The organism is Saccharopolyspora terrae (assembly GCF_004348435.1).
GTDB lineage: Bacteria > Actinomycetota > Actinomycetes > Mycobacteriales > Pseudonocardiaceae > Saccharopolyspora > Saccharopolyspora endophytica.
Window position 1 is genome coordinate 1 of sequence record NZ_SMKS01000050.1, and the last position, 44,431, is coordinate 44,431.

Annotated in this window: 47 protein-coding genes; 11 read left to right on the forward strand and 36 right to left on the reverse strand. The window is 69.3% G+C overall.

What is annotated here, in order from left to right:
- Nucleotides 1-195 precede the first annotated feature (195 nt).
- Both E1181_RS22985 and E1181_RS22990 read left to right on the forward strand, forming a co-directional pair.
- Entirely contained in the window at nt 196-1,053 is an 858-nt protein-coding gene (locus E1181_RS22985; RefSeq protein WP_165944722.1) for a WXG100 family type VII secretion target, read from the forward strand.
- Between the two features lie 3 nt (nt 1,054-1,056).
- Nucleotides 1,057-1,710, forward strand: a complete 654-nt coding sequence (locus E1181_RS22990; protein ID WP_132677751.1) for a DUF6346 domain-containing protein — start codon at nt 1,057-1,059, stop codon at nt 1,708-1,710.
- A 343-nt stretch (nt 1,711-2,053) separates the two neighbouring features.
- On the opposite strand, the gene map is transcribed toward E1181_RS22990, so the two are convergent.
- From map to dxr, 7 genes are all read right to left on the reverse strand, one after another.
- Entirely contained in the window at nt 2,054-2,911 is an 858-nt protein-coding gene (gene map / locus E1181_RS22995) for a type I methionyl aminopeptidase (RefSeq protein WP_132677753.1), read from the reverse strand.
- Between the two features lie 103 nt (nt 2,912-3,014).
- Nucleotides 3,015-3,404 (reverse strand): type II toxin-antitoxin system VapC family toxin, encoded by a 390-nt coding sequence (locus E1181_RS23000; RefSeq protein ID WP_132677754.1) that lies wholly within the window; start codon nt 3,402-3,404, stop codon nt 3,015-3,017.
- Between the two features lie 311 nt (nt 3,405-3,715).
- Nucleotides 3,716-5,500 carry a penicillin-binding transpeptidase domain-containing protein gene (locus tag E1181_RS23005; RefSeq protein ID WP_207922267.1) on the reverse strand — a complete coding sequence of 595 codons (1,785 nt, stop codon included), beginning with the start codon at nt 5,498-5,500 and terminating at the stop codon, nt 3,716-3,718.
- Nucleotides 5,501-5,576: 76 nt separating this feature from the next.
- A complete protein-coding gene (locus E1181_RS23010) occupies nt 5,577-6,413 on the reverse strand; it encodes a GNAT family N-acetyltransferase (protein ID WP_132677756.1) in 837 nt (278 codons plus the stop codon).
- Nucleotides 6,414-6,569: 156 nt separating this feature from the next.
- Nucleotides 6,570-7,724: a flavodoxin-dependent (E)-4-hydroxy-3-methylbut-2-enyl-diphosphate synthase gene (gene ispG / locus E1181_RS23015; RefSeq protein ID WP_132677758.1), complete on the reverse strand. Its 1,155-nt coding sequence runs from the start codon at nt 7,722-7,724 to the stop codon at nt 6,570-6,572.
- Between the two features lie 340 nt (nt 7,725-8,064).
- Complete coding sequence (locus E1181_RS23020; protein ID WP_132677760.1) at nt 8,065-9,348, reverse strand: M50 family metallopeptidase; 1,284 nt, start codon at nt 9,346-9,348, stop codon at nt 8,065-8,067.
- Nucleotides 9,348-10,592, reverse strand: coding sequence for a 1-deoxy-D-xylulose-5-phosphate reductoisomerase (gene dxr, locus E1181_RS23025; protein ID WP_132677762.1), 1,245 nt, complete (start codon nt 10,590-10,592; stop codon nt 9,348-9,350). Before dxr ends, E1181_RS23020 begins: the two co-directional genes overlap by 1 nt.
- Nucleotides 10,593-10,695: 103 nt before the next feature.
- Between dxr and E1181_RS23030 the strand changes: the two genes are divergently transcribed.
- The gene (locus tag E1181_RS23030; protein ID WP_132677764.1) at nt 10,696-10,965 is read left to right on the forward strand and encodes a GlsB/YeaQ/YmgE family stress response membrane protein; all 270 of its coding nucleotides are present in this window, start codon (nt 10,696-10,698) and stop codon (nt 10,963-10,965) included.
- A 206-nt stretch (nt 10,966-11,171) separates the two neighbouring features.
- Nucleotides 11,172-11,450, forward strand: coding sequence for a DUF2631 domain-containing protein (locus tag E1181_RS23035; protein ID WP_132677766.1), 279 nt, complete (start codon nt 11,172-11,174; stop codon nt 11,448-11,450).
- Nucleotides 11,451-11,552: 102 nt separating this feature from the next.
- Here E1181_RS23035 and E1181_RS23040 read toward each other — a convergent pair whose 3' ends face one another.
- On the reverse strand, nt 11,553-12,488 hold the full coding sequence (locus E1181_RS23040) for an alpha/beta hydrolase family esterase (RefSeq protein WP_235876973.1): 936 nt from the start codon (nt 12,486-12,488) through the stop codon (nt 11,553-11,555).
- Between the two features lie 106 nt (nt 12,489-12,594).
- Entirely contained in the window at nt 12,595-13,707 is a 1,113-nt protein-coding gene (rlmN, locus tag E1181_RS23045) for a 23S rRNA (adenine(2503)-C(2))-methyltransferase RlmN (protein ID WP_132620841.1), read from the reverse strand.
- Between the two features lie 155 nt (nt 13,708-13,862).
- Between rlmN and E1181_RS23050 the strand changes: the two genes are divergently transcribed.
- Genes E1181_RS23050 through E1181_RS23065 form a run of 4 tightly spaced genes read left to right on the forward strand, consistent with a single transcriptional unit; the run spans nt 13,863 to nt 17,024 of the window.
- The gene (locus E1181_RS23050) at nt 13,863-14,732 is read left to right on the forward strand and encodes a metal ABC transporter substrate-binding protein (RefSeq protein WP_268952497.1); all 870 of its coding nucleotides are present in this window, start codon (nt 13,863-13,865) and stop codon (nt 14,730-14,732) included.
- Nucleotides 14,729-15,448, forward strand: a complete 720-nt coding sequence (locus tag E1181_RS23055) for a metal ABC transporter ATP-binding protein (protein WP_132677768.1) — start codon at nt 14,729-14,731, stop codon at nt 15,446-15,448. The genes E1181_RS23050 and E1181_RS23055 overlap by 4 nt, the downstream gene beginning before the upstream one ends.
- Nucleotides 15,445-16,332 carry a metal ABC transporter permease gene (locus tag E1181_RS23060; protein WP_132677769.1) on the forward strand — a complete coding sequence of 296 codons (888 nt, stop codon included), beginning with the start codon at nt 15,445-15,447 and terminating at the stop codon, nt 16,330-16,332. The genes E1181_RS23055 and E1181_RS23060 overlap by 4 nt, the downstream gene beginning before the upstream one ends.
- Nucleotides 16,333-16,337: 5 nt before the next feature.
- Nucleotides 16,338-17,024: a metal-dependent transcriptional regulator gene (locus E1181_RS23065; RefSeq protein WP_132677771.1), complete on the forward strand. Its 687-nt coding sequence runs from the start codon at nt 16,338-16,340 to the stop codon at nt 17,022-17,024.
- Here the strand turns inward: E1181_RS23065 and E1181_RS23070 are convergent.
- Complete coding sequence (locus E1181_RS23070; RefSeq protein WP_132677773.1) at nt 17,008-17,487, reverse strand: hypothetical protein; 480 nt, start codon at nt 17,485-17,487, stop codon at nt 17,008-17,010. The genes E1181_RS23065 and E1181_RS23070 overlap by 17 nt on opposite strands.
- A gap of 189 nt (nt 17,488-17,676) precedes the next feature.
- Here E1181_RS23070 and E1181_RS23075 point away from each other — a divergent pair, with 189 nt between their 5' ends.
- Nucleotides 17,677-18,444 carry a VOC family protein gene (locus E1181_RS23075; protein WP_132677775.1) on the forward strand — a complete coding sequence of 256 codons (768 nt, stop codon included), beginning with the start codon at nt 17,677-17,679 and terminating at the stop codon, nt 18,442-18,444.
- Here the strand turns inward: E1181_RS23075 and E1181_RS23080 are convergent, their stop codons facing one another.
- Nucleotides 18,445-19,329 (reverse strand): sigma-70 family RNA polymerase sigma factor, encoded by an 885-nt coding sequence (locus E1181_RS23080; protein WP_132677777.1) that lies wholly within the window; start codon nt 19,327-19,329, stop codon nt 18,445-18,447.
- 76 nt (nt 19,330-19,405) lie between these two features.
- Here E1181_RS23080 and E1181_RS23085 point away from each other — a divergent pair, with 76 nt between their 5' ends.
- A complete protein-coding gene (locus E1181_RS23085; RefSeq protein WP_132677779.1) occupies nt 19,406-19,861 on the forward strand; it encodes a carboxymuconolactone decarboxylase family protein in 456 nt (151 codons plus the stop codon).
- 162 nt (nt 19,862-20,023) lie between these two features.
- On the opposite strand, the gene E1181_RS23090 is transcribed toward E1181_RS23085, so the two are convergent.
- The 6 genes from E1181_RS23090 to rpsB all read right to left on the reverse strand — a co-directional run bounded on the left by E1181_RS23090 (nt 20,024) and on the right by rpsB (nt 25,121).
- Entirely contained in the window at nt 20,024-20,755 is a 732-nt protein-coding gene (locus E1181_RS23090; RefSeq protein ID WP_132677821.1) for a class I SAM-dependent methyltransferase, read from the reverse strand.
- The gene (locus E1181_RS23095; RefSeq protein ID WP_132677781.1) at nt 20,755-21,603 is read right to left on the reverse strand and encodes a phosphatidate cytidylyltransferase; all 849 of its coding nucleotides are present in this window, start codon (nt 21,601-21,603) and stop codon (nt 20,755-20,757) included. Before E1181_RS23095 ends, E1181_RS23090 begins: the two co-directional genes overlap by 1 nt.
- Nucleotides 21,604-21,639: 36 nt before the next feature.
- Nucleotides 21,640-22,197: a ribosome recycling factor gene (gene frr / locus E1181_RS23100; protein ID WP_132677783.1), complete on the reverse strand. Its 558-nt coding sequence runs from the start codon at nt 22,195-22,197 to the stop codon at nt 21,640-21,642.
- Between the two features lie 101 nt (nt 22,198-22,298).
- The gene (gene pyrH, locus E1181_RS23105; RefSeq protein WP_132677784.1) at nt 22,299-23,048 is read right to left on the reverse strand and encodes a UMP kinase; all 750 of its coding nucleotides are present in this window, start codon (nt 23,046-23,048) and stop codon (nt 22,299-22,301) included.
- Nucleotides 23,049-23,290: 242 nt separating this feature from the next.
- Nucleotides 23,291-24,106, reverse strand: a complete 816-nt coding sequence (gene tsf, locus E1181_RS23110; RefSeq protein WP_132677786.1) for a translation elongation factor Ts — start codon at nt 24,104-24,106, stop codon at nt 23,291-23,293.
- Between the two features lie 190 nt (nt 24,107-24,296).
- A complete protein-coding gene (gene rpsB, locus E1181_RS23115; protein ID WP_132620855.1) occupies nt 24,297-25,121 on the reverse strand; it encodes a 30S ribosomal protein S2 in 825 nt (274 codons plus the stop codon).
- 373 nt (nt 25,122-25,494) lie between these two features.
- Here rpsB and E1181_RS23120 point away from each other — a divergent pair, with 373 nt between their 5' ends.
- On the forward strand, nt 25,495-26,016 hold the full coding sequence (locus E1181_RS23120) for a M23 family metallopeptidase (RefSeq protein WP_132677788.1): 522 nt from the start codon (nt 25,495-25,497) through the stop codon (nt 26,014-26,016).
- A gap of 8 nt (nt 26,017-26,024) precedes the next feature.
- On the opposite strand, the gene E1181_RS23125 is transcribed toward E1181_RS23120, so the two are convergent.
- The 19 genes from E1181_RS23125 to E1181_RS23215 all read right to left on the reverse strand — a co-directional run bounded on the left by E1181_RS23125 (nt 26,025) and on the right by E1181_RS23215 (nt 44,249).
- On the reverse strand, nt 26,025-26,975 hold the full coding sequence (locus E1181_RS23125) for a FliA/WhiG family RNA polymerase sigma factor (protein ID WP_132677790.1): 951 nt from the start codon (nt 26,973-26,975) through the stop codon (nt 26,025-26,027).
- A complete protein-coding gene (locus tag E1181_RS23130; RefSeq protein WP_132677792.1) occupies nt 26,950-27,924 on the reverse strand; it encodes a tyrosine recombinase XerC in 975 nt (324 codons plus the stop codon). Before E1181_RS23130 ends, E1181_RS23125 begins: the two co-directional genes overlap by 26 nt.
- A gap of 203 nt (nt 27,925-28,127) precedes the next feature.
- Nucleotides 28,128-29,288, reverse strand: a complete 1,161-nt coding sequence (gene dprA / locus E1181_RS23135; protein ID WP_132677794.1) for a DNA-processing protein DprA — start codon at nt 29,286-29,288, stop codon at nt 28,128-28,130.
- On the reverse strand, nt 29,288-30,799 hold the full coding sequence (locus E1181_RS23140) for a YifB family Mg chelatase-like AAA ATPase (RefSeq protein ID WP_132677796.1): 1,512 nt from the start codon (nt 30,797-30,799) through the stop codon (nt 29,288-29,290). Before E1181_RS23140 ends, dprA begins: the two co-directional genes overlap by 1 nt.
- A gap of 1 nt (nt 30,800) precedes the next feature.
- The gene (locus E1181_RS32265; protein ID WP_268952496.1) at nt 30,801-31,202 is read right to left on the reverse strand and encodes a YraN family protein; all 402 of its coding nucleotides are present in this window, start codon (nt 31,200-31,202) and stop codon (nt 30,801-30,803) included.
- Nucleotides 31,203-31,501: 299 nt separating this feature from the next.
- Nucleotides 31,502-31,825: a DUF2469 domain-containing protein gene (locus tag E1181_RS23150; protein WP_132627485.1), complete on the reverse strand. Its 324-nt coding sequence runs from the start codon at nt 31,823-31,825 to the stop codon at nt 31,502-31,504.
- 33 nt (nt 31,826-31,858) lie between these two features.
- Entirely contained in the window at nt 31,859-32,611 is a 753-nt protein-coding gene (locus E1181_RS23155; protein WP_132677798.1) for a ribonuclease HII, read from the reverse strand.
- Nucleotides 32,612-32,618: 7 nt separating this feature from the next.
- The gene (gene lepB / locus E1181_RS23160; protein WP_132677800.1) at nt 32,619-33,524 is read right to left on the reverse strand and encodes a signal peptidase I; all 906 of its coding nucleotides are present in this window, start codon (nt 33,522-33,524) and stop codon (nt 32,619-32,621) included.
- A gap of 227 nt (nt 33,525-33,751) precedes the next feature.
- Nucleotides 33,752-34,111, reverse strand: coding sequence for a 50S ribosomal protein L19 (gene rplS / locus E1181_RS23165; RefSeq protein WP_132627488.1), 360 nt, complete (start codon nt 34,109-34,111; stop codon nt 33,752-33,754).
- Nucleotides 34,112-34,307: 196 nt separating this feature from the next.
- On the reverse strand, nt 34,308-35,099 hold the full coding sequence (gene trmD / locus E1181_RS23170) for a tRNA (guanosine(37)-N1)-methyltransferase TrmD (RefSeq protein ID WP_132677802.1): 792 nt from the start codon (nt 35,097-35,099) through the stop codon (nt 34,308-34,310).
- 116 nt (nt 35,100-35,215) lie between these two features.
- On the reverse strand, nt 35,216-35,782 hold the full coding sequence (gene rimM / locus E1181_RS23175) for a ribosome maturation factor RimM (RefSeq protein WP_132677804.1): 567 nt from the start codon (nt 35,780-35,782) through the stop codon (nt 35,216-35,218).
- A gap of 5 nt (nt 35,783-35,787) precedes the next feature.
- Entirely contained in the window at nt 35,788-36,027 is a 240-nt protein-coding gene (locus tag E1181_RS23180) for an RNA-binding protein (protein ID WP_093413382.1), read from the reverse strand.
- Nucleotides 36,024-36,500 (reverse strand): 30S ribosomal protein S16, encoded by a 477-nt coding sequence (rpsP, locus tag E1181_RS23185; protein ID WP_132627491.1) that lies wholly within the window; start codon nt 36,498-36,500, stop codon nt 36,024-36,026. The genes E1181_RS23180 and rpsP overlap by 4 nt, the downstream gene beginning before the upstream one ends.
- A gap of 389 nt (nt 36,501-36,889) precedes the next feature.
- Entirely contained in the window at nt 36,890-37,699 is an 810-nt protein-coding gene (locus tag E1181_RS23190; RefSeq protein ID WP_235876975.1) for a CPBP family intramembrane glutamic endopeptidase, read from the reverse strand.
- Between the two features lie 67 nt (nt 37,700-37,766).
- Nucleotides 37,767-38,522 carry a CPBP family intramembrane glutamic endopeptidase gene (locus E1181_RS23195; RefSeq protein ID WP_132677806.1) on the reverse strand — a complete coding sequence of 252 codons (756 nt, stop codon included), beginning with the start codon at nt 38,520-38,522 and terminating at the stop codon, nt 37,767-37,769.
- Between the two features lie 142 nt (nt 38,523-38,664).
- Entirely contained in the window at nt 38,665-39,735 is a 1,071-nt protein-coding gene (locus tag E1181_RS23200) for a metal-dependent hydrolase family protein (protein WP_132677808.1), read from the reverse strand.
- A complete protein-coding gene (gene ffh / locus E1181_RS23205) occupies nt 39,732-41,294 on the reverse strand; it encodes a signal recognition particle protein (RefSeq protein ID WP_132677810.1) in 1,563 nt (520 codons plus the stop codon). The genes E1181_RS23200 and ffh overlap by 4 nt, the downstream gene beginning before the upstream one ends.
- Nucleotides 41,295-41,626: 332 nt before the next feature.
- Nucleotides 41,627-43,369, reverse strand: coding sequence for a DEAD/DEAH box helicase (locus E1181_RS23210; protein ID WP_132677812.1), 1,743 nt, complete (start codon nt 43,367-43,369; stop codon nt 41,627-41,629).
- Between the two features lie 298 nt (nt 43,370-43,667).
- Nucleotides 43,668-44,249 (reverse strand): AAA family ATPase, encoded by a 582-nt coding sequence (locus E1181_RS23215; protein WP_132677814.1) that lies wholly within the window; start codon nt 44,247-44,249, stop codon nt 43,668-43,670.
- Nucleotides 44,250-44,431 lie beyond the last annotated feature (182 nt).

Here is a 44,431-nt window from a genome sequence, read left to right on the forward strand (position 1 = left end):
GCGCGCCAACCGATACGCTTCCCACCGAGGTCTCCGGATAGATGTTGATCTTCTTCGTCGCTGATCCATCTACCGGAGACCTCACTATGTTCAACCACCGGGCCCCACGTTCCTAAACAGCTCCTAGGCGTTGATGCTGTCGGTCTCGCTACCAACCCGCTCGGCACGCTCGCGAGCTGGGGCGTCAGCTACCTGATGGAGCACGTCTCCTTCTTGAGGGAACCGTTCGACGCACTGATGGGCAACCCTGACGCAATCGGGGGTATGTCCAGTACTTGGGAAAACATCGGCAAAGAGCTCGCGGCAGTAAGCCAGGACTACGCTAATGCAGTGAAAGGCACGACCGCCTGGGAAGGCAAAGCAGGAGACGCCTATCGAGCCCTCGGCGACGACACCGCGAAGACAATCGAAGCGCTGGGTGAAGCGTGCAACGGCATGAAATCAGCCGTGGACGGAGCAGGTGCCGTCGTCGGTGCCGTGCGCGGAATAGTCCGCGACATGATCGCCGGAGCGGTTGGCGAGATCATTTCGATCGTGCTCAAGTGGGGTATCGCGGCTGTTGCCACTGCCGGTATCGCCGCTGGCGGCATGATCGCCGAGGCTGTCACGACCGCGATCCGTTGGGGCAACAAGATCGCAGGTTGGATGGAGAAGCTTGCAAGCATCCTCAAGAAACTGTGGGACTGCATGGACAAGCTCGGATCCGCTGGTAAGGCCGTCAAGGGCAAGATCGATGCCTTCTTCACAGGGCTTGCGAATCCTCCCGCAGCCAGCATTGCCAACACCAGCGCGCAGAAGGCTTTCGACAGTCAAGCGATCCAGAACACGGGCCGTGGCCTGGAGGGCAGCACGACCAGCGCCGCAAAGGATGCGTTGGCTGGTTTTAAGGCTGGCGGTACTGAGTACAAACCCTGGGCACAGGGTGATCTGTTCAAGTCACCCGCGGTCGACCTAGGACCGCAGAGCGGCGCGAACAAGTTCGGTTATGAAGTCGCCAAAGGTGCTGCAGCCACCGATGACGGCAAAGACTCTGACCGGGAGGAGGCGAAGTAGGCCATGGAACTGTGGAACTCAAACAACCTCGCTGTCCGACTGGCGAAGCTGGCCGGTGGACTGGTGGTCACGGCAGCCGTTCTTATGCTGTGGCCGACGATCGTCTTCTCGTTCCCGCAAAAGCACAGCAGTCCAAATGCGACAGCACTCGTCCATTCATGCGAGGACACCGGCCCGATCACTCGACGCGGATTCGGGCACAACTGGGACTGCTCCATCAAGGTTCGGGACGACGAGACCGGCAAGACCTGGACCGCTAACGTCGACATGAACTTCTTCACCCCAGACGACGTAGGCAAGGAAAAGCGACTCACTTGGGGTTACGGCGGCGGCCGATACAACAACAACACCGAATTGCGAACATACACACCAGCCGAAGGGTACTCAGCCGGAGTTTTCACGCTCATCGGTTGCCTCGCGGGCGTTGTCATCGTTCCTGCCGCACTGTGGATGCTTGCGAAGTCCATCATCTGGTCGTTCTCCCGAGAAGAGCAGCGGAAGTTCTGGGAGAAGATCAACGGAACGACCGAAGAACAGGCCGCGAAGAAGCAACAGCAAGCCGAAGAGCGAGCGCAACGACAGCAAGCACGGCAGAGGTCCGCTGACATCAAGGAAGCCCGCCGAAAAGCGAAGGAACAGCGGAAAGCCGACCGCTAGTGCAGAAGGTCTGGCCTGACTTCTGAAACTGCCCGGGTGATCCGTTGGACGACGGATTTCCCGGGCAGTTTGAGCTGCGGTGAATCCGACTGCTGCTTGTCGAGGATCTGCGCGTGACGCCTGACGAAGCCGTCGTCGACGGGTTGGAACAGCAGAGCCGCAGACCCGGCTTCGAGACGAAGGCCAGGAGGAACAGCATCCCGGCCAGGAGTCCCCAGCTCTCCCGATACGAGACCCGCCTGGCCGAATCGCTGGGAGCCCACAGTTCTGTCTGCACGGCATCCACCCTATGAAACGTCCTGAGACGGTAGGGGCGGTTCCGAGGTGAACCGCCCCGCCCAGCTCACAGCTGGGTGAGGATTTCGTTGCCGTCTTCTGTGATGAGGATGGTGTGCTCGAACTGGGCGGTCCAGCTCTTGTCCTTGGTGGTGACCGTCCAGCCGTCTTCCCACATGTCGTACTCGTGGGTGCCGAGGGTGATCATCGGCTCGATGGTGAAGGTCATGCCCGGTTCCAGGACGGTGTCCACCGACGGCTCGTCGTAGTGCAGGATCACCAGTCCGCTGTGGAACGAGCGGCCGATGCCGTGGCCGGTGAAGTCGCGGACGACGCCGTAGCCGAAGCGCTTGGCGTAGGACTCGATGACGCGGCCGATCACGTTGAGCTGGCGGCCCGGCTTGGCGGCCTTGATGCCGCGCATCGTCGCCTCGTGGGTGCGCTCGACCAGCAGGCGGGCCTCCTCGGAGACGTCGCCGGCCAGGAAGGTCGCGTTCGTGTCGCCGTGCACGCCACCGATGTAGCCGGTGACGTCGACGTTGACGATGTCGCCGTCCTCGATGACCGTCGAGTCCGGGATGCCGTGGCAGATCACCTCGTTGAGCGAGGTGCAGCAGGACTTCTGGAAGCCCCGGTAACCCAGCGTCGACGGATACGCACCGTGGTCGAGCAGGAACTCGTGCACCACGGCGTCGACGGAGTCGGTGGTGACGCCCGGCTGGATCGCCTTGCCCGCCTCGGCCAGCGCCTGAGCGGCGAGCTTGCCCGCGAAGCGCATCGCCTCGATGACCTCGGGCGGCTGCACGTCGGGGTCGGTGTTGCGCTGGGGAGCCGGTTTGTCCACGTACTCGGGACGCTCGATGTGCGCTGGGACTTGGCGGCGCGGCGTCGCAACGCCTGGCTTCAACGGGGCTCGAACCGGCATGCCCCCCACTTTAACCACGTAGGCCGCCACGACTCCGGGCGGTAACGGCACCACGCGGAACCATCCGCGATGTGGAACGCCACCGCCCGGACTTCGGGAGAGCTCAGGCCGGGGACGCGGTCGCCAGGCCCGCCTCCTTCGCGGCTTCGATGAGCGCCGGGTCGTAGGAGACGTAGGTCACCGGCTCGTTGCGGATGCCGCACGCCGAGGCGAGGTGGATCGCGTCGACCGGTCCGAGGTCGGCGCGCAGCTCGCTGGCCGTGTCGAGCACTTCCTGCTGCACCGGCAGCGTCTCCAGCTTGGACACCACGATGGAGGCCAGGTCCTCGGCGGCCGGGCCCTGCTCGCGGAAGTTGCGCAGCACGTCGACCTTGGACAGCGCGCTGGTCACCCGCGGCTGCTCCCAGCGATCGCGGATCCACTGGCTCAGCGCCTGGCTCTCCGGTTCGGGGGCGATCATCTTGATCAGCGCGGAAGAGTCGAAGTAGATCAAAACCACTCCTGTTCACACCTGGGGCGACGCCGACGGCCTTCGGGGGAGGCGGTGCCGGCGCGGTTCGTCGGGGTGCCCGCCGGGATCACGGCGGGCCGATGCGCGTCCGGACGAGGCCGGACACCTGGTTCGCCCATCGTTGCGGCAACACAACGTGGCGAGCGGGGTCGCACATCGGAGGTGGCCACACCGGTGACGACCCACCGAGCGCAGCAACGAACCGTCACCACTGCGCTCGATGGGCTACAACCTAGCACCCAACTGACCCTAAGTGATCACCCAAACACGTGAAGCAACATCTCCGGTTCTCATCACAGACCGCCGAGAAAGCGCTTGGCCGCGTCCACGGACGGGCCGGACGCCCCCGCATCGGTGATGAGCACCGCGAACGCCACGTCGTCGCGGTAGCCGACGAACCAGCCGTGCGAGTGGGTGCCGTCGCCGAACTGCGCGGTGCCGGTCTTGCCGCGGACCTCGCCCGAACCCGCCAGACCGCGGGCGGTGCCGCCGGTGACGACCTCGCGCATCATCGAGCGCAGCTGCTCCAACGACGCCGGGTTGATCTTCTCCGGCTGGGAGTCGGCGGTGGTCTGCTGACCGCGCATCAGCGTCGGCGTCGGCATCCCGCCGTTGGCGACCGTCGCCGCCGCCAGCGCCATCCCGAACGGGCTCGCCAGCACCTTGCCCTGGCCGATGCCGTTGGCCGCGTGCTGCGTGACCGTCTCGGCGTTGGAGACCTTGCCGGTGATCGTCGTCGAGCCGGGCATGTCGAAGTCGACGCCGATGCCGAACTTCTTGGCCTCCTTCGGCAGCGCGTCGTCGGGCAGGTCCACCGACAGCTGCGCGAACGTCGTGTTGCAGGAGTGGGCGAACGCGGTGTGCAGCGGCACCCGGCCCAGGTCGAATTCCTTGTCGTTGGGCAAGGTCATGCCGTCGAAGACCTTCTTCGGCGGGCACTCGACCGGGGTGTCGGCGCGGACCTTGCCCGACTCCAGCGCCGCCGCTCCCGTGACGATCTTGAACGTCGAGCCGGGCGGGTACTGCCCGGACAGCGCCATCGGCCCCTGCGCGTCGGCCGGGTCGTTCTGCGCGACCGCCAGCACCTCACCGTTGGAGGGCTTCATCGCCACGATCATCGCGGGCTGCGGGACCGGGTCCAGCGCCTGCTCTGCGGCGCGCTGCGTGCGGTCCGACAGCGTCACCGAGGTCGGCGGGACCGGCTTCTCGGCGACGGTGTGCAGCTTGCTGATCTCGTTGCCCTTGGTGTCGGCGACGGCGACCTGCCAGCCGGCGTTGGCCTTGACCTGCTCGTCGACCTTCTTCGACACACCGGCCAGCACCTGCCCGGCGTAACCGCGCTCGGAGGCCAGCAGTCGCACCTGCGCCGGGAACCGCACGCCGGGCAGGTCGTAGATGCTGGAGCGGACCTTGTCGTAGTCGGCCTGCCGCAGCGTGACGACCTGGTACGGCTGGCCGGGCGGGGTCTTGCCGACGCCCTCGACGATGGACTGCTGGGTGATCTCGGGGTCGACCTCGCGCAGCGCGCCGGCGAGCTTGCCCGCCACGCCTGGCACGTCACCGGCCTCCTGGCCGTTGAGGCTGACCGTGACCACCGGCTCCGGCCCCATCAGCTGCTTGCCCTCCGAGCCCGTCACGGGCCCGGGCGCGGGCAGCACCTCGCTGTAGGTGAGCGTCTGACCGGCCTTGAGCTTCGGGTGGACCGCCGAAGGGGCCCACAGGACCTTCCAGCCCTCGGACTCCTCGGCGAGCTGCACCGTGTTGGTGTACCGCCACACCTTGCCGTCGCCGAAGTCCCAGGAGAGGTCGTACTTGGCCGCCGCGCCCTGCTCGTTCTCGGTCACCTGGCCCAAGCTCGCGTGCGACGCGGTCGGGGCGAGCGTCTTGCGCACCTGCTCCAGCGTGCGGCGCGCGGCGTCGGGGTTGTTGGTCTGAGCCGCCGCACCCGCCACATCACCTGCGGCGACGGCGTTGACGAATGCGGTGGCGACGTCCTTCTCGGATGGTCCGGTGCTGCACCCGGCCACTGGAATCAGCAGCGTTGCGGCGAGCCCGGCCATGATCCGCGAGGAATGCATGCCCGCGAGTATGCCGAAGTCTTGCAGGACACCGAATCTGGGCTCCGGCATAGCGCGCAGAGCGGACGAAACCGCTCTACAGCAGAACAGTCGCGAACTCGCCGACGCTCCGGAAACCGACCTTCTGGTAGGCGGCTCGGGCGGCGACGTTGTAGCCGTTGACGTACAGGCTCGCGGTGCGCCCGAGGCCGCGCACGAGGCGGTCGGCCACCGCCGCCGTCCCGGCGGTTCCCAAGCCCGTGCTGCGACGATCCGGGTGCACCCAGACGCCCTGGATCTGGCCCACGGTCGACGACAGCGCGCCGATCTCGGCCTTGAACACGACTTCGCCGTCCTCGAAGCGCGCGAACGCCCGGCCGCCCGCGATGAGATCGGCCACCCTCGCCCGGTACCCGGCGGCGCCGCCGTCGGTCGAGGGGTCCACGCCCACCTCCTCGGTGAACATGGCCACCGCCGCGGGCAGGTAGCGCTCCAGCTCGTCCGGCCGCACCGAGCGCACCAGCGGGTCGGGGTCGACGTGCGGGCGCTCGGACAGCGCCATCAGCGGCTGCTCGGCGCGGACCTCGCGCGCGGGCCCCCACTGGGCCTCGACCTCCTCCCACAGCGCCAGCACCTGCTCGGACGGGCCGACCAGCGAGGAGCACACGCGGCGACGCCGAAGCGCGCGATCGGCGAAGGCGCGCATCGCGTCCGGGCCACCGCGCAGCGGGACCAGGTTCGCGCCCGAGAAGCACATGCCGCTCAGCCGGTTGCCGTAGCCCCAGAGCTCACCGCCCAGGCGCAACGGGTGGACACCGGCCTCCTCGACGCGCGCCGCGACCATGCAGGCGGCCACGGGCGCGGAGTCCAGCGCGGAGCGGACCAGATTCGCGTCCCGTTCCTCCATCAAGCGGGCACCGGCAACCTTGAGCACCAGCCAAGACTGCCAGAAATACCACGCGAACGGCTGATCGGCGGAGATCAAGCGAGTCGAACACAGCTGCGGTCACCCGTTCGGAGCAGCGACAACACCGGGAAAGCGAATCGGCCGCCCGGACGGATCCGGACGGCCGATGTGCGCGATGTCGCGTCAGCTGACGGTGACGGTCGGGCTCGCGCCCTCCTCCACGGTCTCGCCCATGTCCTCGGCGATGCGCATGGCCTCTTCGATCAGCGTCTCGACGATCTGGTGCTCGGGCACGGTCTTGATGACCTCGCCCTTGACGAAGATCTGGCCCTTGCCGTTGCCGGAGGCCACGCCCAGGTCCGCCTCGCGGGCTTCACCGGGGCCGTTGACGACGCAGCCCATGACCGCGACGCGCAGCGGGACCTCCATGCCCTCCAGACCGGCGGTGACCTCGTCCGCGAGCTTGTAGACGTCGACCTGGGCGCGTCCGCAGGACGGGCAGGAGACGATCTCCAGCTTGCGCGGCCGCAGGTTCAGCGACTGCAGGATCTGGGTGCCGACCTTGATCTCTTCCACCGGCGGAGCCGACAGCGAGACCCGGATCGTGTCGCCGATGCCCTGGCGCAGCAGAGCGCCGAAGGCGGTGGCCGACTTGATGGTGCCCTGGAAGGCCGGGCCGGCCTCGGTGACACCGAGGTGCAGCGGGTAGTCGCACTGCTCGGCCAGGATCTCGTAGGCGCGCACCATGACCACCGGGTCGTTGTGCTTGACCGAGATCTTGATGTCGTGGAAGTCGTGCTCGGCGAACAGGCCCGCTTCCCACAGCGCCGACTCGGCCAGCGCCTCAGGGGTGGCCTTGCCGTACTTCTCCATCAGGCGCGGGTCGAGGGAGCCGGCGTTGACGCCGATGCGGATCGGCGTGCCGTGGTCCTTCGCGGCCTGCGCGATCTCCTTGACCTTGTCGTCGAACTTCTTGATGTTGCCGGGGTTCACGCGCACCGCGGCACAACCCGCTTCGATCGCCGCGAAGACGTACTTCGGCTGGAAGTGGATGTCGGCGATGACCGGGATCTGCGACTTCGTCGCGATGGCCGGCAGGGCTTCGGCGTCATCGGCGCTCGGGCACGCGACCCGGACGATGTCGCAGCCTGCGGCGGTGAGTTCGGCGATCTGCTGCAGCGTGCTGTTGATGTCTGCGGTGACGGTCGTGGTCATGGTCTGCACGGAGATCGGGCTTTCACTGCCCACTCCGACCGGTCCGACCTGCAACTGGCGAGTCTTACGCCGCTCCGCGAGCACCGGGGCCGGGCCTCCGGGCATGCCCAGATCGACGGTCATCGATACCTCTCCACCTCTTCTGGTGTGCTTCGGACGGTGTCCCGCCCGCATTCCACGATACCGGCGCACCTTCATCCGGCTGGACGTCCGGGCGTCTGACGGATCACGTTGGGTGATCGACATCGGCCGTTCATGTCCCGTTCGGCCCACGACTTCGAGCCGCGCATCACCCTATCGGCGATATTGCGCTCACAAGCACGCGCCATCGCGGTCACCGAGGACGACACGTCGTCCCCGGCTGTGAACCCGGTCCACCACAGCGGTGAAATCGCCTGGCGCCTGCGGACCCGTTGCCACAGGTGCGGGACTCAGCTCGCAGCTGAGCGAACCGACCACGCCCCTAGTACAAGGTCACCGGGTTCACGATGTCGGCGACGAGGACCAGCAGCGAGTAGGCGATGAAGATGAGGCTGACCGCGTAGGCCAACGGCATCAGGCGCGCTGTGTCGAACGGTCCCGGGTCCGGGCGCCGGACCAGCTTGGCGAAGCCGCGCCGGACCCACTCCCAGGCCGCGCCCGCGATGTGCCCGCCGTCGAGCGGCAGCAGCGGCAGCATGTTGAACACGAACAGCGACAGGTTCACGCCCGCGAGCAGGTTGAACATCAGGATGACGCGCTCGTCGACGCCGAACTGCTCGGTGGCCAGCACCTCACCGCCGAGGCGGCTGGCACCGACGATGCCCACCGGCGAGTCCTTGTGCCGCTCACCGCCGAAGATGGCGCTGACCAGGTCCGGGACGCGCTGCGGCAGCTCGACGATCTTCTGCGCGGTCAGGCCGACGAACTCGCCGATGGTGCTCACCACACCACCGATGTCCTGCTTGACCAGTTCCGACGTCGGCGAGAGGCCCAGGAAGCCGACCGTCTCGTACTCGCTGGTCGAGTTCAGCTTGGGCCGCTCGGTCTGCATCAGGGCCGCGTTGAGCGTCTCCCGGTGCCCGTCGCGCTCGACCACGACCGGGACCGAGCCCTTCGACTGGCGGATCTCCTGCTGCAGGTCTTCCCAGGACTGGAACGGCTTGCCGTTGAACTCCACGATCCGGTCGCCCGGCTTGAACCCGGCCGCGGCCGCGGGCGAGGGCTTCGCCCCGGGCGGGCACTTCTGGGTGTCCGGCGCGTTGGCGGGCAGCACGCACTCGCTGACCGAGGAGACCGTCAGCGTCGGGGTGTTGATGCCGTGGCCCATCAGGATCGCGGCGAAGATGCCGACCGCCAGGATCAGGTTCATCACCGGCCCGGCCATCATCACGATGATCCGCTTCCACGGGGACCGCTGGTAGAACTGCCGGTGCGCGTCCTCGGGCGTGACGTCCTCGGCCGACATCTGCCGCGCGTCCTCGATCATCGCCCGCCACGGGGCCGAGGACGCGGTGCGGCCGTGCTCCTCGTCCTTCTTCGGCGGGAACATGCCGATCATCCGGATGTAGCCGCCGAACGGGATGAGCTTGAGGCCGTACTCGGTGTCGCCCTTCTTGCGCGACCAGATGGTGCGGCCGAAGCCGACCATGTACTCGGTGACCTTGACGCCGAACATCTTGGCTGTCGCGAGATGACCCAGCTCGTGCCACGCGATGGAGAACAGCAGCCCGAAGAAGAAGATCAGAATGCCAACGACGACCAGCACTACTCCGCCTTCCCTCCGGCCAGCTCGCGCGCCCGGGTCCGCGCCCAGTCCTCGGCTGCGAAGATCTCATCAAGTCCCGACGGCTCGCCGCGCCACTGGTCGGCAGCGGAGAGCGTGTCACCAACAGTCTGCACGATCTCGGTGAACCGGAGTCGGCCGTCGACGAACGCGGCCAGCGCTTCCTCGTTGGCGGCGTTGTAGATCGCGGGCAGGCATCCCCCGCCGGAACCGGCCGCCCGGGCCAGCTCGACGGCCGGGAACGTCTCGTGGTCCAGCGGCTCGAAGGTCCACGCCTGGGCCTCGTCGAACGTCAGCCGCGGCGCGACCCCGGGAACGCGGCGCGGCCACTCCAGGCCCATCGCGATCGGGATCTTCATGTTCGGCGGGCTGGCCTGCGCGATCGTCGCGCCGTCGGTGTAGGTGACCATCGAGTGCACGATCGACTGGGGGTGCACGACGACGTCGATGCGCGGGTAGTCGACGCCGAACAGCAGGTGCGCCTCGATGAGCTCCAGGCCCTTGTTGACCAGGGTCGCCGAGTTGATCGTGACGACGTTGCCCATCGCCCAGGTCGGGTGGGCCAGCGCCTGCTGCACGGTGACCTCGGCCAGTTCCTCGCGCTTGCGGCCGCGGAACGGGCCGCCCGAGGCGGTCAGCACCAGCCGGTCCACGTCGCTGTTGTCGTTGCCGAGCAGGCACTGGGCCAGCGCGGAGTGCTCGGAGTCGACCGGGACCAGCTGTCCGGGCGCGGCCTTGTCCAGCACCAGCGCGCCACCGGCGACCAGCGATTCCTTGTTGGCCAGGGCGAGCTGAGCGCCCGTCTCCAGGGCGGCCAGCGTCAGGCGCAGACCTCGGGAGCCGTCGACGCTGTTGAGGATCACGTCGGCCGGCGCGGCGTCGATGAGGTCCAGGGCGGACTCCGGCCCGGCCAGCAGGCGCGGCAGCTTGAAGTCACCCTCGGCGTAGCCGCGCTTCTGCGCCTCCGAGTAGAGGGCCAGCTGGACGTCCTCGGCGGCTGTGCCCTTCGCCACTGCGATGACCGGCACCTGGAACTCCAGCGCCTGCGCGGCCAGCGCCTGCGGGTCGCTGCCGCCCGCGGCGAGTCCCACGACCTGGAAGCGGTCGGGGTTGTCGCGCATCACGTCAAGTGCCTGGGTACCGATCGAACCGGTGGAGCCGAGCACCAGAACGGTGCGCGGAGTGGTGTCGCTCTGTGTGCTCGTGTCCGCGTGCATCGCCGCCATTGTCCCTGAAGCAGGTGAGCAGGTGGTCCTCGCGGTGCACAAATCACCATCAGGAGTCACGATCGGCTTACCGGCCGCAGCCCGATGAACTAAGGAGGCCGTCATGGGGATCATCGGATGGATCGTTCTGGGCTTGATCGTGGGAGCAATCGCGAAGCTGATCATGCCGGGCAAGGACCCTGGCGGGATCATCGTCACCATGCTGCTCGGCGTGGTCGGCGCTTTCCTCGGCGGGCTGCTCGGCCAGTGGATCTTCGGAATCGGCCTCAACACGTTCTGGTCGCTGCAAACCTGGATCGTGGCGATCGTGGGATCGCTCATCGTCCTCGGCATCTACCGCGTCATCGTCGGCCGCAAGGCGGTCAAGGGCTGATAGGCACGGGGGGCAATTCACCGGGGTGCCGCGCGAGCCGAGTTCGCGCGGCACCTTTTTCGCTGCTGATGCCGGGCAGGTGGGCGCTGCGACGCCGATCGGGTGTGCGAGGATGAGAGCGATCGTGGATCGCCGCCCGGCGATGCGCGAAACCCAAGCAACAGGCTTTCCGGCCGCGCGTGGCCGGTGTGGCGCAGGAGGGGAACGTGGCGAGCACCGAGCTGGAGAAGAAGCCCAGCCAGGCCATCGACCCGGCCGAGGAACCGTCGGTCGAGTGGGGCTGGCACGGCGGTTTCCCGAAGGGCACCCAGATCGCCGGCTGGTTCTCGGTCGTCGCGGTCCTGTGCATGCTCATCGGCAACCACCAGGGCATCCTCAGTGGCGGCGGGCACTTCAAGATGGAAGATGTCTGGCTCATCGGCACGGCCGTGGTCCTGGCCCTCGGCCTGTTCTACGACTTGGCCAAGAACAAGCGCCGTCGCTGACCCAGAACCTCGAAGAAGCCGCCCCCGGAACCCCGAGGGCGGCTTTTCACTGTTCAGAGCGGTCGTGGCGACAGTATTGGCCAGAACCGCCCGCTGGTGCGCTCAGCGCAACGCGTGCCGGGAGAAGAAGTCCATGATCAGCGGAGTGGCGTCGATCGGCGCGGGCTGATCGGAGTCCGGGTTCGGGTGCGTCGCCGGCCAGTCGTGCGCGACCGAGTCCATCCGGTAGTGCGCGACCTCGGCTCCCCCGTCGCACGCCCGGTGCTCCACCTGGTGGACCCCGTCGCCGACGTCGCGGGTGACGGGATCGGGGTCGCAGCCGTTGCGCTCGGCCCAGCCCGCCAGCCAGTCCATGATCGGCGGGAGCCCGCGCTCCGCGTCGCCGTCGTAGGGGATCGTCTCGTCCAGAGACCCGTGGAAGTCGAGGATCGGCGCCGGGCGCGTGGGCTCGCAGGCGCCGCCCTGCGGGTAGAAGGCACCGGAGACCGGGGCGAAGGCCGCGATCCGGTCGCTCATCCGGCAGGCGAGGACCCCGGTGAAACCGCCGCCGTTGGACTTGCCCGCCGCGTAGATCCGAGCCGGGTCGACGCAGAGATCGCGCTGCAGCTCGTCGAGCAGGTCGCCGGTGAACCGGACGTCGTCGACGTCCGCCGAGTACGGAGCCCCCTGCCAGGCCGTCTCGCCGTCGGTCCCGACGAGCCCCTGCGGGTACACCGCGATGGCGTCCGTGCCGGAGAACTCCGAGAGCTCCTCCTGGTACGCGGAGTCCCGCGAGTGCCCGTGGAACGACAGCACCAGCGGAGTCGGCCGCAGCGGCACGTAGTTCTCCGGCACGTGCAGCAGGTAGGTGCGGGTGATGCCACCCGACACGATCTCCTCGGTCACCGATTCCCCGGGCGCGACGGCGGTGTTCCCGCAGCCCGTCGACACCGCCCGGTGATCGGGCGCCTCCGCGTGGGCGGGAGCGGCGAGCAGCACCAGCGCCGCCGCCGCGACGATCGAATGAACCGCTGCGCCACGAATTCTCAGGTCAGGCACCGTTGCCTCCCAGCTCGATCACTCAGACCTGAGGATCATCGGCCACCGGAGGCGGAACAGGCCACTTCTGTTCATTGCGGTCACGAATTCACGGCCGCGCCGAGGGCTACTCCTCGGCTGCGAGCTGGCCGCAGGCCGCGGCGATCTCCTGGCCGCGGGTGTCCCGGACCGTGCAGGAGACCCCGGTTTCGCGGACCCTGCGAACGAACTCGCGCTCGACCGGCTTCGGGCTGGCGTCCCACTTGCTGCCCGGGGTGGGGTTCAGCGGGATCAGGTTGACGTGCGCGAACTGGCCCAGGTGCTTCTTGAGCAGCTTGCCGAGCAGGTCTGCGCGCCACGGCTGGTCGTTGATGTCGCGGATCAGCGCGTACTCGATCGACACCCGGCGGCCGGTGTGGTCGGCGTAGCCGCGAGCGGCCTCCAGGACCTCGGCGACGTTCCAGCGGTTGTTGACCGGCACCAGCGTGTCGCGCAGCTCGTCGTCCGGGGTGTGCAGCGACACCGCGAGCGTGACGTGCAGGTTCTCGGCGGTCATCTTCCGGATCGCCGGCACCAGGCCGACGGTGGAGACGGTGACCGAGCGCTGCGAGAGCCCCAGGCCGTCGGGCGCGGGATCGCAGATGCGGTGCACCGCGTCGATCACCCGGCGGTAGTTGGCCAGCGGCTCGCCCATGCCCATGAACACCACGTTCGACAGCCGCCCGGGTCCGCCCGGGACCTCGCCGTCGCGCATCATGGCCGCCGCCGAGCGGACCTGGTCGACGATCTCGGCGGTGGAGAGGTTGCGCTGCAGACCGCCCTGGCCGGTGGCGCAGAACGGGCAGGCCATGCCGCATCCGGCCTGGCTGGAGATGCACACCGTCGCGCGGTCCGGGTAGCGCATCAGGACGCTCTCCAACAGCGTTCCGTCGTGCGCCTTCCACAGCGTCTTGCGGGTGGTGCCCTCATCGGTGTCGAGGTTGCGCACCGGGTTGAGCAGCTGCGGCAGCAGGGCCGCGCCCAGCGCCTCGCGGCTGCCCGCCGGGATGTCGGTCATCGACTCGACGTCGGCGTTGAGCCTGCCGAAGTAGTGGTTGGCCAGCTGCTTGGCGCGGAACGGCTTCTCCCCCAGCTCGGCGACGACGGCCTTCCGCTCCTCGGCGGAGAGGTCGGCGAGGTGGCGCGGCGGCTTGCCGCGGCGCGGGGCGTCGAAGACGAGCGGCAGGGATTTCGTAGACATAGCGCCCTACAGTCTCCCACGTCCGCGGACGACCTTGGCGGGCAGCCGGTGGAGCCGCCCCGTTGGCCCTCGCGGCACCCCGAGGTATGGTTTTCGGCGTGGCGAAACCCGGACTTGCGAGTCGCCGAAACACGGCCGTCCTGGCCGTGGTCGCGATGCTGGTGTCAGCGTGCGGCACCGGTCTGAGCCGGCCCGATGACGGCCGCAAGCACGTCGTCACCACGTTCACCGTGCTCGCGGACATGGCGCGCAACATCGCCGGCGACGCCCTGGTCGTCGAGTCGATCACCAAACCGGGCGCGGAGATCCACGAGTACGAACCCACCCCCAGCGACATGCTCAAGGCCGCCAAGGCCGACGTGGTGCTGGACAACGGCCTCGGGCTGGAACGCTGGTTCGACCGGTTCGTGCAGCGCAGCGAGGCCGAGCACGTGACGCTCAGCGAAGGCGTCGAGCCCGTTCCGATCCGCAGCGGTGAGTACCAGGGCAAGGCCAACCCGCACGCGTGGATGTCACCGCGCACCGCCGCCATCTACGTCGCCAACATCACCGACACCTTCATCCGGATCGACCCCGCGCACGAAGCGACCTTCCGCGCGAACGCCGACGCCTACCTCGCCCGGCTCGCCGAGATCGACCGGTACCTGCACGACGAGCTCGCCGAGCTGCCCGAGTCGCGGCGGGCGCTGGTCAGCTGCGAAGGGGCCTTCTCGTACCTGGCGCGCGACGCCGGTCTGAGCGAGGCGTACCTGTGGCCGGTCAACAGCGAGTCCGAGGGCACGCCGCAGCAGATCAAGGACACCACCCGGTTCGTCCGCGCCAACGGCGTCCCGACGGTGTTCTGCGAGTCCACCGTCAACGACGGCCCGCAACGCCAGGTCGCCCGCGAAACCGGGGCGAAGCTGGGCGGCAAGCTCTACGTCGACTCGCTGTCCGGTCCCGAGGGGCCGGTCCCGACCTACCTCGACCTGCTGCGCCACGACGCGCACGTCATCGTCGCCGGACTGCGCGGAGGGACACCTTGACCGCCATCAGCGCCCACCACGTGACCGTCCGCTACGGCGACGTGCTCGCCCTCGACGACGTGTCGGTGGACATCCGCGAAGGACGCATCTGCGGCCTGCTGGGGATGAACGGATCGGGCAAGTCCACGTTCTTCAAATCCCTGATGGGCCTGGTCAAACCGGATGCGGGCGACATCCGGATCATGGACCGCGACCGCAAGCAGGCGCGGCGCGAAGGGCTCCTCGCCTACGTCCCGCAATCCGAGGCGGTCGACTGGACGTTCCCGGTGACGGTCGCCGACGTGGTGCTGATGGGCCGCTACGGGCACCTCGGGCTCACCCGGCGCCCGCGCCGCGCCGACAAGGCCGCGATGCGCGCGGCGCTGACCCGCGTGGGCCTCACCGACCTCGCCGCCCGGCCCATCGGCGAGCTCTCCGGCGGCCAGCGCAAGCGGGCTTTCGTCGCGCGCGGCATCGCGCAGGACGCGCGGCTGCTGTTCCTCGACGAACCCTTCGCCGGGGTCGACAAGAAGTCCGAGGCGACGATCAGCGCCCTGCTGCGGGAGCTGCGCGACGAAGGGCGCACCGTGGTCATCTCCACCCACGACCTGGCCAGCGTCCCCGAGCTGTGCGACGAAGCGGTCCTGCTGCAACAACGCGTCATCGCCCACGGCCCGATCGACGAAGTGCTCGCACCCGAGGTGCTGGCCCGCACGTTCGGGGTGGAGGCGCGATGATCGAGTGGCTGATCGAACCCCTGCAGTTCGGGTTCATGCAGCGAGCACTGCTGGTCAGCCTAGTCGCGGGGCTGGTGTGCGCGGTGCTGTCGTGCTGGGTGACGTTGATCGGCTGGTCGCTGCTGGGCGACGCCGTGTCGCACGCGGTGCTGCCGGGAGTGGTGCTCGCCTACGTGCTGGGGATGCCGTTCTCGGTGGGCGCGTTCCTGTTCGGCAGCCTCGCGGTCGGGCTGATCGCGGGCGTGCGCAACACCACCAAGCTCAAGGGCGACGCGGCGATCGGCGTGGTGTTCACCGGCCTGTTCGCGCTGGGTCTGGTGCTGGTGTCGCGGATCCCCAGCCAGGTCGACCTCAACCACATCCTGTTCGGCAACGTCCTGGGCGTCACCGACTTCGACATCGCCCAGGTCCTGATCATCGCCGCCGCGGTGCTGGCGGTGGCGCTGCTCAAGCGGCGCGACCTCACGCTCTACGCCTTCGACCCCACGCACGCGCACGCGATCGGCATCTCGCCGCGGCGGATCAGCACCCTGCTGCTGGCGATGCTGGCGCTGACCGTGGTGGTCGCCCTGCAGGCCGTCGGGGTCGTGCTCGTCACCGCCATGCTGATCACGCCCGGAGCGACCGCGTTCCTGCTGACCAAGAGGTTCCCGCAGATGCTGGCGACGGCCGCCGGGCTCTCGGTGCTGTGCTCGGTGACGGGCACCTACCTGAGCTTCCACGTCGACACCTCGACAGGCGGGATGATCGTGGTCTGCCAGTCGGTGGTGTTCGCCCTGGCCTACCTGCTGGCCCCCGGGCAGGGGCTCGTCTCCCGAGCCCTGCGGCGACGCCCGGTCGTCGGTGACCGAACGACCGCGGGAACTGCGCCGCCCGTATCGTGAAAGTCATGCCGAGCGAAACCGAGCGCCCGTCGCCTTCGGTGGAGGACTACCTCCGGGCGATCTACGGGCTCAGCGAACGGGGCGAGCCCGTCACCAACGCGACGCTGACCGCGCGACTCGGACTCAGCCCCTCCTCGGTCTCGGGCATGATCAACAAGCTGGACCAGCTGGGCCTGGTCACCCACGTGCGCTACCGCAGCGTCGAGCTCACCACCGAAGGCCGCAGGCTCGCGCACTCGGTGCTGCGCAGGCATCGGCTGATCGAGCTGTTCCTGGTCGAGGAGCTCGACTACAGCTGGGACGCGGTCCACATCGAAGCCGACGCGCTGGAGCACGCCGTCTCCGACGAGCTCGTCGAGCACATCTCCGCCAAGCTGGGCAACCCCACCATCGACCCGCACGGCGACCCGATCCCCACCGCCGACGGCCTGCTCCCCGTGCCCAAGACCCTGCAGCTCGACCAGATCGAGCCCGGCACGGTCGGCACCATCGCGCGCGTCTGGGACACCGACTCCGAGCTGCTGCGCTACCTCACCGAGCACGGCATGACGCTGGGAGCGCGCATCGAGATCGTGGAGCGCAAGCCCTTCGGCGGACCGCTGGTGGTGCGCGTCGGCGAGCCCCCGCACGCCGAAACCCACTTCGTGGGTGACGAGATCGTCGCGGCGCTGTCGATCAGTGTGCAGAACTAGGTTCGCCGGTCAGCCGCGAACCGATCGCGTGGGAGCACACCACCTGCTGCGGCGGGCGATCCGGTAGCGGCTCCGCCTGGGCGACCTCTTCGCCGTAGATCTGCTCGGTGACCAGCCTGCTGTGCAGCTCGTCGGTCCGGTGCGCGCCGAGCACCGCCATGAGCAGGTCGAAGCGGCTGCTGGTCAACGACACGGCCACGTAGCAGAAGCCGCCCATGCCGGCGAAGACCAGGCTCGCGGTGATCCACATGTTCAACGCCTGGGCCAGCGTGATCACCGAAGCGCCCAGCGCCAGGGCCGACGCGAACGCGACCACTCGCGCGATGGCCGCCTGCCGGAGCATCGAGCGGAACACGGGGTGCTGCTGGCACAGCTGCCGGATGATGCGAGCGCGCTCGTGACGGTCCAGCTGAGCAAGCCGGCTGAGGCCCGCGGTGACCGGCTGCGCCGCGCGGAATGCCATGGCTGCTCCCGAAAAACCCGAGTACGTGCATACGACATCACCCAGTCGATCACGGGCTCGGACGGCGATCAAGCCGTCATTCGGGGGCTTCGCATTGCGGGAGGACGACGAAGACGTGACGCTGCCTACAGAAAGGGCCCGCTCGAACGCGTCGAGGGGCCTCTGGCGCCGTTTTCGGGAGTGATCGCTGTGAGCATCGCACTGGGTGCACCCGGGTGGACCGACCTGACGTCGCACGACGTCGAAGCCGCGCGCGAGTTCTACACCGGGCTGTTCGGCTGGCGCTGGGTGCAGCGCTGCGAGTACAGCATCGCGTTCCGCGACGACACGCCGGTGGCCGGGCTGCTCAAGCCCGACTCCGACCACATCCCGTCGGCTTGGACGCTGTACCTGGAGTGCGAGTCGACCCGACGCGCGACGGAGCGGATCCGGGCGCTCGGCGGGAAGGTCCTCGTCCCTCCGACCGAAACCCCAGGGCACGAGATGTTCCTGATCGCCGAGGACCCGGGCGGAGCGGTCGTGGGCCTGTGGGAGGCACCGGAGAACGCCGTGTTCGGCTGGGCGCGAGCGGGCGCGCTGTGCTGGGCCGAGGTGCACACCCGCGACGCCTCGGCGGTCGACGCCTTCTACGCGGATCTGCTCGGCTACCGGCAGGAGCAGATCGGCGAGCCGGGCGGCGATTTCGACTTCACCGTCTGGCACGTCGGCGACCAGCCGATGCTGGGCCGCTCCGAGTCGAGCCGGTCGCTGCCCGCCGACGTCCCGTCGCACTGGCAGCTGTACTTCCAGGTCAACCCCGACCACGACGCCGACGCCGCGGTCGCCAAGGCCCAGTCGCTGGGCGGCGAGGTGCTGCGCGAACCGACCGACTCCCCGTACGGGCGAATCGCCGTGGTGCGGGACGTGGTCGGCGCCGACTTCGCCGTCATCGACACCGACCGCCTCACCCCCGAGTGATCAGTCCAGCACCAGCGGGTCGAGCTCCGCGATGTGGTCGCGGTCGCCGATGACCTCGATCTCGGTGATCCGTCCGTCGTGGATGGTCACGATGAAGACCGAGTGCGCCTTGCCGCGCGGCGCGTAGGCCGCGCCGATGGAGTCGGCGACCAGCGCCGGACGCGCGAGCTTGGCACCGTTCTGGAACGCCCTGGCCACGACGTCCGCACCCCGCGACTCCGCCGTGAGCGCGGGGGCACCGGCCTTGCGGGCGCGGGCGGCGGTGTCCACCGCGCGCTGATCGGCGCGCAGCACGACGTCGGGGTCGAGCACGTTCAGCAGCCCCTCGAAGTCGCCTTCGCGGGCCGCGCGCAGGAACGCGTCGACGACCTCGCGCTGCGCGACCAGGTCGGGTTCCGGCTGTCCGCTCCGCCGAACCCGGCGGCGGGCCCGGCTGGCGAGCTGCCGGGTGGCCGTCGAGCTGCGTCCCACGATCGGGGCGATGTCGTCGAAGGGCACCGCGAACATGTCGTGCAGGACGAACGCGAGGCGTTCAGCGGGTTCGAGCGTGTCGAGCACGACGAACAGGGCCAGCCCGACGGAATCGGCCATCACCGCTTCCGCTTCCGGCGTCGGCCCGTCCGACTGCTCGAGTAGGTCGTCCGCCGGCTGCTCGGGCCTGGAGCGGCGGGCGCGGAGCATGTCCAGGCACACCCGGCCGACGATCGTGGTCAGCCAGCCGCCCAAGTTGGTGACGTCGTCGGCGCCCGCGCGGTCCACGCGCAGCCACGCCTCCTGCACCGCGTCCTCGGCCTCGGCGTGCGAGCCGAGCATCCGCAGCGCGACCGCATTCAACCGCCTGCGGTGCTGCTCGAACCGCTTCGCCAGGAAATCGCTGTCGTCCATCGGTCACATTCCTCCGTCGCCGCCCGTCATGGGGGTAGACGAGCCGGGACCGGCTCATGTGACACCGGAGGCACTCATGCAAGCACGGATGAACAACCCCGCGATGCTCCTGCCGGACGCTTTCAAGTCGATCCAGGCGTTGCTGAAGACCGTTCACTCGGTCGACATCCCGGCGGAAACCCTGGAGCTGGTGCACCTGCGCTCCAGCCAGATCAACGGGTGCAGCTTCTGCGCGCACTACAGCTCCAAGCAGCTCAAGGAGCTGGGGACCAGCGACGACAAGCTCTGGGCGGTGGCCGCTTGGCGGGAGGCTCCCTTCTTCGACGACGGCGAGCGCGCCGCGCTGGAGCTGGCCGAGGCCACGACCCGGCTCGCCGACAAGGGCGACGCCGTCGACGACGAGCTCTGGAAGCGGATCACCGAGCACTACGACGAGGAGCAGATCGCGGCCCTGACGCTCATGATCGGCCTGTCCAACCTCTTCAACCGCGTCAACGCCGTCACCCGGCAACCCGCCGGCGAGACCTTCTGACCCGATTTCCACTGAAATCCGGGCACGGATTTCCACTGAAGATCCGCGAACCCCGCCCGGGAGGTGCCATGACGGGCAGTTCTGGTCGGGAACGTTCACGATCGACTCCGTCGGGGCCGGAGGGGTCGGGTCGGGGCTGCCGACCGTCGCGAGGCTCCGGGCTCAGGGGGCGAGCAGGCCCGTGGGCTTGGTGCGGGTCCGCAGCCGGTAGGTGACCGGGATGGTCCTGCCCGGGGACTCGGCCGCCGCCCGGGCCGCCGTCTTCGCGGAGAACTCGATGCGCAGGACCGCCTCCAGCGTCTGACGGTCGTGGAAGCGCCAGAGCGTGGGCACCGTCGTGCTGGTGAAGTGGTGGCGGGAGAAGAACGACTCGATCGTGCCCGGGTCGATCTGCGGGGCGTCGGCGCGCATCCAGTCGCCGTAGGGCGGGCTCGCCGTGTCCAGGTCGACGATCGCGATCGTGCCGCCCGGACGCAGCACCCGCTCCGCCTCCGCCAGGCCCGGCTCGCAGCCCGGCCCGAAGAAGTACGCCGTGCGCGCGTGCAGCAGGTCCACGCTGCCGTCGGCCAGCGGGAGGCGCTGAGCCGGAGCGACCCGGACGTCCACGCCCGGCGTGCCCGACGTGCGGGCGCGTGCGCGTTCGGCCAGCGGCTCGTGCGGTTCGACTCCGACCACCGAGCGGGCCGTCGCGGCGAAGACGGGCAGGTGGAAGCCGTCGCCGCAGCCCACGTCGACCACGTCCAGGCCGGCCCAGTCGCGCTCGGCCCGCAACGCCTTCCACAGCGCCCCCACCGCGTCCTGGGCGTGGTTCTCCGCCTCGTAGACCTCCGGCCAGTTCCAGATGTTGGGGCTCGGCGTGACCTCCGGAACCTGCTTCTCCCGCCAGGCCCGCATCAGCTGGGGATGAGCCAGAACAGCATCATCCACGCCAGCGGTGCCGACGGGAGCAGCGAGTCCATCCGGTCCATCAGGCCACCATGACCGGGCAGCAGGTTGCCCATGTCCTTGATGCCCAGGTCGCGCTTGATCACCGACTCCATCAGGTCGCCGACCGTCGCGCTGCACACCAGCGCGGCACCGACCAGCACACCCATCCACCACTGGCCGTCGAGCAGCAACCACACCGACAGCGCACCGGCCAGCACGCCGCCGACCAGCGACCCGCCGAAGCCCTCCCAGGACTTCTTCGGGCTGATCACCGGCGCCATCGGGTGCTTGCCGAACAGCACGCCGAACGCGTACCCGCCGGTGTCCGAGGCGACCACGCAGATCAGGAACACCAGCGCCCGGAACGCACCGTCCTCCGGGCGCACCAGCATCGCGGCGAACGCCGTGAACAGCGGCACGTAGGCGGCGGTGAACACCGAGGCGGTCACGTCGCGCAGGTATCCGTCGATGCCGTCGCGGAAACGCCAGACCAGGCAGCCAAGCACGGTGATCGCGAACGAGATCAGGATGCCGCGCAGCCCGAACGGCCAGGACAGCCACATCATGGCCTGCCCGCCGACCAGCACCGGGACTAACGAGACCCGGATGCCCGCCGCGCGTCGCACGGCCTGGGCCAGCTCGATGGTCGACACCAGAGCAGCCGCTGCTGCGATGCCGATGAACACGAACCGCACCATCAGCAACGAGAGAATGACGGCCGCCCCGAGCACGACCCCGACGCCGATGGCGGCGCGGAGGTCACGACCGGCCCGGGATGGACGCGAAGGCGGGTCCGGAACGTCGTCGGCCGACATTCCGGACTCGTCTGCACACTGGCCGGGCGTCACCACTCAGACCTCGAGGAGTTCCGCTTCCTTGTGCTTGAGCAAGTCGTCGACCTGACCGGTGTAGCGGTGGGTCAGGTTGTCGAGTTCCTTCTCCGCACGCGAACCCTCGTCCTCGCCGGCTTCGCCGTCCTTGACGATGCGCTCGATCTCTTCCTTCACCTTGCGGCGGATGCCGCGGATGGTGACCCGGCCTTCCTCGCCCTTGGCCTTGGCGAGCTTGACCATCTCCTTGCGGCGTTCCTCGGTCATCTGCGGGATCGCGACGCGGATCAGCTGGCCGTCGTTGGACGGGTTGACCCCGAGGTCGGAGTCGCGGATCGCCTTCTCCATCGCCTGGATCTGGCTGCCGTCGTAGGGCTTGATGACGACCAGCCGAGCCTCCGGGACGGAGACGCTCGCGAGCTGGTTCAGCGGCGTCGGCGATCCGTAGTAGTCGACGACGATGCCGGAGAACATCGCGGGGTTCGCGCGACCGGTGCGGACGGAGGCCAGCTCATCCTTGGCCACCTCCACAGCCTTTTGCATCTTCTCCTCGCCTTCGAGAAGAGCTTCGTCGATCACGGCTGCTCCTTAAGTCTGCCGACCAGTGGACTTTGCAAGTGTTGCGCGTCGCTCGGCTCGCCTACCAGGCGGCCCCGCGACCAGATCAGGATCCAGCACCATCAAAGCTGCTCGGTGCCCGGGGTGCTGACCAGCGTGCCGATCTTCTCACCGCCGACCGCCCGGGCGATGTTGCCTTCCTCCAGGAGGTTGAACACCAGGATGGGCATGTCGTTGTCCATGCACAGGCTGAACGCCGTGGCGTCGGCGACCTTCAGGCCGCGTTCCAGCACTTCGCGGTGGGTGATGTGCTCGAACAGCTTCGCGTCCGGCGTGGTCTTGGGGTCGGCCGTGTAGACGCCGTCGACGGCCTTGGCCATCAGCACGACCTCGCAGCCGATCTCCAGCGCCCGCTGCGCGGCGGTGGTGTCGGTGGAGAAGTACGGCATGCCGGTGCCGGCGCCGAAGATGACCACGCGGCCCTTCTCCATGTGCCGCATCGCGCGCCGCGGGATGTAGGGCTCGGCGACCTGCCCCATCGTGATCGCGGTCATCACGCGGGTGTCGATCCCGTGCTCGCGTTCCAGGAAGTCCTGCAGCGCCAGGCAGTTCATCACCGTGCCCAGCATCGCCATGTAGTCGCCGCGCGCGCGGTCCATGCCGCGCTGCTGCAGCTCCGCGCCGCGGAAGAAGTTCCCACCGCCGATCACGATGGCCACCTCGACCCCGTCGGCGACGATCTCGCCGATCTGGCGGGCCACGGTGGCGACCACTTCGGGATCGATTCCGACGCTGCCGCCGCCGAACATCTCGCCGCCGAGCTTGAGCAGCACGCGACCGTAACCACGCTTCGCCGGGCCGTCGTCGGTCACTTGAATCCTCCCGCGAGGTCTTGAATGTTCACTTCGCCAACTGATGTGCGGGTCGAGAACCGGATACCCGCCTCGTGAGCGACCGATACCCGGCGCGGCTCCGCGAGGAGCGGAACCGCCCTTACCTTGCAAAAGCGCCCCGCCTCGAACAACGAAGGCGGGGCGCCGTGCCGTCTTCCACGGCCGCCGGGGCGCCGGCCGAACCCCATGAGGGTGCGGCCGGCAGCCGCCGCGGCGCGGGATCAGGCCTGTCCGACCTCGAACCGGACGAACCCGGTCACGGTCACACCGGCCTCGTCCAGCAGGGCCTTGACGGTCTTCTTGTTGTCCTGCACGGACGGCTGGTCCAGCAGGCAGTTCTCCTTGAAGAAGCCGTTGAGGCGACCCTCGATGATCTTCGGGATGGCCTTCTCCGGCTTGCCCTCCTCCTTGGCGGTCTCCTCGGCGATCCGGCGCTCGTTGGCCTGGATGTCCTCGGGGACCTCGTCGCGGGAGAGGTAGGTGGGCTTGAGCGCGGCGACCTGCATCGCGGCACCGCGAGCGGCGTCCGCGTCGTCACCGGTGTACTCGACCAGCACGCCGACCGCCGGGGGCAGGTCCGCGGAGCGGCGGTGCAGGTAGGTGGCCACCTGACCGTCGAACTTCTGGACCCGGCGCAGCTCCAGCTTCTCGCCGATCTTGGCGGAGAGCTCCTGCACGACGTCGGCCACGGTCTTGTCGTCCAGCTTCGCGGCCAGCGCGGAGTCGACGTCGGTCGCACCCGCGGCGGCGGCCGCTGCGACGACCTTGTTGGCCAGCTCGATGAACTCGTCGTTCTTGGCGACGAAGTCCGTCTCGCTGTTGATCTCGATCAGCACGCCGCCCTCGGCGGCGACCAGGCCCTCGGCAGTGGCGCGCTCGGCACGCTTGCCCACGTCCTTGGCACCCTTGATGCGCAGGCTCTCGACAGCCTTGTCGAAGTCGCCCTCGTTCTGCTCAAGAGCCTTCTTGCAGTCCATCATGCCGGCGCCGGTCAGCTCGCGAAGACGCTTGACGTCGGCCGCACTGAAGTTCGCCATCGTGCGTAGTCCGTCCCTGTTGATACGGAGGTGGAAGATCTTTTGCGAATGCTCGACCCGGCACCGCGCGATGCGCCGCGATCAGCGGCCGTGCTCTCGGCCCGGCGTGGGTCGGTTGCCAGTGTGACTGGCGGGAAGCCTGATCGCGCTGCGCACCCGCCGGAGTTCAGCGGGTGCGCAGCGCGAGTGATCAGGACTGCGCGGGCTGCTGCTCGCCACCCTCGGTGGCCTGGCCGGAACCGGCCAGCAGTTCCTTCTCCCACTCGGCCAGCGGCTCGCCGCCGGCCGGCTTCTCCTCGCCGCCCTCGGAGGCGCCGTTGTTGCGGCCGCTGCGGGCCATCAGGCCCTCGGCAACACCATCGGCGACCACGCGGGTCAGCAGCGCGGCGGAGCGGATCGCGTCGTCGTTGCCCGGGATCGGGTAGTCGACCTCGTCCGGGTCGCAGTTGGTGTCCAGGATCGCGACAACCGGGATGCCCAGCTTGCGAGCCTCGCCCACGGCGATGTGCTCCTTCTTGGTGTCCACGATCCACACGGCGCTGGGCACCTTGGACATGTCGCGGATACCGCCGAGCGTCTTCTCCAGCTTGTCCTTCTCGCGGGTCAGCATCAAGATTTCCTTCTTGGTGCGACCCTCGAAGCCACCGGTCTGCTCCATGGTCTCGAGTTCCTTGAGACGCTGCAGACGGCGGTGAACGGTCTGGAAGTTGGTGAGCATGCCGCCCAGCCAGCGCTGGTTGACGTACGGCATGCCGACCCGCAGAGCCTGCTCGGAGATCGCTTCCTGCGCCTGCTTCTTGGTGCCGACGAACAGGATCGTGCCCCCGTGGGCGACGGTCTGCTTGATGAAGTCGAACGCACCATCGATGTAGGTCAGCGTCTGCTGAAGGTCGATGATGTAGATGCCGTTGCGCTCGGTGAAGATGTAGCGCTTCATCTTCGGGTTCCAGCGACGGGTCTGGTGCCCGAAGTGCACGCCGCTGTCGAGCAGCTGCTTCATGGTGACGACGGCCATGGCCTGTGTTCACCTCTTGTGTCGGGCGCGCCCTCTGCGGGCGCGCGTTTGGGTTGCCGCGGCGAGCCGGGTGACTCGCCGCCCTGGTGCCCGGCCCAGATCCCCCACCCACCCCCTGGGAACAGGAGCGGGACCGCGAAGGACCCGGTGGCCTGCCGACAGGGACCCGGAAGAATCCGGGGCCACCTGAGCGGCGGCCTACGCGCGGGCACGCGTAGTCGGTTCGCGCGGACACGAAACCGCGTGAACAGTGTACTGGACGCGCAACCCACCACCCGACCGCGCACCAGGAGTTGTCCACAGCGGTCCGGTTCGTCCACAGATTCGCCGTCGGTCCTGGTCATCGCCGACTCGGGCGGGCCACGTTGGATCCATGCGAATCCTGATCGCGATCCTCGCCTGCGCGGCCCTCGCCTGCTCCGCCACCCTCACCGCGGTGGCCGCCCCACCGGCCTCGCCCGCGCGCCCCGCCGAGCCGAGCTCAGCCGCGGGTTTCGGCTGGCCGCTGGCCCCGCCACCCGCGGTGGCACGGCCGTTCGAGGCGCCCGATTCGGCGTTCGGCCCGGGCCATCGCGGAGTCGATCTGGTCGGCGAGGCCGGACAGCCGGTGCTGGCGGCTGCCGACGGGGTCGTGGTGCACGCGGGCTGGCTGGTGGACCGCGCGGTGGTGTCGGTCGAGCACGCCGGAGGACTGCGCACCAGTTACGAACCGGTCGCCCCGGCCGTGGCCGCGGGCGATCAGGTCGCGCGGGGTCAGGTACTCGGCCACCTGGAACCCGGACATCCCGGGTGCGCGGCCCCCGCCTGCCTGCACTGGGGCCTGCGCGAGGGCGAGCGCTACCGGGACCCCCTGGAACTGGTCGCACCGGGCCGCGTGCGACTGCTGCCCTGGTGAGGAGGGGATCAGCCCGGTTCGGTGAGCTTCGTGCGCAGCCGCAGGACCGCTCGGGTGTGCAGCTGGCAGACGCGGGACTCGGTGACGCCCAGGACCCGGCCGATCTCGGCGAGCGTGAGGTTCTCGAAGTAGTAGAGGGTCACCACGACCCGATCCCGCTCGCTGAGCCGCTCGACGGCTTCGGCGAGCTGGCGTCGGCTGTCGCGATCGACCAGCGCCGCCACCGGGTCCTCGGCGCGGTCGTCCGGCAGCGTCTCGGCCAGCGACGCCTGCGCGTGGCCTGCGCCGATCAGGTCGTCCAGCGCGACGACGCTGGTCATCTGCAGCTGCGCGAACAGCTCGCGCAGCTCGTCGAGGGACAGTTCGAGCTCGTCGGCGAGTTCCGCGTCCGTGGCCGTGCGCTGGAGCTTGGCCTCCAGGCGCTCCAAAGCCCGCTCCACGTCGCGCGCGCGGCTGCGCACCGAGCGCGGCACCCAGTCCTGGGCGCGCAGGTCGTCCAGGATCGCGCCTCGGATGCGCTGCATCGCGTAGGTCTCGAACTTCAGCCCGCGCTCGGGCTCGAACTTCTCGATCGCGTCGACCAGGCCGAATATCCCGGACTGGATCAGGTCGGAGATCTCCACGTGCGAGGGCAGGCCGGTGCCCACACGTCCGGCGACGTACTTGACCAGCGGCGCGTAGTGCAGCACCAGCCGGTCGCGCAGCTCCTGCGTCGGCCGTTCCCCGAACGCCTGCCACAGCGCGACGATGCCGGCTTCGACCTCGTCACCGCTGCGCTGGCCGTTGGTTCCCCACGCCGACTCGACGGTGGCCAGCGCGAGCGCACCGGGCAGCTTCGGCCGGTTTCCGTTGGCCGCACCGTCGTGGTCGCGGGCGCTCACCGGTGCCGAGCTCGATCTCGCGGCCACCGTGTTGGCGCCGCCCCCGGCATGGTCAGGAACGGGGGTGGGTTCGGTCATGGATCGCCTTCAGCCGTTCAACGGTCACGTGGGTGTAAAGCTGGGTCGTTGCGAGCGTAGCGTGACCAAGCAACTCCTGAACGCTACGGAGGTCTGCGCCACCTTCCAACAAATGGGTCGCAGCCGAGTGCCGAAGTCCGTGCGGCCCCAGATCCGGCGCACCGCCGACCGCGCCGACGGCGTCGTGCACGGTCCGCCGCGCTGTCCTGGGATCGAGGCGTCCACCCCGGACTCCCAGGAACAACGCCGAGTTTGACGGATCACGCAGCAGTTTAGGCCGCCCGCTGTGGAGCCATCGACCGAGTGCCGCATCGGCGGGCAGGCCGAACGGCACAGCGCGCTCCTTGTCGCCCTTGCCGATGACGCGGAGCACACGTCTTTCACGGTCCACATCGTCGACGTCCAGCCCGCACAGTTCGGCCACCCGAACACCGGTGGCGTACAGCACTTCCACGACCGCGTGATCACGGAGAGCGACCGGATCGCCCTGCTCGGCGCCGGATGCCGACGCGCTCATCGCCTCGCCGGCCTGGTCGGCGCGCAGCACCGGCGGCAGCCTGCGCGGGCGCGAGGGAACGGCCAGTCGCGGGCCGGGATCGGCTGGGAGCAGCCCGGTCTTGAACGCCCACGCCGTGAACGCGCGCGCGGACGCCGTCCTGCGGGCCAGCGTCGACCGGCTGACACCCGCGCTGTGCTGGGTGGACAGCCATTCCCGCAGCACCGACAGGTCGAGCCCGCGCACCCCGGCGTCGCCCGCGACTCCGGCCAGGTGGTCTAAGAGCGAGACGACGTCGGTCACGTATCCGCGCACGGTGTGGGCGGAGAGCCCGCGTTCGACGGCGAGGTGCCGCTCGAAGGAGTCCACAGCGGAGCCCAGCTCTTCAGGCAGCCCGGCCCGAACCTCGCGGAGGTCGGGTCGGCTCGCTCGCGCGGGGCGTCCACCGGTCATGCCCACGACGCTCGTCGCAATCGATTCGCCGGTCAAGCATCGCCACGCGAATTACCCTGTTTCCGAACTCACGTTGCGAAATCATGCCATTGCGTGTTGTCACGAAAATCGCTGTGACGAGCGGCCGAACACGCAGATCGGAGTCGGTTTCCCCCTTCCATTCTCCGAAATCTCTTTCACTTGCCTTTCCTCCATCTTTCTCCTCAACTCGTGATCGCGATCCACCCGCTTTCCGTCCGTTTCGCGAAGCCACCGAGTTCCAGCTCGATGAGCACGGCCCGCACCCGCCCCAGCGGCAACCCGCAGTCGCGGGCCAGCTCCTCGTGCCCCGCGGACGCCACGCCCCTGAGCGCGTCGTGAACCCGCCGCGCGTCCGGGTGCAGCCGATCCGTGGCGCGCGACGGGGCAGAGACCTCCTCCGCCGGGCTCACCCCCAGCGGGCTGAGCAGCTCGACGACCTCCTCGGTGCGGGTGACCAGCACCGCCTGCCCCGAGCGCACCATCGCGTGGCAACCCACCGAGTTCTGCGAGGTGACCGGACCCGGCACCGCCAGCACCGGACGTCCCAGCAGATCCGCTGTGTTGGCGGTGTTGGCCGCACCGCTGCGCGCGCCCGCCTCCACCACGACGGTGGCCCGGCCCATCGCGGCGATCAGCCGGTTGCGCACCAGGAACCGGTGCTTGCGCGGTGGCGTTCCCGGCGGGTACTCGCTGATCACCGCGCCCTGGTCGGCGATGGCGCGCAGCAACCTGCCGTGCCCCGCCGGGTAGTCCACGTCCGCGCCGCAGGCCAGGAACGCCACCGTGCGCCCACCGGCCGACAGCGCGCCCCGGTGCGCCGCACCGTCGATGCCGTAGGCCGCGCCGGAGACCACGGTGAACCCCGCCCCGGACAGGCCGTGGCCGAACTCCGCCGCCACGTGCTCGCCGTACCCGGACGCCGCGCGAGCACCCACCACGGCCACCGCGCGCTCGGTGCACGCCGCGGGCTCGGCACGCCCGCGCACCCACAGCGCGAGCGGCTCGGCCATGTCCGGCAGCTCCATCTCGCGCGCGCCGGTGAGCTCCGAGAACGCCTCGCACGGCCAATCCGGCCGCTCCGGGACGAACAGCCGGAGCCCCGCTGCCTCGCCCGCGCGCAGCAGCCGCTCGCCCGACACGGCGTCACGCCTGGCCTCCACCTCCGCCAGCACCGGCTCCGGTGCCCGCCGACGCACGATCGCGTCCACGGCGCCCCGCGCACCGCGCTCGGCGACGAACCGGGCCAAGGCCCGGGCCGGTGGCTCGGCCACCGCCGACAGGAAAGCCCTGGCCTGCAGCAGTTCCTGCCTGGTCTTCTCGCTCAGCGAAGCCCACGCGCCCATCACACCGCCCTCCTGTCCCGGAACTCCAGCGCCGCGGCGACGTGATCTGCCGTTGGCCGGGGACTCGCGTCGAGATCCGCCAGCGTCCACGCCACCCGCAGGCACCGGTCGGCTCCGCGCGCGGTGATCGCGCCCGCCTCCAATCCCCGTTCCAGCAGCGCCGTCGTTTGCTCCGGCAGCGCGAACTCCTTGCGCAACACCGGCCCTGGGACTTCGGTGTTGGTCTGCCAGCCGTGATCGGCCCACCGCTCCCGCGCCCCCGCCCGCGCCCGCTCGACCCGCTCGCGCACGACCTCCGTGCTCTCCGGCTCGGTGCCCGCGCCCGTGCTCATCGCCGAGATCGGCCGGGTGCGCACCCGCAGGTCCACCCGGTCCAGCAGCGGACCGGACAACTTGCCCAGGTAGCGCCGCCGCGCCTGCGGCGCGCACTGGCAGTCCAGCTCTCGAGGGGGCGCGCAGGGGCACGGGTTCGTGGCCAGCACGAGCTGGAACCGCGCCGGGTAGCGCAGCGTGCCGTCGCGACGGGCCAACCTGATCTCCCCCTCCTCCAGTGCCGTGCGCAATGCCTCCAACCGCTTCGGGCCGAGCTCGCACGCCTCGTCCAGCAGCAAGATCCCCCGGTGCGCCCGGCTGACGGCTCCCGGTCTGGCCAGTCCCGTGCCGCCGCCGATCAGCGCCGGGATCGACAGCGACGGGTGCGGGGCCACGAACGGAGGTCGGCGCACCAGGAACTCGGTGGACTCCTCGCTCAGCGACCGCAGTGCCGTGACCTCCAGCGATTCGGGAGCGGTCAGTTCGGGCAGCAGCCCGCACAACCGCTTGGCCAGCATCGTCTTGCCGGTGCCCGGCGGCCCCACCATGAGCAGGTGGTGGCCACCGGCGGCGGCGACCTCCAGCGCCCAGCGCGCCTCCGGCTGACCGAGCACGTCGGACAGGTCCGGCACGTCCTCGGGCCCGGGCTCGACGACCGGCGGCGGGTCCTCGCGCAGCTCCGCCAGCTCGCGCAGCCACGCGATCACCTCCCTCAGGTGCTCGGCGCCGAGGATCTCGATGCCGTCCACCAGGTGCGCCTCGCCCAAGCCGTCCACCGGCACCACCGCGCGCCGCACACCCGACCGGCGAGCGGCCACCAGCGCGGGCAGCAGCCCTCGCACGCCGCGCAGCCGACCGTCGAGGGCCAGCTCGCCGAACAGCACCGTGCCCCGCAACCGGTGCGGCGGCACCTGCTCGCTGGCGGCCAGCACCGCGCAGGCCAGCGCCAGGTCGTAGGACGTGCCGCCCTTGGGCAGGGCGGCGGGCGACAGCGCCAGCGTGATCACCCGGTCCGTCGGCCACTCCTCCCGGCAGTTCTGGATGGCCGCGGACACCCGGTTCTTGGCTTCCTTCAGCGCGTTGTCGGGCAGGCCGATCAGCTGCACCGAGGGCAGCCCGGAGCGCACGTCGGCCTCGATCTCCACCAGCACTCCGTCGACGCCGAACAGGGCGACGGCCCAGGTCTTGCGCAGCGCCATCTCAGAACACCCCCTCGAGGTGCTCGACGCGCGCGGGTTCCCCCGGTGGCCACAGCACCGAGACGACGTCGAAGCGGACCCGGCAGCCAACCAGGTCGCGCTCGGAGAGCCACGCCCTGGCCACACCCCGCACCCGGGCGATCTTGTCCGGGCCGATGGCGTGCAACGGACCTCCGTAATCCACCCCGGATCGCGCTTTGACCTCGCAGAACACCACGAGGTCTCCATCGGTGGCGACGATGTCGAGCTCACCGCGCGGGCATCGCCAGTTGCGGTCCAGCACGATCAGCCCGCTGCGCTCCAGCAGCTCGGCGGCCATCCGCTCGGCGACCCTGCCCAGCTCGTGCCTGCGCCCGCCGGCCAGGTGATCGGACAGCGGCGCGGTGATCTTCTCGGTACCCACGGGAACCTCCTCGGGAATCGAATCGACGATTCCCGTTCCGGAGGGGTGAAAACCGCTCAGCACCAACCATTCCGGGAACGGGATGAGCTCCACGTTGCCCATCCCGAGCCGAAATGCCAAACAGATTTCCCAATTTGTGGATGAATTGGTCCGCTGTGGACAATCAGTGCTCACACCTACGTGTGGTGGATTTCGTGTATCCGGGTATTCGCAGATCCACTCGATCGCACTGCGCGCACGAAAAAGCCCGGACGGTCGAATTCGACCGTCCGGGCGCCTGCGACGTGTTCCGGGTTCCCCTACGACCCGAAAGGCCCGTTCTCCGGCAACCGGAGATCGGGCTTGTCCAGCTCCTCGACGTTGACGTCCTTGAACGTGATCACCCGAACGTTCTTGACGAACCTCGCCGGGCGATACATGTCCCAAACCCAGGCGTCGGACATCGACACCTCGAAGTAGACCTCCGAGTCGGAGTTGCGCACCTGCACGTCCACCGCGTTGGCCAGGTAGAAGCGCCGTTCGGTCTCCACGACGTAGGTGAACTGACCGACGATGTCGCGATACTCCTTGTAGAGCTGCAGCTCCATCTCGGTCTCGTACTTTTCGAGATCCTCGGCGCTCATCGGTGTGCGAGCCCTTCTGCGTTTCCGTTCGGACTACAAGGCCTCATTGTCCACCACTTCCCCCTTCGAAGCATCGAACAAACCGGGCTTGCTGGTCACAGCGCGCGGCGAGCGCATCCCGTGCTTCGTGGCGGCGGCCACGACGTTGGCGTAGGACCAGCGGTGCTGGACGCACGGACCGTGCTCGGTCATGCGCGCCGAGTGCAGCGGCGTGCTGTAGCCCTTGTGCACGTCGAAGGCGTACTCCGGGAACCCCTCGTGCAGCTCACCGGCCATCAACCTGTCCCGGGTGACCTTGGCCAGCACCGATGCCGCCGCCACGCACGCCGCGACCAGGTCGCCCTTGACGACCGCCACGCTCGGGGTCGCCAGGCCCTGCACCTTGAAGCCGTCGGTGAGCACGTAGCCGGGGTGCTCGGTCAGCTGCGCCACCGAGCGGCGCATGCCCTCCAGGTTGGCGACGTGAATGCCCAGCGCATCGACGTCCTCGGCCGGGATCACCACGGTCGAGCAGCTCAGCGCGCGGGAGGTGATGCGGTCGTAGAGCCGCTCCCGGTCGGCCTCGGTCAGCACCTTGGAGTCGGTCAGGCCGTCGAAGCGCTTCGCATCACCCGGCTTGAGCACGCACGCGGCGACCACCAGCGGCCCGGCGCACGCGCCGCGCCCGGCCTCGTCCACACCGGCGACCGGGCCCAGCCCCCGGCGATCCAGGGCGCTCTGCAGGGCCCAGTTGCCGCTGCTGCGCCGGATCACCGACCGGGGTGGCCGGAAGTCCGTCACCGTCACTTCGATGTCACTCCGACTGCCGTCGCTTGCTCACTGCACCGACGAGCCTACGACCCATCCAGACCGCGGGGAACGCCGCGGCGAATCCCACGCCCAGCGGCAGCCCGCCCTGCCAGGCCGGCGCACCCAGCGCCGTCGACTGCGGGTTGGGCTCCGGGATGCTCTGCCAGCGGGTCGGCGGCAGCACGATGACCTGCGCCTTGCCGATGACGTTGTCCACCGGGACGGCGCCGTTGGTGCCGCCACCGCCCTGGACGCGGGAGTCGGAGGAGTCGTTGCGGTTGTCACCCATCACCCACAGGTGCCCCTGCGGAACGGTGACCGGCGCGAACTCGTCCTGGCCGACGCCGCGACCCGGCTCCCAGTACACGTAGGGCTCGTTGAGCGGCTTGCCGTCCACCAGGACCCGGTTCTGCGGGTCGCAGCACTCGACGGTCTGGCCGCCGACGGCGATGACCCGCTTGACGAAGTCCTTCTCGTCGGGCGCGCCGAAGCCCAGCAGCGCGGCCGCGCCCTGGAAGAAGCCCGCGACCGGGTTGGTGGACTCCTCGGCGGTGAACTCGTTCTGCACCCACGGCTGCGGACCGCGGAAGACCACGACGTCGCCGGGCTCGGGTTCGGCGAAGCGGTAGGAGACCTTGTCGACCAGCACCCGGTCGTTGTTGCAACCGGTGCAGCCGTGCAGCGTCTGCTCCATCGACTGGGACGGGATCACGTACACCCGGGCCAGGAACGCCTGGATGAGCACCGTGAGCACCAGGGCGGTCACGATCAGGATGGGCAACTCCACCCAGAAGGAAGACTTCTTCTTGCCCTTCGTCTTCGGGTGTTGAGACCCCCTGTCGGGAGCACCCTCACGGTGCTCCGAGTCCTGGGGCTCTTCCGCTGATCCGCTGCGCATGACGTCGGCCACCCGGCCAGGCTACTTGAACGGGCTCAGGGGCCCTCGCGCTCCCCCGGCGCGGCGGACCGGGAAACCCGCCCGGTTCCGCCTCGATGACGTGCGATTTCCCGGAACATCCCGTTCCGGGGTCAGCACCTGCACTCGCTGGGCCTGCATTGATCACCCGAAGGTGGACAGCAGAAGGGCCCGGACGCTTCCGCGGCCGGGCCCCTCAGAACTGCAACGTCTCGCGTCGATCAGGACGCCGAAGCGGTCTCCCGCTTCTCCTTGATCTTCGCCGCCTTGCCGCGCCGGTCGCGCAGGTAGTACAGCTTCGCCCGCCGGACATCGCCGCGCGAGACGACCTCGATCTGCGCGATGTTCGGGGTGTGCACCGGGAAAGTCCGCTCCACACCGACACCGAAGGAAACCTTGCGCACGGTGAAGGTCTCCCGGATGCCATCGCCCTGGCGGCGGATGACTGCGCCCTGGAAGACCTGAGTCCGCTCGCGCGAACCCTCGATGACGCGGACGTGAACCTTCAGCGTGTCACCGGGCCGGAAGGCCGGGATGTCGGAACGCAGCGACTGGGCGTCCAACGCGTCCAGGGTGTTCATCGGTGGTCCGTCCTCATCCGTGTCGAAGGCACCCGTGTTCTCACATGTCGATGACCCGACCTGGAAGGTGGGCACCGCCCGACACGGGGTGAACTTGCTCTTTGCGCATGTCGAACCAGGTGGCTCGACTGCATCAACCTGTCCAGTGTGCCAGATCCGCATTTCGTCGCCCGATCCGGCCCCTTCAACTAGGGGCTCAGCGCGACGCGTCTCCGGTCTCACCGGCATCGTCGGAAGCATCCGACGCACGCAGTTTATCGAGCTGTTTCCGGTCGGCCTTATCCAGGTCCCCCTCGGACAACGCCGAGAGCAGTTCCGGCCGCCGGTGGTAGGTCCGCTCCAGCGCCTGATCCCGCCGCCAGCGGGCGATGGCGGCGTGGTTGCCCGAGCGCAGGACGTCGGGAACCGGGCGCTCGCGCCACACCTCGGGACGGGTGTAGCAGGGACCTTCCAGCAGACCGTCCGAGAAGGAGTCCTGCTCCGCCGACAGCGGGTTGCCCAGCACTCCGGGCAGCAGCCGCACGACGGCCTCGATCATCGTCAGCGCGGCGACCTCACCGCCGACCAGCACGTAGTCGCCGATGGAGACCTCTTCGACCGGCATCCGGGTGGCGGCGTCGTCGATGACCCGCTGGTCGATGCCCTCGTACCGGCCGCAGGCGAAGACCAGCCACGGGTCCTGCGACCAGCGAACGGCGGTCTTCTGGTCGAACGGCCGCCCGGCCGGGGCCGGCACGACCAGCCGGGGCGTGACCTCCTGCGCGGCGCAGACCTCGTCGAGCGCCTCGCCCCAGACGTCGGGCTTCATCACCATGCCCGGACCGCCGCCGTAGGGGCTGTCGTCGACCGCGCGGTGCACGTCGTGGGTCCAGTCGCGCAGGTCGTGCACGCCGACGGAGATCCGCTCGCGCTCGATGGCCTTGCCCAGCAGCGCTTCCCGCAGCGGGTTCAGGTAGTCGGGGAAGATCGTGATGACGTCGATGCGCATGGTGGCCTCGTCTGGGAAACGCCCGCGAACGGGCGCACTGCGGTGGATCCTTGCGAGCGGCGAAGCCGCTTCCCGAGCAACTCGCACCGCCGCGCACAACGGCCTCGGCTGCCGGCTCAGTCCAGCAGGCCTTCAGGCGGGTCGAGCACGACCCTGCCGCCCTCGAGGTCGACCTCGGGGACGATGGCGGAGACGAACGGCACCAGAGCTTCTCGTTCGCCCTTCTCAGCCTCCGGGTCCGCGATGGTGATCGCGAGGAGTTCACCCGCAGGCGAGTGCAGCACGTCGCGCACCACGCCCACGTCCTCACCGGAGACAAGGGCCGCGCGCAGCCCGATCAGCTCGGTGTCGTGGAACTCGTCGGGGTCCTCGGGCGACTCGGCCTCGTCGGCGGAGACCGTCAGCAGCGCACCGCGCAGCTCCTCCGCCGCGTCCCGGCCGTCCACGCCCTCAGCGCGCACCAACAGCCGCCCGGCGTGCTGCCGGGCGGCTGTCACGGTGAGGCTCTGCGCGCTCTTGTTCTTGCTCTGACCGGCTCCTCGGCGCTTCAATCCGAGCACCGAACCGGGAACGAACCGCAGCTCCGGGCTGTCGGTGAGCACCTCGACGACGAGCTCGCCCCGCACGCCATGCGGCCGCACCACGCGCCCCACTGCGAGGGCCTCCGGCTGAAGTTCGTTCATCCCGATCAGCGGTCGGTGTCGACCACGTCGACCCGGATACCGCGACCACCGATGCCGGTCATCACGGTCCGCAGCGCGGTGGCGGTGCGCCCGCCGCGTCCGATGACCTTGCCCAGGTCGTCCGGGTTGACGTGCACCTCGAGGGTGCGACCACGCCGGGTCGTCAGCAGCTGGACGCGGACATCGTCGGGGTTGTCGACGATGCCGCGCACCAGGTGTTCAAGCGCGTCCGAGAGGACCGTCACGCCTGACCGTCCTCGGACTTCTGCTCGGCAGCCTTGTCCTCGGCCTTCTCGTCGGCCTTGTCCTCAGCCTTGGCCTCGGACTTCTTGCCACCCTTCTTCTTCGGGGTGGTGGCCTCGACGGTCGGCTCCTCGCCGGCGGCGGCGAGGGCGGCCTCGAACAGCTCCTGCTTGCTGGTCTTCGGCTCGGCGACCTTCAGGGTGCCCTCGGCGCCCGGCAGGCCCTTGTGCTTCTGCCAGTCGCCGGTGATCTCCAGGATGTTGCGCACCGGTTCGGTCGGCTGCGCGCCGACACCCAGCCAGTACTGCGCCCGCTCCGAGTCGACGATGATGCCGCTCGGGTTCTCCTTCGGGTGGTACTGACCGATCGTCTCGATGACCCGGCCGTTGCGACGGGTGCGGGCGTCCGCGATGACGATGCGGTAGTGCGGCTCCCGGATCTTGCCGATCCGCGCGAGCTTGATCTTCACAGCCACGGGTGCTGGTGCTCCTCAGACTCTCATTGGTGCTCCGGTGAGCGATGCGCAAACCGCGTGGGGCAGCGATTCGCAAAGCTCGTAGGTCAAATCGCCGGCAAGAGGTGAGAGGGACCCCAAGCAGCGAACAGCAACCCATTCTGCCAGACGCCCCGCATCAGCGACGACGGGGGCAGCAGAACCGCGTCAGGCAACCGGCGAAGCCGGATTCTCTTGGCCCACGCTTGCAGCCTGCACCGCCGGGGGTTCTGAGCGGTGCTGTGGCGAGCACGCCGCGACGCCGTGTATTGGACATACATCAGGAGTGGCGCGCGGAGTCCACGAAGCCGCTCAGGTTCCCCCACCCGCACCGCTGAGCAGGAAGACCACCGGAGGGCATCTGACATCGGTCAGGTGGGCATCAGGCCCAGTGAGACCAGGAGCAGGCCGAGTGCGGGCAGGAAGTTGTTGATCTGGTGGGCGATCACGCTGGCCGTCAGGCGGCCGGTGACCATCCTGGCCAGACCGATCGGGATGGTGATCACCAGCAGCAGCCAGGTGCGGGCCGGCTCCAGGTGGCCGATCGCGAACACCGCGGTGCTCAGCACGAACACGTTGAGCTGGCTCCAGCGCAGCCGCTCCATCGCGCCCCACAGCAGACCGCGGTAGAGCAGCTCCTCGCACAGCGGTGCGACCAGCCAGACGTGCAGGAACAGCAGCACCGCCACCACCGGCGGCAACCGGACGCCGTCGAGGACGCTGCTCACCGTGGACGTCTGGCCCGGCTCGGCCCAGTGCGTCCACAGCATGGTGGCGATCGTGGTGGTGACCAGTCCGACCCCACCGATGGCCAGCCCGGTCCTGACGTCCGACCAGCGCCACTCCAGCCCGAAGTCCTGCACCGGCCCGTTGCCGCGCACCACGGTGATGAGCACCGCCACGCCACCGGCCAGCAGGGTCGGCAGCACCAGCATCAGCACGATGGACCACACGCCCGGTGCGCCGAACGCGGCGGCCAGCACCACCGAGGTCAGCACGAACACCGCTTCGGCGAAGAAGAAGGCCCCCAGCCCCCAGCGGTGCGTGCGCACCGGCGGATCGGCCACCCAGGTGCGGCCGCCGGGTGCCGGATCGCCGACTCCGGATTCTTGTGTGTGCACGAGCGCCTCCGTGATGCCGAACAGCGGATCGACGACCCGCGTGACGATGTCGGCTGACACCGGCGGAAGCCGTCAGACTACTGCGGTGCCGAGCCGGGTCACGATCACCTCGTCTCGGGCGGAGTGTTCATCTGGCCACAGCGAACAGCAGGAGTGCCGGCAGGAAGTTGTTGGTGGCGTGCGCGACCATGCTGGCCGACACCCGCCCGGTGATCATCCGCGCCATCCCGATGGCCAGCCCGCCGACGAACAGCACCGGCGTCCGCCACACCTCCTGGTGTATCAGGGCGAAGATCACCGAGGTCAGGATGAGGATCGCGACGCGCGGGATCCGGTAGTGCTCCATCGCGCCCCACAGGGCACCGCGCATCAGCAGCTCCTCGGTCAGCGGCGCACCCAGGAACGCGAACAGAGCGAACAGGAACAACCAGACCGTCCGGTCTCCTTGCATCAGCCTGGTCAGGTCGGATTCCGGTGGCGGGCCGGTGACCGCGATGACCACCAGCGTCACCATCCACGACCCGAACAGCGCGCAGAGCCCGCAGATCAGGCCGACCTTCACGTCGCGGCGCCGGGGCAGGATGCCGAAGTCGGCGCGCAGCCCGTGCCCCCGCCACCACGAGAAGACCGCGGGAATCAGACCGAGCAGGATGTTCGGCGCGAACGCGACCAGCAGCAGCGGGCCGGTGTTCGGCGGTTGCGAGGGGTTGAACCCGCCGTCGGGCTCCCGCACGGCGCCGAGGATGACCACGGCCAGGTAGTAGCCGCCGTATCCGAGGAAGAACGCCGCGAAGCCCCAGGCCAGCGAACCCCGTCTGGCCGCTTCCAGCTGCGCCTCCCAGAACTTGGGGTGCAGGTCGGCGGTGCCGTCCACCCGACGCATCGGTTGAAGGTAAGGATCCCGCTTCTCCCCCACAAGACGCTCCCCTCGACCTACCAACCCTAAGGGTTCGCACACGGGAACGCTGTGTCGCCGAACGGAGGCGGAAACGATTGCGGGGACCGTTTTCAGACTGTTCGAAGGACTAGAAGGCCTTGCCGCCTAGCAGGATTCGACTCGGCGAGCGGAGAACGTCCAGGTCCTTGCGCGGGTCCGCGTCGTAGCACACCAGGTCAGCGAGGGCGCCGTGCTCCAGACCCGACCAGCCCAGCCACTCGCGCGCGCCCCAGGAGGCGGCGCTGAGGGCCTGCTCGGTGGACATGCCGACCCGGTGCAGCGCGGCGACCTCGTCGGCCAGCACGCCGTGCGGGATGCCGCCTCCGGCGTCGGTGCCCGCGTAGACCGGGATGCCCGCCTCGATGGCCTTGGCGACGGTGCTGTCGGCCCGCTCGTAGAGGGCCGTCATGTGCGTGGCGTAGTCCGGGTACTTCGTCGCGGCCGCGGCGAAGCCCGGGAAGTTCTCCACGTTGACCAGGGTCGGCACCAGGGCCGTCCCGCGTGCGGCCATCAGTTCGACGGTCTCGTCGGTCAGGCCGGTGCCGTGTTCGATGCAGTCGATGCCCGCGTTGATCAGGCCGGGCAGCGCGTCCTCGCCGAACACGTGGGCGGTGACCCGGGCGCCGAGCCGGTGCGCGGTGTCGATGGCCTCGGCCAGCACCTCGTCGCTCCACAGCGGGGCCAGGTCGCCCACCGAGCGGTCGATCCAGTCCCCGACGAGCTTGATCCAGCCGTCGCCGTAAGCCGCTTGCTCGGCGACCGCGGCGGGCAGGTCCTGCTCGTCGTCGAGGTCGTCGGACAGCTTCGGGATGTAGCGCTTGGGGCGGGCCAGGTGCTTGCCCGCGCGGATGATGCGCGGCAGGTCGTCGCGCTGCTGCAGCGGCCGGGTGTCGATCGGCGAACCGCAGTCGCGGATCAGCAGGGTGCCCGCGTCGCGGTCGGTCTCGGCCTGGGTGACGGCCTCGTCCAGCTCGATCGGCCCCTGAGTGCCGATGCCGACGTGGCAGTGCGCGTCGACCAGGCCGGGCAACACGTATCCGCCGTCGAAGACGGTCTCGGCGCCGGCGACCGGTTCCCACGAGATCCGGCCGTCGGCGATCCACAGGTCCCGCTGCGCGCCCTCGGGCAGCACCGTGGCGCGCAGGTGCAGCGCCGTCACTGGTCCTTCTTGCCGAAGTTCAGCTTCGACGGGTCGAAGCCGGGCGGAAGCTGGTTGGCGGTGGGGTCCAGTTTGGACAGATCCGGACCGGCTCCGCCGCCCATGCCGGGCATTCCGCCCGGGGGGAGTCCGGGGAAGCCGCCGGGCATGCCCTTCATCCCCTTCGGCGGGGTCGGGCCGCCCTTGCCCTTCTTGCCCTTCTTCCCCTTCTTGCCCTTGCGGTTCTTGCTGCCGCCGCCTCCGCCGCCGAAGCCGCCGAACTGGCCGGCCATCCGCTGCATCATCTTGCGGGCCTCGAAGAACCGGTTGACCAGGTCGTTGATGTCGCCGACGGTCACGCCCGAACCGCGCGCGATGCGCTGGCGGCGGGACGCGTTGATGATCTTCGGGTCGGCTCGCTCGGCCGGGGTCATGCCGCGGATGATCGCCTGGATCCGGTCGAGCTGCTTCTCGTCGAAGTTGGCCAGCTGGTCCTTCATCTGGCCCGCGCCCGGCAGCATGCCCAGCAGGTTCTGCAGCGGACCCATCCGCCGCACCGCCTGCATCTGCTCCAGGAAGTCCTCCAGGGTGAGCTGGCCGGTGCCCAGCTTCTCCGCGGCCTTCTCGGCCTGCTCCTGGTCGAAGGCCTGCTCGGCCTGCTCGATCAGGGTGAGCATGTCGCCCATGCCCAGGATCCGGTTGCCCATCCGGTCCGGGTGGAAGACGTCGAAGTCCTCCAGCTTCTCGCCGCTGGAGGCGAACATGATCGGCTGGCCGGTGACCTCGCGGACCGACAGCGCAGCACCACCGCGGGCGTCACCGTCGAGCTTGGTCAGCACGACACCGGAGAAGCCCACGCCGTCGCGGAACGCCTCGGCGGTGGTCACCGCGTCCTGACCGATCATCGCGTCCAGGACGAACAGGATCTCGTCCGGCTTGACCGCGTCCCGGATGTCCGCGGCCTGCTTCATCATCTCCTCGTCGACGCCCAGCCGGCCGGCGGTGTCGACGATGACGATGTCGTGCTGCGCGCGCTTGGCTTCCTCGATGCTGTCGCGGGAGACCTGCACCGGGTCGCCGACGCCGTTGCCCGGCTCGGGAGCGAACACCGGGACACCGGCGCGCTCACCGACCACCTGCAGCTGGTTGACGGCGTTCGGGCGCTGCAGGTCGCAGGCCACCAGCATCGGCGTGTGGCCCTGACCGGACAGCCACTTGGCGAGCTTGCCCGCCAGCGTCGTCTTACCCGCACCCTGCAGACCCGCGAGCATGATCACCGTCGGCGGGGTCTTGGCCAGCTCCAGGCGACGGGTCTCACCGCCGAGGATCGTGACCAGTTCCTCGTTGACGATCTTGACGACCTGCTGAGCCGGGTTCAGCGCCTGCGAGACCTCGGAGCCCTTGGCCCGCTCCTTGACACCCTTGATGAACCCGCGCACGACGGGAAGCGCCACGTCCGCTTCGAGCAGGGCGATGCGGATCTCCCGCGCGGTGGCGTCGATGTCGGCTTCCGACAGCCGCCCCTTGCCGCGCAGGTTCGTCAGGACCGAGGTGAGCCGGTCGGAGAGAGTGTCGAACACGGGTTCACGGGCTCCAGAGTCGATGGATGTACCTGGGTACCTATGCGAGGGTAACCGGCCCGCCCGGACGCCCGGCGCGGACCGGCCACCGCAAAAGGTTCCCGATCAATTCAGTTGGCTCTGCGACCTGTTGATCTGCGTGCAAGCGGCGCAGCCGCGAGCAGTGAGAACCACCCTCGCAACCAGCACCGCCGCGGGTTCTGACACGTCTTCTGGCGAGTACGCCGCGACGCCGTGCATTGGCATACATCAGGAGTGGCGCACGGAGTCCAGAAGGCGTGTCAGGTTCCGCTACCCGCACCGACCAGCAAAACGACCGCAGAAAGAGGTCGTCACGCCCCGGTGTGCCGGAGGTCGCGCTTGGGGCCCGTGCGGTGCTGCTGCGGGGAGCGCTGGGCGGTGCCCTGGCCCTTGCGGTGCGGGCGTGGCTTGTTGTCGCGGTCCCGGTTGCCGGCGGGGCGGCGCGGGCGGCGGCTGATGAACTCGCCGTCGGCGCGGGTGATCTTCAGACCACGACCGGCCACCTGGGTGGCGCGCAGCTTGGTCAGCAGCTCCTCGGGCAGGTCCGCGGGCAGCTCGATCAGCGTGTGCTCGTTGCGGATGTCGATGTGCCCGATGTACTTGCTGGGCACACCGCCCTCGTTGGCGAGCGCACCGACCAGGGCGCGCGGCGTGACGCGGTTCCGGCGGCCGACCTCGACCCGGTAGGTCTCGGTGTCGGCGTTGTTGCTGTGGAACGTCGGGCCGTCGCGGCGCGCCGGCTCCGGCTCGGCCTCCAGCAGCAGCGGGCGCTCCCCCTGGGCCATCGCGGCGAGGGCCGCGGCGATCTCCGAGGCGGGCACGTCGTGGGTGCGCTCGTACTCGTTGACCAGCTCCTGGAAGACCTCCAGGCCACCCTTGGCCAACGTGTCGGTGATGCTCTGCGCGAACTTCGCCAGACGGCGGTCGTTGACCGCGTCGATGCTCGGCAGCTCCATCTGCGTGATCTGCTGGCGGGTGGCCCGCTCGATCGCGCGCAGCAGGTGGCGCTCGCGCGGGGAGACGAACAGGATCGCCTCGCCGCTGCGCCCGGCACGACCGGTGCGGCCCACGCGGTGCACGTAGGACTCGGTGTCGTGCGGGATGTCGTAGTTGAGCACGTGCGAGATGCGCTCGACGTCGAGACCGCGCGCGGCCACGTCGGTGGCCACCAGGATGTCGACCTTGCCGTCGCGCAGGTGACCGATGGTGCGCTCGCGCTGGGCCTGGGCGATGTCGCCGTTGATGGCCGAGGCGCTGAAACCGCGCGCCTGCAGCTTCTCCGCGAGCTCCTCGGTGAGCTGCTTGGTGCGCACGAACACGATCATCGCGTCGAAGGTCTCGACCTCGAGGATGCGGGTCAGCGCGTCCAGCTTGTTGGAGGCGCGCACCGGCACGTGCCGCTGGTTGATGTTGGTGGCGGTGGAGGTCTTCGTCTTGACCGAGATCTCCGCCGGGTTGTTCAGGTAGTTCTGCGTGATCTTGCGGATGCCCTGCGGCATCGTCGCCGAGAACAGCGCGACCTGGCGCTGGCTGGGAACCGACTGCAGGATCTTCTCGACGTCCTCGATGAAGCCCATGCGCAGCATCTCGTCGGCCTCGTCGAGCACCAGGTTCTTCAGCGCGCTGAGGTCCAGCGAGCCCTTCTCCAGGTGGTCGATGAGCCGGCCCGGGGTGCCGACGACGACGTGCGCACCGCGGCGCAGACCCGCCAGCTGCGGGCCGTAGCCGGTGCCGCCGTAGATCGGCAGCACGTGGAAGCCGGGCAGGTGCGAGGCGTAGCGCTGGAACGCCTCGGAGACCTGGATGGCCAGCTCGCGGGTGGGCGCCAGCACCAGGGCCTGCGGCTTGGTGGTGGTCAGGTCCATGTTGGACAGAATCGGCAGCGCGAACGCGGCGGTCTTGCCGGTACCGGTCTGCGCCAGGCCCAGCACGTCGCGGCCTTCCAGCAGCAGCGGGATCGTCTGCTCCTGGATCGGCGACGGGGCCTCGTACCCGATCTCGGTCAGCGTCTTCTGGACGCGCTCGTCGAGTTCGAGTTCAGCGAAAGTAGGCATGCGGAACGCGGGTCTCCCTAGGTGGGTCGGCGGTGGGCTGATCGCGGAAAAAGGTCCGGCGCCACCCCGCGCGTGCTGACGGGGCTGTGCGTCCACTCGGTGGCGTGCGGCGAACCTGCTTGGACTCCGCTTGCGCTTGTCGAACCGCGCGCTCCACCCGACGCACACCCTGTTGCCAGTGACCCGCAGCTCGAAAAATCTCAGCCTGGCGCAGCGACATCTGGCCGCAGCACCGGGGGTCCAGGGTAATCATCGCGATCAGTTGATGTCGGCCCGCCCCTGCCCAAGGGGACGCAGGTCACGTCTCGACGTCCAGCCGCAGGCCACCGGCCACCTGGGAACGGGTGAACAGGTGCACCCGGCGCCAGCCGATCAGCCGCTCACCGGCCAGCAGGCGCCGGTGCATCCGCTCGGCCCGCAGCACGTGCCGCTGGAAGGAGCTCGACCGGATCAGCCTGCCCCGCGCCCGCTGCCCGTCCAGCGCCGAGTCGGCGTCGGCGTGCAGCCACAGCAGGACCGTCCGCCGCCCGCTCAGGCGCGCGAAGACCAGCAGCATCAGCCGCGTGCTCGCCCTGGTCGCGGGCTCGTGCGCGACCACCGGGCCGCGGCCGACCAGGCACGACCACAAGATCCGGGAGCGGTGCAGCAGGTGCACCAGCGGCCGGTAGTAGCGGTACGGAATGCCGGGTGACAGGGCGCGCAGCCTGGCGCGCACCTGCTCGGAGTCCAGTCGGACCACGTCCTCGCCCGAGCGCATCTTGGCCAGCACGGTGCTCTTGCCCGCGCCGGGCACACCGGCGAGCACGACCAGCGAACGGCGGCCCACCCGCACCGAAGGCGTCGGGTCGGCAGCGACGGGAGATGCGTCCGAAATGTCCACCAGGACTCCAGATTACGCGCTCCCGATCATGGAAGGCGGGGAAGTGATGACCGCCGCACCGACGAGGAGGCGGCCCGCTCCCCCTGAGCAGGCCGCCTCGTCGAACTCCCCGGTGCGTTACGGGGTCCCGCACCCGGTTCACACGTGGGAGGCCCTGTCCCCCGCCTCCCACGTGTGAACCG

Bases quoted from the DNA above. Each gene is read 5' to 3' on its own strand.
- E1181_RS22985 (WP_165944722.1), top strand. From the start codon at position 196: ATGGAGCACGTCTCCTTCTTGAGGGAACCGTTCGACGCACTGATGGGC.
- E1181_RS22990 (WP_132677751.1), top strand. From the start codon at position 1,057: ATGGAACTGTGGAACTCAAACAACCTCGCTGTCCGACTGGCGAAGCTG.
- map (WP_132677753.1), bottom strand. From the start codon at position 2,911: ATGCCGGTTCGAGCCCCGTTGAAGCCAGGCGTTGCGACGCCGCGCCGC.
- E1181_RS23005 (WP_207922267.1), bottom strand. From the start codon at position 5,500: ATGCATTCCTCGCGGATCATGGCCGGGCTCGCCGCAACGCTGCTGATT.
- ispG (WP_132677758.1), bottom strand. From the start codon at position 7,724: ATGACCGTCGATCTGGGCATGCCCGGAGGCCCGGCCCCGGTGCTCGCG.
- dxr (WP_132677762.1), bottom strand. From the start codon at position 10,592: ATGGCGGCGATGCACGCGGACACGAGCACACAGAGCGACACCACTCCG.
- E1181_RS23030 (WP_132677764.1), top strand. From the start codon at position 10,696: ATGGGGATCATCGGATGGATCGTTCTGGGCTTGATCGTGGGAGCAATC.
- rlmN (WP_132620841.1), bottom strand. From the start codon at position 13,707: ATGTCTACGAAATCCCTGCCGCTCGTCTTCGACGCCCCGCGCCGCGGC.
- E1181_RS23050 (WP_268952497.1), top strand. From the start codon at position 13,863: ATGCTGGTGTCAGCGTGCGGCACCGGTCTGAGCCGGCCCGATGACGGC.
- E1181_RS23060 (WP_132677769.1), top strand. From the start codon at position 15,445: ATGATCGAGTGGCTGATCGAACCCCTGCAGTTCGGGTTCATGCAGCGA.
- E1181_RS23065 (WP_132677771.1), top strand. From the start codon at position 16,338: ATGCCGAGCGAAACCGAGCGCCCGTCGCCTTCGGTGGAGGACTACCTC.
- E1181_RS23070 (WP_132677773.1), bottom strand. From the start codon at position 17,487: ATGGCATTCCGCGCGGCGCAGCCGGTCACCGCGGGCCTCAGCCGGCTT.
- E1181_RS23080 (WP_132677777.1), bottom strand. From the start codon at position 19,329: ATGGACGACAGCGATTTCCTGGCGAAGCGGTTCGAGCAGCACCGCAGG.
- E1181_RS23085 (WP_132677779.1), top strand. From the start codon at position 19,406: ATGCAAGCACGGATGAACAACCCCGCGATGCTCCTGCCGGACGCTTTC.
- E1181_RS23090 (WP_132677821.1), bottom strand. From the start codon at position 20,755: ATGCGGGCCTGGCGGGAGAAGCAGGTTCCGGAGGTCACGCCGAGCCCC.
- E1181_RS23095 (WP_132677781.1), bottom strand. From the start codon at position 21,603: ATGTCGGCCGACGACGTTCCGGACCCGCCTTCGCGTCCATCCCGGGCC.
- tsf (WP_132677786.1), bottom strand. From the start codon at position 24,106: ATGGCGAACTTCAGTGCGGCCGACGTCAAGCGTCTTCGCGAGCTGACC.
- rpsB (WP_132620855.1), bottom strand. From the start codon at position 25,121: ATGGCCGTCGTCACCATGAAGCAGCTGCTCGACAGCGGCGTGCACTTC.
- E1181_RS23120 (WP_132677788.1), top strand. From the start codon at position 25,495: ATGCGAATCCTGATCGCGATCCTCGCCTGCGCGGCCCTCGCCTGCTCC.
- E1181_RS23125 (WP_132677790.1), bottom strand. From the start codon at position 26,975: ATGACCGAACCCACCCCCGTTCCTGACCATGCCGGGGGCGGCGCCAAC.
- E1181_RS23130 (WP_132677792.1), bottom strand. From the start codon at position 27,924: ATGACCGGTGGACGCCCCGCGCGAGCGAGCCGACCCGACCTCCGCGAG.
- dprA (WP_132677794.1), bottom strand. From the start codon at position 29,288: ATGGGCGCGTGGGCTTCGCTGAGCGAGAAGACCAGGCAGGAACTGCTG.
- E1181_RS23140 (WP_132677796.1), bottom strand. From the start codon at position 30,799: ATGGCGCTGCGCAAGACCTGGGCCGTCGCCCTGTTCGGCGTCGACGGA.
- E1181_RS23150 (WP_132627485.1), bottom strand. From the start codon at position 31,825: ATGAGCGCCGAGGATCTCGAAAAGTACGAGACCGAGATGGAGCTGCAG.
- rplS (WP_132627488.1), bottom strand. From the start codon at position 34,111: ATGAACACCCTGGACGCGTTGGACGCCCAGTCGCTGCGTTCCGACATC.
- trmD (WP_132677802.1), bottom strand. From the start codon at position 35,099: ATGCGCATCGACGTCATCACGATCTTCCCCGACTACCTGAACCCGCTG.
- rimM (WP_132677804.1), bottom strand. From the start codon at position 35,782: ATGAACGAACTTCAGCCGGAGGCCCTCGCAGTGGGGCGCGTGGTGCGG.
- E1181_RS23195 (WP_132677806.1), bottom strand. From the start codon at position 38,522: ATGCGTCGGGTGGACGGCACCGCCGACCTGCACCCCAAGTTCTGGGAG.
- E1181_RS23210 (WP_132677812.1), bottom strand. From the start codon at position 43,369: ATGCCTACTTTCGCTGAACTCGAACTCGACGAGCGCGTCCAGAAGACG.